Here is a 55,958-nt window from a genome sequence, read left to right on the forward strand (position 1 = left end):
GTGTTCGGCGAGCTCGCCCGCCGCGAAAGCCAGTGATCGTGGGATTCCCCTAGCGATCCACCTCTTCCGCGATCGCACGGACCCCTGCCAGGGACTCGGCGAACCCCGTGCTCAGGGGGCTCGGTCCGAGGCGCAGGCCCTGCGGTGCGCGGAAGTCGGGGATCACGCCGCGAGCCCATAGTCGGGGCAGCGCGTCGCGAAATCCGGGGTGGTCGAGGGTGACGTGCCCGCCGCGTCGGCCGGAATCGAGGGGTGCCGAAATCGCGACGCCGGGGAGGAGTTCGCGCGTCAGGTCGATCAGGTACTCGGTCAACTGCACGGACTTCGCGCGCACCGCGTCGATGCCCGCGCGCTCGATCATGTCGATCGTCGACTGCATCGCGATCATCCCGAGGATCGCCGGAGTGCCGCTGACGACCCGCCGGACACCGTCGGCGGGCACGTAACCCGGTCCCATCTCGAACGGGTCGCGGCGACCCATCCACCCCTGGATCGGCTGCCGGAAGTCGTCCTGGTGCTCGGTGCGCACATAGGCGAACGCGGGTGATCCCGGACCGCCGCACAGATACTTGTAGGTACAGCCGACCGCGAAATCGACCTGCCACGAATCGAGTTCGATCGGGACACTCCCCACCGAGTGGCACAGGTCCCACAGGACCAGCGCGCCCGCGTCGTGGGCGCAGCGGGTGATCGTGTCCACATCGGCGAGAAAGCCCGACCGGTAGGCGACGTGACTGAGCACCACCAGTGCCGTGCGATCGGTGATCGCGTTGCGAGCGGCGGCCACCTCGACTCCGGACGCGGGATCGACGGTGATCCAGCGCAGGTGCAGGCCGAGTTCGTCCGCGATGCCTTCGAGGACGTAGCGGTCGGTGGGGAAGTTGTCGCTGTCGAGGACGATCTCGGTGCGGCCAGGCCGCATCGCGAGGGCGCCGCGGGCGAGCTTGTAGAGCAGCACGGTCGTCGAATCGCCGATCGTCGTCTGTCCCGGTACGGCGCCGAGTGCCGCGGCACCGAGCCGGTCGCCGATGGTGAGCGGCAGGTCCATCCACTGCTCGTCCCAGCCCCGGATCAGTCGCCCCGACCACTGTGCGACGGCAGCGGTGATCGCTTCCGTCGCCGCGATCGTCGGGCGGCCCAGCGAGTTGCCGTCCAGGTAGGAGACCAGATCGGAGCCTTCGGTCGAGTGGAAGAGGGAGCGATAGCGGGCCAACGGATCTGCCGCATCTCGCGCTGCGGCGTCACGGTCCAGGTCGTCGACGGTCACGGCATGCCTCCTCGTTCGATGTCCGGGGCGAGGTCGAGATCGCTGACGGCCACGATCCGTGCGCCCGCCAGCCAGTCGGCGAAATCGTCGTCAGCCGTGGGCGGGGTGCCGGGGATCCACGTGAACCGCTGCAGGCCGGCGGCGAACCGCGCGGCGGCGTCGCCGTCGATCATCGCGTCCAGAATTTCCGCACGGCCGAGTCCCGCGGCGAGCAGCGACCGAACCTCCGCGGGGTTCGGCCCCTCGGGTAGGTCGCCGTTTCCGAGATCGGTTCCGTACCGGACGCGTCCGCCGGCGGCGTGGAAGCGGCGCAGATTGTCCACGGCCACATCGAGTTCGGGGCCGCGGTGGATGGCGAGGGTGCTGATCCACAGCATCGACCGTGCTGCCGTGTCGATGACGGAATCGGCGAGAGCTTCCGTCCACGGGGTGTGTGCGAGGACGTCGACGCCCGCAGCGAGTGCACGGGCCGCCTGCCCCGGCCCCTCGGCGTGCGCGATCACCCCGCGGCTCGCGGCGTGGGCGGCGGAGACCACCGCGGTCAGGGTGTCGTCATCGAACACCGGCCCCGCCGCAGCGTTCAATGTGATCTTCACGAAAGCTGATCCCGCACAAACCTGTTCGCGTACCGCCGCTGCCGCCTCCTCGGCGGAGCCGATCTCCCGGACCGAGCCCGCGGGCGCCCACGCCCGGTCGCTCGGGTAGCCGCCCGCCGCGGTCAGGAACTGTCCGGCGAAGCGCACCCGCGGCATTCCCTCGACCGGAGCGCCGTCCGGTGGCCACGTCGCGACGGCGTCGAGTCCGGCACCCAGGTCGTACACCTCCTCGAGTCCGCCCGCGAACAGTGCTCGGGCGTCGACCAGTTCCAGGTGGACGTGGGCATCGCGGAACCCGGGAAACACGGTGCCGCCGAGGTGCAGGTCGGTGTCGCCGCCGCTCGCACCTGGCCGCATCCGACCGCCGTCGAGGGTGAATCCGATCGGTCCGGTCCATCGGCCGAGCCACGCCTCGTCGGCCGCGACCGTTCGAGTCGGCACGTCACCGACCGACTTCGGTTCGGACCGAGAACAATTCGGGGAAGAACGTGAGGTCGAGGGCACGCTGGAGGAACCCGACGCCGCTCGAACCGCCGGTGCCGGGCTTCGTTCCGATGACGCGCAGCACCGTCCGCATGTGCCGGAACCGCCACAACTGGAAGTTCTCCTCCAGGTCGACCAACTCCTCGAACGACTCGTACGCCTCCCAGTTCTCGTGCGGGTTCTCGTAGACGTGCTTGACCAGCGGGATGAGGTCGCGGTTGAGGGTGTACGCGCTCGCGGGGTCGCGCTGCAACGCCGACTCCGGCACCGGAAGTCCGACACGGTGCAGGTGCCGCCAGAACTCGTCGTACAGGCTCGGTTCCGCCAGCACCCGCGACAGCAGGGCGTGCGCCTCGGGGTCCGACTCGAACACCGGCAGCACCCCGGCGTTCTTGTTGCCGAGGATGAACTCGACGGCCCGGTACTGGAACGACTGGAAGCCCGACGCGTTGCCGAGGAAACCACGGAACTGCGAGTACTCCGTCGGAGTGAGTGTCGCGAGCACCGACCACTGCTCGGTCAGCGACTTCTGGATGTGTTTGACGCGGGCGATGCACTTGAGCGCGACCGAGATGTCGTCCCGGGCGAGCGCCGCCTTCGCCGCACTCAGTTCGTGCAGCGTCAGCTTCAGCCACAGTTCGCTCGTCTGGTGCGCGATGATGAACAGCAGTTCGTCGTGATGCTCCGGCGCACTGACCGGATGCTGCGCGCCGAGCAGCGTGCCGAGGTCGAGGTAGGAGCCGTAGCTCATCCGGTCCCGGAAGTCCGTGACTATCCCCGGCTCGACCGGCCGCGTGTTCTCCCCACCGATGTCGTGCTTGCCGGAGCCCATGCATCGACCATGCCCCAATCGGTGCGCCTCGTCCAGGCCAACAGACGAGTGTCAGCCGTCGTCGGAGGCCGTCTCCGCCCGTGCACGAATGCCGCCGGGTCGTCGCCGGACGCGCGAGGGCCTCAGCCGAAGTGGCGGAGGAGGAAGCTGCTGAGGCGTTGTGTCGCAGGCGCCTCGGTCGTCGAGCCCCAGGCAAGGGTCACGTCTCGCCTGTATCGAGTGCCGGTCAGTGGCAGTTCGGCCAGGCCCGGGGTCGCTCGTTCGTCGTGGGGGAGCAGTGCGATTCCGAGGCCACGGCTGACGAGCTCGCGGATGGTGGCGAACTCGGTCACCTCGAACGCGACGTCCGGCTCGAATCCCTTGTCGTGGCACCAGCTCTCGGTGAGTTGCCGAAGGTTGTAGCTCGGTGGGTTGGCGATGAAGGTCTCGTGCTTCAGGTCCGTGAGTTCGACGTGCTTCCTCGTCGTCAGGCGGTGATCTTCGGGAACCGCCACGTGAATCTGCTGGGAACCGATGCGTACGTGCTTGAGCCGGTCGGGCGCGGGGATGACGATTGCCAGGTCGAGTTCTCCGGTCACGAGATCCGTGCCGAGGGCCGATCCGTGCGCCTGCTTGAGAATCACCTTGATGCCGGGATGGTGGCGACGGAACGCGGCGAGAAGGTCGGGAACGTGACCCGATCCCATCGTCAGAGGGAACCCGAATCGAACGGTCCCCTGGTCGGGATCGGCTTCTCCGGTCACCTCGGCGATCGCGAGATCCAGTTGGTACAGCGGCTCACGGACCTGTCGCGCCAAGCGTTCGGCGGCGGCGGTGAGGCGGACGATCCGGCCGTCATGGATCAGCAGCGGAACCCGCAGCTCCTCTTGCAGGGCGTGGATGCGCCGACTCATCGACGACTGCGGCACGCCGAGTGCCGCGGCTGCCTGGGTCATGTGACCGTCGTGCGCGGCCAGTTCGACCAGCGCCCGCAACTGTGGGGCCAGTCGATTCGTCCACTGATCCATAGCTGGATCGTAATACTGCATTCGTTCATTGGACGGATGGTGTGTCGCGGGCGAATTCTGGCTGCACCAACCCTCTACGTCGGGAGTGTGCGTCACATGGGTCGACCGTCGAATGCCGTGCCGGACTCGTCCGATGGGCGGGATGCCGATGTGATCCTGATCGGAGGCGGAATCATGTCCGCAACGCTGGGATCGATGCTCGCGATCCTGGAGCCCGACTGGCGGATCGTTCTGCTGGAGAGGGCAACCGGGTTGGCCACCGAGAGCAGTGGGCCGTGGAACAACGCCGGCACCGGGCACAGTGGGTTCTGCGAGCTGAACTACATGCCCGACCCGGAAGACGGGCGCAAGGCATCGACCATCGCGCGGCAGTTCCATGTCAGCCGCCAATGGTGGGGGTATCTCACGACCAAGGGGTTGCTGGACCCGGATTCCTTCGTCCACACGACCCCTCACATGGACGTCGTCTTCGGGCGCCGCGACATCGACTACCTCCGTCAGCGATTCGAGACGCTGACGTGTGACCCACTGTTCGACCGGATGGAGTTCAGCGACGACGCCGCCACGATCGGCCGGTGGGCACCGCTGTTGGTCGAGGGACGAACTCCGGGCGAGCCGATGGCGGCCACGCGACATGCCGGAGGGGCCGACGTCGATTTCGGCTCTCTGACAGAGGGGTTGACGCGAATCGTCGTCGACGCCGGTGGGGAGGTCTTGTTCGGACACGAGGTGCGTTCGCTGCGTCGGTCACCCGACGGAGCGTGGGTGGTGGGAGGGAGTGCCGGCTCCGGCACGTTCGAGTTGCGCGGACGGCACGTGTTCGTGGGTGCAGGCGGAATGGCGCTGCGTCTGCTGCAGCGAGCTCGCCTTCCCGAGGTTCGCGGGTACGCCGTGCTACCGGTCGGCGCGGCCTTCCTTCGCTGCTCGGAACCGGACGTCGTCACTCGTCACGAGGCGAAGGTGTACGGCCAGGCCGCGATCGGAGCGCCGCCGATGTCGGTGCCGCACCTCGACCGGCGGTTCATCGAGGGAACCGAGCACCTCCTTTTCGGTCCGTACGCGACGTTCAGTACCAAGCTGCTCAAGCACGGACGCCTGAGCGACGTCTTCACGACGCTCCGGTGGCACAACCTGCTCGTCATCGTGGCCGCGCTCGTCCAGAACCTGTCGTTGGTGCGCTATCTCGTCGGCGAACTCGCGGCGAGGCCCCGAAAGAAGTTCGCCAAGTTGCAGCGCTTCTACCCGAACGCGGACATCCGTCAGTGGGAGCTCGTGCCGGCAGGCCAGCGCGCGCAGCTGGTGACGCCCGACCGCCGCCGCATCGGGGTGCTCCAGCAGGGCACCGAACTCGTCGTCGGAGGCGACGGGACCATCGCCGGCCTCCTCGGAGCCTCACCAGGGGCGTCGACGGCAGTGCCGATCATGCTCGAACTGCTCGAGCGGTGCTTTCCCGACCGGTGGCACACCTCCTGGAACGCCACGATGAGCGAGGCGATGCCGGCGTGTGGTGCCGCGGACCGGGACGCCGCCGCCGTCGCCGAGTCCGTCGCCTCGACCTGTTCGGCGCTGGGCCTCGACGGGTCGAACGATCGGCGATGAGCACGGCCCTTCGGGATGTCGCGGACAATGCCTCCATGGCAACGTTCAAGGTCGAGGTGGAGGACTACGACGCGAGTGATCTCGTCGAGCTGGCCGGCGGTCCCGACTGGACACCGGACCCGACGAGGGTCGCGATTCTCGTGCACGACCTGCAGCCCTACTACCTGGATGTGCTCGCCGCGCAGGTCAGGTCGCGGCTCCTGTCGGAGGTGTCGGCCCTTCTGAAACGTGCAGTCGACCTTGGGGTTCCGATCCTCGGCAGCGGTCCCCGGCCGGCCACCGAGCCTGCGCAGCGCGGACTGCTCGGCTCGATGTGGGGGCTGGGGCCCGACCCGCGTCAGGCGGCGGAGACGGCGCTCGACGAGCTCGTCTCGCCCGACGTCGTGTGGGTGAAGAAGCGCAGCTACAGCGCGTTCTTCGCAACGGATCTGGCCGAGGAACTGCGTCGACGCGGACGCGATCAGTTGATCGTTGCCGGGGTGTTCGCCACCGCAGGCGTCCTGGCCACCAGCTACGACGCGTTCGCCCGCGACATCCAGTGCTTCGTCGGTGTCGAGTCGACCGCCGACTACACGAAGCGTCAGCACGCCGCCGCGCTCACGCTGATCTCGGCACTGACCGGCAGGGTGCAGCCGACCGCGAGCCTGCTGTCCTGACAGTCGTCGGACCGAGGACCACTCGACGGACTCGCGCGCCCAACGCGTCGTCCGATTCCCGCCAGCGCCGAGTCTCGTGATTCTGCAGTCTGATTCAGGCGATCACGTCGCCAACTCCAGCAGATCTTCCGAAAGGACTCATCATGTCTTCGCGCCTCGACTCCAAGGTCTTCATCGTCACCGGCGGCACGTCCGGCATCGGTCTCGCTGTTGCCCGGCGGCTCACGGCGGAGGGCGCCGCCGTCGTGCTCGGTGCTCGCCGAAAGGACGTCGGGGAGGACGCTGCCTCGAGCATCCGCGCCGCGGGCGGCACGGCGACATTCGTAGCGGCGGACGTGTCGGTCGAAGCGGATGCCGCGGCACTTGTCTCCGCCGCGGTCGCCGAGTTCGGGCGGCTGGACGGGGCTTTCAACAACGCGGGTGGCGTCAACGCGTCCGGCCCGGTGTGCGATATCGACGGTGCCGACTGGGACGCGGAGATCGCGCAGAACCTCACCAGTGTCTTCAACTGCCTCAAGCACCAGATTCCTGCAGTCCTCGACACCCGCGGGGCGATCGTCAACAACGCGTCGAACCTGGGTGTCGTCGCGCTGCCCGAGGTCGCACCCTATGTCGCCGCCAAACACGCCGTCGTGGGCCTGACCAGGTCCGTCGCGCTGGAGGTTGCCGAGCGGGGCGTCCGGGTCAATGCCATCACCACCGGAGGGGTCGACACTCCGCTCTCCCGCGGGTCCATGGCCCCCACCGACGAGGCGATGGCGCAGATTGCCGCCCTGCACCCGGTGAATCGCGTCGCACAGCCGGAGGAGATCGCACCGTTCGTCGCGTTCCTGCTGAGCGACGAGGCATCGTTCGTCACCGGTGCGGCTCTCTCGATCGACGGCGGCTTCACCGCGCGCTGAGCCGGACGCGCCGCATGCGGCCCGGTCGGAAGTTCCGGTCCGGGCCGCATGCACGATCCGTCCGGCGACGCGATCAGACCGCGGCCTTGCGCCGCCTCGCGTTGAGCACCGACAACCCGGCGATGAACAGGGTGAGGATCGCCGTCGAGATCAACTGCTTGCGGGCGTCGGTGTCGGTGAGCATCAGCAGGATCAGACCGCCGAGTGCCGCGAGCGTCAGCCAGCTCAGGTACGGGAAGCCCCACATCTTCACGGTCAACCTGCCTTCGGCCTCGAGGCGTCGGCGCAACCGCAGCTGCGCGACGACGATGAAGATCCACACCACCAGCAGTGCGGCGCCAACGGCGTTGAGCAGGATTTCGAGCAGCGAGTCGGGCAGCAGCCAGTTCAGCAGCACCGACACGAAGCCGAAGAACACCGACACCAGCACCGCGTTGGTCGGCACGCCGGTCGGGGAGAGCTTGCCCAAGGCGGACGGTCCGTCGCCGTCCCGGGAGAGGGCGAATGCCATCCGCGAGGTGCCGTACACGTTGGCGTTGAACGCCGAGAGCAGCGCCACCACGACGACCAGTTCCATGAACCCGGAGACGTACGGGATGCTCGCCTCGTTCAGGACCGCGACGAACGGGCCGCTCTGCAACTGCTCGGAGTTCCACGGCAGCACGAGCACCATGATCGCGATGGAACCGAGGTAGAAGACGCTGATCCGCCACACGACGCTGCGCACCGCGGACGCGATGGAGCGCTCCGGGTCCTTCGATTCGGCGGCGGCGATGGTGACGATCTCGATGCCACCGAATGCGAACGCCACCACCAGAAGTCCCGCGGCGATGCCCGCGACACCGTTCGGCATGAAGCCGTCCTCGCCGATCAGGTTCGTGGTGCCCACCGGGTCGGTGTCGGGGAGCAGTCCGAACACCAGCAGGACACCGATCACCAGGAACGCGATGATGACGGTGACCTTCATTGCAGCGAACCAGAACTCGAATTCGCCGAAGTTGCGGACCTTGGAGAGGTTCACCACCGCGAAGAACGTCACGAACACCAGCGCCACCACCCACTGCGGGATGCCGGGCAGCCAGCCGTGCACGATCGCGGAGGCGCCGGTGATCTCGGCGCCCAGCACCATGATCAACATGAACCAGTAAAGCCATCCGAGCGTGAAGCCGGCCCATTCGCCGATGCCGATCCGGGCGTAGTGGCTGAACGAGCCGGACGCCGGGATCGCGGCGCCCATCTCGCCGAGCATCCGCATCACGGCGATCACGATGATGCCCGCGATGACGTACGAGACGAGCACCGCCGGGCCTGCCTTGGCGATGCCGACGCCGGTGCCGAGGAACAGCCCCGCCCCGATCGCGGACCCGAGGCCCATCATCGTCAGATGGCGAACCTTGAGTCCGTGACCGAGGTGGGACGCGTCCCCCTCCTCGGCTGTGGAGCTGGCGGAGGACAGGGAGTGTTCCTGGGAGTGCTTCATGAATCCAGACGTTCGAATAGACGGCCGCCCGTGGTGACGGCCTGGGTGAATCAGTCGTTCGCGTGCAGCGCCGCGTTCAGTTCGACACCGGTGCCGGACTTCGCGACCACCTCGACACCACCGGTGACCGAGTTGCGGCGGAAGAGCAGGTTCGAGGTGCCGCTGAGCTCCTTGGCCTTGACGACGGTGCCGTCCGGGCCGGTGACCTTGGTGCCCGCGGTGACGTAGAGGCCTGCCTCGATGACGCAGTCGTCGCCGAGCGAGATGCCCAGGCCGGAGTTCGCACCGAGCAGGCAGCGCTTGCCGACGGAGATGACCTCCTTGCCGCCACCGGAGAGGGTGCCCATGATCGAGGCGCCGCCGCCGACGTCGGAGCCGTCGTCGACGACGACGCCACCGGAGATGCGGCCCTCGACCATCGAGTTGCCGAGGGTGCCCGCGTTGAAGTTGACGAAGCCCTCGTGCATGACGGTGGTGCCGGACGCGAGGTGGGCGCCGAGGCGGACCCGGTCGGCGTCACCGATGCGGACGCCCGACGGGACGACGTAGTCGACCATGCGGGGGAACTTGTCGACGCCGAAGACGGTGACGGGACCGCGGGCGCGCAGCTTGGCGCGGACCAGCTCGAAGCCGTCGACGGCGCACGGGCCGTAGTTCGTCCACACGACGTTCGCGAGCAGGCCGAACACGCCGTCGAGGTTCAGACCGTGCGGCTGCACGAGGCGGTGGGAGATCAGGTGCAGGCGAAGGTAGGCGTCGTGGGCGTCGACCGGTGCGGCGGACAGGTCCGCGATCGAGGTGCGGACGGCGACGCGGGTGACGCCGCGATCGGCGTCCTCCCCGGTCAGCGCCGCGAACTCGGCGGGCACGTCGGCGCCGGTCAGGACGACGGTGCCGGTCTCGGCGACCTCGCCGAGCGCGGGTTCCGGGTACCAGGTGTCGAGGACGACCCCGCCCGTGGTCACGTTGGCAATACCGACTGCGGTAGCTCCCTGAATGCTCACGGGCGTCCAGGTTACCGTCCGGCCAGGTGAACCGGCACAGGCGCCTACCTCGTGTAACGCTGTGAACAGACCCGCTCGACGGAAGGTGCTGCCATGCGAGGAACCAGGATCGGCCTGCTCGTCGCGGCCGTGGTCGTGGCGGTGGGGACTGCCGTCACCCCGACCGCCGCCGCTGCGTCGGCCTGCCCGGATGCCCGCTCCCCGGTGCTGGTGGGCAGCGTCCCCGGCGCCGTCCTCGAGGGCGCCGCCGTCGACGGCGCGGGCCGCATGTACGTCACCGACCTGGTGTCGGGGCGCGTGTTTCGGCTCGACCGGCCCGGCGCGCCTGCCGTCCCGATCGCGACGGTCCCGAGCGGTGGTGCGGGCGCGCTGGCGTGGGCGCGCGACGGGTCGCTGCTCGTCGGGTACGGCGCGGACGCGCGGGTCTTCACCGGCGACGCCACCCGTGCCGCGGGGATCGTGGCCGTCGACGTGAACTCGGGTGCGGTCCGGCCGTTCGCGCGGGGACTGAGCGCCGCCAACGGACTCGCCGTCGCCCGCGACGGCACCGTGTACGCCACCAACGACTTCGGGTCGCTCGTCGGGCGGGTGCTGCCGAACGGTGTCGTGCAGCCGGACTGGGCCGTGTTGCCCAGCGCCAACGGCGCCGCACTGAGCGCCGACGACCGGTACCTCTACGTGTCGCGAACCTTCACCAACCCGGGCGTGAGCCGGATCCCGACGGCGAACCCCGGCGCCCCCGAGTCGGTGGTCACCTTCACCGGAGGGGACGTGTTCGCCGCACCCGACGGACTGACCCTCGATCCCCAGGGCAGGCCGATCGTGCCGACCGACGTGTCCGGGCAGATCCTGCGAGTGGACGGCCCCGACCGGTTCTGCGTCCTCGCCTCCGGAATGCCGATGTCCAGCGTCGTGACCTACGGCAACGGCGACGCCGGGTTCTCGACCGGACGACTCTTCCGCGCCGGCTTCGACGGCCAGATCTTCGAGGTGTAGGCGGAGCCGCATAGTCTTGGATGCGTGACTGCGCTGCCGTACCTGGACCTGCACTCCGACCCGATCGACCTGACCGCCGCACTCGTGGACATTCCGAGCGTGTCGCAGGACGAGGCGCTGATCGCGGACGCCGTCGAGCTCGCGCTGCGGGAGCAGACCATCGGATTCGAGGTGACGCGCAGCGGCAACGCCGTCCTCGCCCGCACCAACCTCGGGTTGCCGAGCCGGGTCCTGCTCGCCGGGCACCTCGACACCGTCCCGATCGCCGACAACGTTCCCAGCCGACGCGAGCGGGGCTCCGCGGAGGGGGACGTGCTGCACGGGTGCGGCACCGTCGACATGAAGTCGGGTGACGCGGTGTTCCTGCACCTCGCCGCGACCGTCGAGGATCTCGCGCACGACCTGACGTTGGTCTTCTACGACTGCGAGGAGATCGCCGCGAAGTTCAACGGGCTCGGCCGCATCGAACGGGAACTGCCCGACTGGTTGCAGGCCGACGTCGCAGTCCTCGGCGAACCGTCGGGTGGCTTCATCGAGGCCGGCTGCCAGGGCACGCTTCGGGTGCGGCTGACGGCGGACGGGGTGCGAGCACACTCGGCGCGATCCTGGCTGGGGGACAACGCGATCCACAAGTTCGCACCGCTGCTGCAGAGGTTGTCGGAGTACCAGCCGCGTTCCGTGGACATCGACGGCTGCGTCTACCGCGAGGGCCTGTCCGCGGTCCGCATCTCCGGCGGGGTCGCGGGAAACGTGGTGCCCGACGCCGCCGAGGTCGACGTGAACTTCCGCTTCGCGCCCGACCGCAGCGTCGCGCAGGCCGTCGACCACGTGCGGGAAGTCGTCGACGGACTCGGGCTCGGTTTCGAGGTCACCGACAGTTCGGCGGGAGCGCTGCCGGGCCTGTCCGCCCCCGCTGCCGCGGAACTGATCGCCGCGGCGGGCGGCCAGGTGCGGGCCAAGTACGGCTGGACCGACGTGTCGCGTTTCGCGGCGCTCGGCATTCCCGCGGTGAACTACGGTCCCGGCGACCCCAACCTCGCCCACAAGCGCGACGAGCGCGTGCCGGTGCAGCAGATCACCGATGTCGCGGCGGTGCTGCGGGGCTACCTCAGCAACTGACGGTTGCCCGCGGTCGGGCCGGCGGCCGATAGCCTGGCGGCATGGCACCGGACAAGATTCCAGGCGGACCGCGCGGCACCGGAAAGCGGGGCAGCGCATCCTCGGTGAAGCACCGCGGACCGATCATGCTGCGCCGCGAGCGCAAGGCCGAGGTCGCCAATGCCGACCGCAGGTTGCTCGACCAGCGCGGACCCAGCGACTGGGTACACACAGACCCGTGGCGGGTACTGCGCATCCAGAGCGAGTTCATCGAGGGATTCGGTGCGCTCGCCGAGGTGCCCCGGGCGGTCACCGTGTTCGGGTCGGCTCGCACGCCTGACGGGTCGCCCGAGTACGACGCCGCCCGGGAACTCGGTTCGGCCCTGGCGGCCGCGGGCTTCGCCGTCATCACCGGCGGCGGTCCCGGGATCATGGAGGGCGCCAACCGAGGGGCGGTCGAGAACGATGGCTACTCCATCGGCCTCGGCATCGAGCTACCCCACGAGCAGGGCCTCAACGAGTGGGTCGACCTCGGTATCAACTTCCGCTACTTCTTCGCCCGCAAGACGATGTTCGTCAAGTACTCGCAGGCGTTCATCTGTATGCCCGGCGGGTTCGGCACCCTCGACGAACTGTTCGAGGCGCTCACCCTCGTCCAGACCGGCAAGGTGACCCGTTTCCCGATCGTGCTGTTCGGCACCGAGTTCTGGGGTGGGCTCGTCGACTGGATCCGCACCACCCTGGTCGCGACGGGGAAGATCTCCGCCACCGACGTCGACCTCCTGCACGTCACGGACAGCGTCGACGAGGCCGTCCGCATCGTGGTCGAGTCGCAGAAATCGGTCGAGCCGGACGAACTCGACGAGTTCGACGAGGTCGGCGAGGGCGTGGAGGAATGGTGACGTCGCGCCCGGTCGCGGTGTGCGTCTACTGCGCGTCCGGACCCGTCGACGCGTCGTTCCTGTCGCTCGCGACGGAGGTCGGCGCCGAGATCGGTCGCCGCGGCATGACGCTGGTGTCCGGCGGCGGAAACGTGTCGATGATGGGCGCGGTCGCCGAATCGGCCCGACGGCACGGCGCCTGGACCGTCGGAGTCATCCCGAAAGCGCTGGTGCACCGGGAAGTCGCCGACGTCGACGCGGACGAGCTGATCGTCACGGACACCATGCGTCAGCGCAAGAAGGTCATGGAGGACCGGGCGGACGCGTTCATCACCCTGCCCGGCGGCATCGGAACCCTCGAGGAACTCTTCGAGACGTGGACCGCCGGCTACCTGGGCATGCACGACAAGCCGATGGTTCTCCTCGACCCCGTCGGACACTTCACGGGACTGCTCCAATGGCTGGACGGATTGCGGGAAGGCGGCTTCGTGCAGCAGCGGGCGCTGGATGCCCTCGTCGTCACCCAGGACGTCGGTCGGGCGCTGGACGCCTGCATGCCACTATGAAGCCATGATCGAGCTCACGTCCGGCACCGAGTCCGGGCACCGACCCGCACCGGTGCCCTCGCCGACGCTGTGCGGTCGGCCCGTCGCGACGGACCGTGCGCTGGTGATGGCGATCGTCAACCGCACCCCCGATTCGTTCTACGACCAGGGGGCGACCTTCACGGACGAGGCCGCGATGGCTGCTGTGTCGCGGGCGGTCGACGAGGGCGCCGACCTCGTCGACATCGGTGGCGTCAAGGCCGGTCCGGGTGACGTCGTGGACGCCGCCGAGGAGATCCGCCGCGTCGTGCCGTTCGTCGAGGCGATCCGCAGCCGATACCCGGACCTCATCATCTCGGTCGACACCTGGCGTTCCGAGGTTGCACGGCTGGCGTGCGCGGTCGGCGGCAACCTGGTCAACGACACCTGGGCGGGCGCCGACCCGGACCTCGTCGCGGTCGCCGCGGAACTCGGTGCCGGCTACGTGTGCTCCCACACCGGGGGAGCGGTGCCGCGGACCCGGCCGCACCGCGTTCGGTACGCGGACGTGGTCGCCGACGTGGTCGCCGAGGTGGTTCCGGCGGCGGAACGGGCACTGGCACTCGGGGTGCCCCGCGACGGAATCCTCGTCGATCCGACCCACGATTTCGGGAAGAACACCTTCCACGGGCTCGAGTTGTTGCGTCGAATAGACGATCTCGTAAAAACCGGGTGGCCAGTGCTGATGGCACTGAGCAACAAGGACTTCATCGGGGAGACTTTGGGTGTGGAACTCGCCGAGAGGTTGGAGGGCACATTGGCAGCGACTGCATGGGCGGCATCGAACGGCGCCCGAGTCTTCCGCGTACACGAGGTCGCGTCCACGCGGCGCGTCGTCGACATGATCGCGGCGATCACCGGCACCAGGGCTCCGGTGCGGACCGTACGGGGGCTGGCATGAGTGCACCGAGGATCGGGGAGCGGGTCTGGTCGGAGGCGAACAGCTGGGATCACCCCCAGTGGACCGTCGCCGAACTGGAGGCCGCCAAGGCGGGCCGCACGGTGTCGGTGGTGCTGCCCGCGCTGAACGAGGAGAAGACCGTCGCAGCGGTGGTGGACAGCATCCACCCGCTGCTCGGTGGGCTCGTCGACGAGTTGATCGTGCTGGACTCCGGCTCGACCGACGAGACGGCGGACCGTGCGCGGGCGGCGGGGGCCACCGTCGTCAGTCGTGAGGAGGCGGTCCCCGAACTGACCCCGGTCGCGGGCAAGGGTGAGGTCCTGTGGCGGTCGATTGCCGCGTCCAGCGGCGACATCATCGCCTTCGTCGACTCCGATCTGATCAACCCGGACCCGGCCTTCGTGCCGAAGCTCCTGGGCCCACTGCTCACCGTGGACGGAATCCACCTGGTCAAGGGCTACTACCGCAGGCCGCTGCGGGTCAGCGGCACCGAGGACGCGAACGGCGGCGGCCGGGTCACCGAACTCGTCGCGCGACCGCTCCTGTCGGCACTGCGTCCGGAACTGACATCGGTGCTGCAGCCGCTGGGCGGCGAGTACGCAGGCACCCGCGAACTGCTGTCCGCGGTCCCGTTCGCGCCCGGCTACGGGGTCGAGATCGGACTGCTGCTCGACACCTACGACCGGCTGGGGCTGAGTGCGATCGGGCAGGTCAACCTCGGTGTCCGCAAGCATCGCAACCGGCCGCTCGTCGAACTCGGCGTGATGAGCAGGCAGATCATCGGCACGATGCTGAACCGCTGCGGCGTGCCCGACTCCGGTGCGGGACTGACGCAGTTCCGGTCGGAGGGGGACACCTTCCTGCCCGTCACCACGGACGTCTCGCTCGCCGACCGGCCGGCGATGAACACCCTTCGCCCTCGGAGCGCCGCCCGTCCGTAGAGCGACCATGTCGGTGTCGTCCGCAGGGCGACCGTGTCCGAGTGTCGTGACAGGATCGGGGCATGTTCACCGTCCTCCTGTACCTGCTCGTCATGGCCCTCGTCGGCGGCGCATTGTTCTTCGCGGCGTCCGTCGTGTTCGGACGCGGCGAGGAGATGGCGGCGCTGCCACCCGCGACCACGGTGACGGCGCTGCCGTCGCACGGGGTGACGGGCGCGGACGTGCAGGAGCTTCGGTTCCAGCAGACGCTGCGCGGCTACAAGGCCAGCGAGGTCGACTGGGCGCTCGACCGGCTGGGAACCGAGATCGACGTGCTGCGCGCCCAGCTCGCCGAGGCCACCCGGATCGCCGACGGAACAGTCGTCGAGCCCGCGGGTGTGGCGACCACACCGAAGGATCCGGCGTGAGCGACGACCGATTCCGGTGTCCGTGGGCTGTCGACGCGGTGGGTTCCACCCTCTACCGGGACTACCACGACTACGAGTGGGGTGTTCCGCTTCACGGCCGGGACGCGTTGTTCGAGCGGATCTGCCTCGAGGCATTCCAGTCCGGGCTGGCGTGGATCACGGTGCTGCGCAAGAGGGAGGCGTTCCGGGCCGCGTTCTCGGGGTTCTCGGTGGACGCGGTCGCCGCGTTCGGGAAGGCGGACGTCGAGCGATTGCTCACCGATGCGGGCATCGTTCGCAACCGGGCGAAGATCGAGGCCTCGATCTCGAATGCGCGTGCCGTGCTGGCTCTGGGGGACACCGATCTCGACTCCCTGCTGTGGTCGTTTGCGCCGCCGCCACGCCCGAGCCGGGTGACGTCCGTGCAGGAGGTGCCTGCCATCACCGACGAGTCGGTTGCGCTCGCGAAGGAACTCAAGCGTCGCGGATTTCGATTCGTAGGCCCTACCACGGCGTATGCGCTGATGCAGGCGACGGGAATGGTCGACGATCACGTGGCCGACTGCTGGGTGCCGACACGGTGATCACGGGTGCGTCCTGGCACGTCGCAGGCACCGAAATGGCGACTCCGGTTCCCGGCGATTTGGACGATAGGGAAGAATGAACAAGTGGACCCGGAAAAAGCCCGGGTCCGACGATGCAGATCTGGAGGGAGCAGGAATGGCGGCCATGAAGCCCCGGACTGGGGACGGTCCCCTCGAAGCAACCAAAGAAGGACGGGGAATCGTCATGCGGGTTCCTCTCGAGGGCGGAGGTCGACTGGTCGTCGAGCTGACCCCGGAGGAAGCCGCTGCGCTCGGCGACGAGCTCAAGGGCGTCACCAGCTGACCTCCCGCAGGGTTCGACCAACCTGGCCCCGCATCGCCACATCGGCGGGCGGGGCCCGGTGCTGAGATGACCCGGTATTGAGATGACCCGGTGCTGAGATCACCCCGGTGCCTACACCCGAGAATCCGGAAGGGAGGCGGACGGTGCTCGCCGACGCCGTGACTCTGCTCGCCTGCCCGCACTGTGGCGCTCACCTCGACGAGGCCGACGCGGCACTGCTGTGCGGCAGCGGGCACAGCTTCGACATCGCCCGCCAGGGCTACGTGAGTCTGCTGGCCGGGGCCTCGAAGATCACCGGGGACAGCGCCGAGATGATCGCCGCCCGGGCCGAGTTCCTCGACGCGGGTCACTTCGACGGGTTGCGCGCCGCTGTCGCGGACGCGACCGCTGCCGCCGGGGTGGACGCCCCCGCGGTCCTGGAGGTCGGCGCCGGAACCGGCCACTACCTCGCGACGGTTCTCGACGCCCTGCCCGGTGCGGTCGGCATCGGCGTGGACGTGTCCAAGGCGGCAGCGCGCCGACTCGCCCGCAGCCACCCCCGAACGGCGGCGGTCGTCGCCGACGTCTGGACCCAGCTTCCCGTGCAGGACGGCGCGGTCAGCCACGCGCTGTCGATCTTCGCTCCGCGCAATGCGGGCGAACTGCACCGTGTGCTCCGAGCCGACGGCGAACTCGTTGTCCTGACGCCGACGGACCGGCACCTGCACGAGCTGGTCGCCCACCTGTCGATGGTGCGGGTCGACGAGAACAAGACGGAACGTCTGGGCGCGGCCCTGGCCGGACACTTCGACCGGATCTCGCGTGCCGCCGTCGAGTACCCGATGACGTTGTCGCACGCCGAGGCCCGGCACCTGGTCGGGATGGGTCCGTCGGCGCGGCACCTGGGGCCCGTGGCGCTCGCCGACGCGATCGGCGAGCTCCCCGAACCGGTGACGGTGACGGCGTCGGTCACCGTGAGCCGCTATCGACCCCGGTAGTCGTCGACGACGCCCTCGTAGACGCTGAGCGTCTGGCGGGCGATCTCGGCCCACGAGAACTCCGCGATCGCCCGTTTCCGTCCCGCGCGGCCCATCGCGGCGGCACCGGTGAGGTCCGCGCACACCGCGTTCACCGCGGCGGCGAGCGCCTCCTCGTACGCCTCCGGCTCGTACTCGTTGTAGTGCACGAGTCGCCCCGTCGATCCGTCCTCGACGACCTCGGGGATGCCGCCGACATCGGACGCCACGACGGCCGTCTCGCAGGCCATCGCCTCGAGGTTCACGATTCCCAACGGTTCGTACACCGAAGGACACACGAATGTGGTTGCAGCGGAGAGAATCTGACGGACCGATGCGGTCGGAAGCATCTCGTGGACCCAGTGGACGCCGTCGCGGGCGCCGCGCAACTCCTCGACGGCGCGCGCTGTCTCCGCACCGATCTCGAGGGTGTCCGGTGCTCCTGCGCACAGCACGAGCTGAATGTCCGGATCGAACCGGTGCGCAGCCGCGACCAGGTGTCCGAGGCCCTTCTGCCGGGTGATGCGGCCGACGAACACCGCCAGGGGCCGTCCCGGGTCCACTCCGAGGTCGCGCAGCACCCCGGACGCCCACGGGTCCTCCTCCGGGTACCAGACGTCGGTGTCGATTCCGTTGCGCACCACGTGTACTCGGTCGGGTTCGACGAAGGGGTAGGCGTCGAGCAGGTCGGATCGCATGCCCGCGCTGACCGCGATGATCGCGTCCGCGTACTGGACCGCGTTGCGTTCGGACCAGGACGAGACCCGGTAGCCGCCGCCGAGTTGCTCGGCCTTCCACGGCCGCCGCGGTTCGAGTGAGTGCGCGGTGAGGACGTGTGGCAACCCGTGGAGCTGTCCGGCGAGGTGCCCGGCCAGGCCGGTGTACCAGGTGTGGGAGTGCACCACGTCGACGCCCGACGCGGCCGCGGCCATCCGCAGTTCCGCGGAGAGCACGCCGAGCGCCGGATTGGCCGATGCCAGTACCGGATCGGGGTCGTGTACCTGTGCACCCTCGCGGGGCGCACCCATGCAGTGCACGTCGACCGTGCACAGCCGGGCGAGTTGCGCGACGAGTTCGGTGACGTGGACCCCCGCCCCGCCGTAGATCTCCGGTGGGTACTCCCTGGTCATCATCGCCACACGCACGCGCCTAACGTAACCGTCGGGCGGGTAACCGGCCACCGCACCGGGCACGCTCCCGGGGTGATCGTGGTTGCTGTGGCGGGGGCACCCCGGTGCCGATAGGTTGGCAGGGTGAGGAGTCAGCCGCACGTGCTTGGAATAGTGCTCGCCGGCGGCGAGGGGAAGCGTCTGTATCCCCTGACAGCCGACCGGGCGAAGCCCGCCGTCCCGTTCGGTGGGGCCTATCGGCTCATCGATTTCGTGTTGAGCAATCTGGTGAACGCGGGCTACCTCCGGATCTGTGTTCTCACGCAGTACAAGTCGCACTCCCTCGACCGCCACATCTCGCAGACGTGGCGGCTGTCCGGGTTCGCGGGGGAGTACATCACCCCGGTACCCGCGCAGCAGCGTCTCGGCCCTCGTTGGTACACGGGAAGCGCCGATGCGATCCTGCAGTCGCTGAACCTCGTCTACGACGAGGATCCCGAGTACATCGTCGTGTTCGGTGCCGACCACGTGTACCGGATGGACCCCGAGCAGATGGTCCGCCACCACATCGAGTCCGGGGCGGGAGTCACCGTCGCAGGCATTCGCGTGCCGCGCAGCGAGGCATTCGCGTTCGGCTGCATCGACTCCGACGAATCGGGCAAGATCACACAGTTCCTCGAGAAGCCCGCGCACCCACCGGGAACTCCCGACGACCCCAACGTCACGTTCGCGTCGATGGGCAACTACGTCTTCACGACCAAGGTTCTCGTCGACGCGATCCGGGCGGATTCGGAGAACTCGGACTCCGACCACGACATGGGCGGCGACATCATCCCCAAGCTCGTCCGCGAGGGCGCCGCGCACGTCTACGACTTCGCCGACAACATCGTCCCGGGTGCCACCGACCGCGACCGTGGCTACTGGCGGGACGTCGGCACCATCGACGCGTTCTACGATGCGCACATGGACCTGGTGTCCGTGCACCCCGTGTTCAACCTCTACAACCGTCGCTGGCCGATCCGCGGCGCGGCCGAGAACCTCGCTCCCGCCAAGTTCGTGAAGGGCGGCCTGGCTCAGGAGTCGATCGTCGGGTCGGGGTGCATCCTGTCCGCGGCGACGGTCCGGAACTCGGTCCTCAGTTCCAACGTGATGGTCGAGGACGGCGCGACGGTCGAAGGCAGCGTCCTGATGCCGGGCGTGCGGATCGGCAAGGGCGCCGTCGTCCGCCGCGCGATCCTGGACAAGAACGTCGTCGTGGGCGAGGGCGAGATCATCGGTGTCGACACCGAACGCGACAAGCAACGCTTCGCCGTCAGCAACGGCGGTGTCGTCACCGTCGGCAAGGGCGTCTGGATCTGACCGCGCACCCCCTAACGCAGGTCGCGGCGGCGGAAGGCGAGGAATCCCACCGCGATCAGGGTGGCCGCGATCGCGGTCAGCCAGAGGAGCGGAGTCGCGCTGAACTCGCCGCCGGGCAACTTCGGCGCGTGGCTGAAGGGTTCGAGGTTCAACGCCCACTGCGGGAAGTCGGCGACGGAGCCGACCAGGAACACCGCCAGGAACGCCACCAGAACACCCCACGCGACCGGGGCGAACCGGGGCACCAGACCGAACAGGGCGACCGTGACGCCCGCCAGCAGCCAGATCGCGGGCAGCTGCACCAGCGCCGCCCCGAGGATCCGCCACAGCACCGAACCGATGTCGCCGACGGCGGCTCCGTATGCCAGCCCGGCGCCCAGCCCGGCCACGGTCATCGCCACCGCGGGGCCGAGGATCGCGAAGGTTGTATGCCCTGCGGCCCAACGGATTCGGCCGACCGGGCCGGCCAGGACCGGTTCGATGCGCGCTGCGGACTCTTCGGAGTGCAGGCGCAACGCTGCGGAGATCGCGTACGCGGAACCTGCGATGCCGAGCATGACCATCGCGTACCCGATGAACGACAGTTCGAGCGACTCCGATCCGCCCATGCGCATGACCAGGTCGCGGATCGTTTCACTGTCGCCGAGCTGGTCGCCGACGCCTTTCGCCGCGCCGCCGATCAGCAGCCCGTACAGCCCCAGCCCCGCGGTCCAGGCGGCGAGGGTGCCGCGCTGCATGCGCCACGCCAGGCCGAGCGGCCCGGTGAGGGTGGGCGTCGCGTTGGGCGGGCCCAGCCGGGGCGCGATCATTCCCGCGCCGAGGTCACGCCGGTTGGCGAGCAGATACGCGAGTGCGGTGAGCCCGACCGCCGCGGCGAGCAGGGGTACGACCACCCACCAGCGCTCGTCGGCATACGGGCGCATCCGAATCGCCCACCCGAGCGGTGAGAACCAGGACAGTGTCCCGCTGCCCGCGTCCCCCACCGTACGCAGGGCGAAGGCGGTGCCGAGCACCCCGAAGGCGATCCCCCGGGCGATCCGGGCGCTGGCACTGAGCTGGGCGGCCACCGCGGCAACCGCGGCGAACACCGCACCGGACAGCGCCAGTGACACACCGAATGCGACGGATCCCCCGACGGGCAGGCCCCTGGCCAGCAGCGCCGCGGTGCACAGCACACCGGTGACCACGCAGGCCCCGAACGTCATCACCAGTGTTGCCGTCAGGCCGGCGAACCGTCCGATTGCGGTGGAGTCGAGCAGTTCGGCGCGCCCGGTCTCCTCTTCGGCGCGGGTGTGCCGGACGACCGTCAGGATCGTGGCGATCGCGATCAGTGTGAAGTAGGCGCTCGCCTTCCAGATTCCGACCGACCCGATGCCGGTGCCGAAGACCGGCCCGTACATCGCAAGCTGCGCCGGGCTGGCGTTCGTCGCGGCGGCGAACCGGGCGAGCTCGGCCTCGGTGGTGTAGATCCCTTCGATACTGGCCACGTACAGCGACGGAGCGACGGCGAACAGCAGCACCCACAGCGGCAGGGAGATCCGGTCACGGCGCAGGTACAGGCGCAGCAGAGCGGTGGTACCGGTCAGGTCACGGGTGGTCGTGGTCGTGCGTGGCGGGGGAGCGGGCCGAGTCGCGGTGGTGGTCATGCCCTCACCTTCTCCGTTTCCGTGTCTCGCTCCGGGCCCGACTCGGTCCGATAGTGCTGCAGGAAAAGCTCTTCGAGCGTCGGCGGCGTCGATACGAGGCTGCGGACGCCGGTGTCGCCGAGTACCCGGATCAGTGCGCCCAGGTTGTCGGCGTCGACCTGGCACCGCAGGGTGGTGCCGTCGAGGTGAACGTCGGCCACCCCGGGGAGCCGGTCGAGATCGCCGGGATCGCCGAGCAATTCGGCGGTGATGGAGGTGCGTCGCAGATGCCGCATGCCTGCGAGCGATCCGGATTCGACGGTGGCGCCCGCCCGGATGATCGTCACCCGCTCACAGAGCGCCTCGACCTCGGAGAGGATGTGACTCGACAGCAGTACGGTCGCGCCGCGGCCACGAGCCTCGGCTATGCATTCGCGAAAGACCTCTTCCTTCAAGGGATCCAGGCCCGAGGTCGGCTCGTCCAGCAGCAGCAGCCCGGCATGCGACGAGAACGCGGACACCAGCGCGACCTTCTGCCGGTTGCCCTTCGAGTAGGCGCGGGCCTTCTTCGTCGGGTCGAGTTCGAATCGCTCGATCAGCTCGGCGCGTCTGGCGGTGTCGAGACCGCCGCGCATCCGGCCGAGCAGGTCGATGGTCTCGCCGCCGGTCAGCGACGGCCACAGCGTCACGTCACCGGGCACGTACGCGAGGTCGCGGTGCAGGTCGACCGCGTCGGACCACGGATCGCGTCCGAACACCGTCGCCGTTCCGGACGTCGCGCGCAGGCTGCCGAGCAGGATCCGGATGGTGGTCGACTTCCCCGAGCCGTTCGGGCCGAGGAATCCGTGCACCTCGCCCTCACCGACGCTCAGGTCCAGGCCGTCGAGTGCACGGGTGCGCCCGAAGTGCTTGTGCAGGTTACGGACTTCGATGATTCCGGTCATCGAAACTCCTCGTGGTTGGTGTCGCCGGCGCTGTTGTGACGCTGGGCGACGATCGTGTCCAGGAAGGTGGTGTCGGTGAAGAGGCCCTCGGTGTAGAGCTCGAGTGCCGGGAGCATGACCTCGTCCGTGAGTTCGCGGAGGGCGCGGCCCCAGTCGACGGGGCCGTCCTGTTCTCCGCGCATCTGCAGGAAGAGCATGGTGCTGCCCAGTGACTGCATGGTGAGGTACCGGGCACGAGCCGCCGGATCACGGCTCGGTCTGAGGGTTCCGGCGGCGACGCCCTCCTCGAGGTACTGCTCGGTGTTGGCGACGAGGTGGTCGAACATCGTTCGGGCCAGATCGCCGCCCGACTGGTAGCTGCGGACGAGGTAGGCGACCAGGGATGCGTACCCCTCGATGTCGGCGAGCTGATGGAGTAGTCCGGCGGCGCTGGGCCGGGTCAGCGTCTCCGTCTTGGCCGCCCGGATCGCCCCGAGGACGTACTCGTCGCAGGCCTCGCGGAGGCCTTTCTTGGATCCGAAATGGTGGTTGACGAGGCCCGGCGACACCCCGGCGGCGGCCGCGACCTCCCGCACACCGGTGCGGAAGCCTCGGTCGCCGAACACGACGATCGCAGCGTCCCTGATCCGGGCCCGAGTGGTCAGGTCCGGGTCCGGTGTGCCGGTGGCGGTGTATCCGTTCAGGCTTGAACGCATGTTCAAAACGTTAAACGAGTGTTCAGCCCAGGGGAAGGGTTCGCCGCGTCAAGATGTCGTCAACGTGTTCTCAGCCTCGTGATGCGCAGAGCAGGCCGTCGCCTACGGGCAGCAGCACCTTGGTGAGCCGGTCGTCCTCGGCGATGGCGCGCGCCGCGGCCCGCACGGCGAGCGTGACGGCGTCGCGTGCAGCGGGGTCCGCGACACGCCCGCCGAGGAGCGCGTTGTGGAACACGATCACCCCGCCTGGACGCAGCAGGCGCACACCCTGCTCGACGTAGAGCGGATGGTCGGCCGGCACCGTGTCGACGAACACCAGGTCGTAGGAGCTGTCGGCGAGCCGCGGCAGCACGTCGAGCCCCCAGCCGTTGATGAGACGTGTGCGGCCCGTCGCGATCGACGCGGACCGGAACGCCTCCTTCGCGGCGCGCTGATGCTCCGGTTCGGGATCGATGGTGGTGAGTACGCCGTCCGGACGCATCCCGTCGAGCAGCCACAGCCCGCTCACGCCTGCGCCGGTCCCGATCTCGACGACGGTCCGCGCGGACAGCATCTGCGCGAACAGGCTCAGCAGCGCGCCTACCGACGGGGGTACCGGGTCGGCACCGAGGTCTTCGGCCCGCTCACGTGCGGAAACGAGAACGTCGTCCTCCAGGACGGACTCCTCGGTGTGGGCCAGCATCTGGTCGCCGTTGGTGTACACGAGCACGAGGTTATCGCTGTCGAGGTTCGGGCGTGTCGAGGCGCGCATGCTCGCGCTGCAGGACGGGACGTGCGGCCGCACATTCTCAGCCGCAACTCAGGTTGCTCACACGTCCCGCATACGCCGGTCGACAACAGTAAGGGCACACGCCGATCAGCACACCCGCCGATCGGCAGACAGCAGGAATCGCAGCGCCGGGAACAAAACGGACACTCCAGGAGTTGTCAGGTCACGTAGCGCGACGCCCGCGCATTTCGCTTCCAGCTGTCCCGAGCAGGAGGTCATCCATCTCGATGGTCAACGCCCCGTCCGACGTCGACACCACACCCGCCGACATCGACTCCGAGGTCCTGAACAGCACCGCCGCTGAGTTCTTGAGCAGCACCGCCGGTGAGGTCCTCAGCGGCACCGCCGCGTTCGACGCCAGCGGAGACCAGTCGGCGATGCCGTCCTGGGACGACCTCGTTCGCGAACACGGCGACCGTGTGTACCGGCTGGCCTACCGGCTGTCCGGCAATGCCCAGGACGCCGAGGATCTGACCCAGGACACCTTCATCAGGGTGTTCCGTTCGCTTTCCAACTACCAGGCGGGCACCTTCGAGGGGTGGTTGCACCGCATCACGACCAACCTGTTCCTGGACATGGTTCGTCGCCGCAACCGCATCAGGATGGAGGCGCTGCCCGAGGACTACGAGCGGGTGCCGTCTCAGAACCCGAACCCCGAGCAGGTCTACCACGACGCCCGGCTCGACCCCGACCTCCAGGACGCACTGGACTCCCTCGCGCCCGAGTTCCGCGCCGCGGTCGTACTGTGTGACGTCGAAGGCCTGTCCTACGAGGAGATCGGTGCCACACTGGGCGTCAAGCTCGGGACCGTGCGCAGCCGGATCCACCGCGGCCGCCAGGCGTTGCGGGACCACCTGTCCGCGGCGCAGGTGGCGCGCGAACTCGAGGCAGGGACGACAGTCGCGTGAGTGTGCAGGAGGAGCGGATGACGCAGGGCCGCGGGCCGCGCCGGTTCGGTTCGACAGAACATCTGGCCAGCGAGGCCGTTGCCGCGTACGTCGACGGCGAGTTGCAGATGAACGCCTACCTCCGGGCCTCCCAGCACCTGTCCGAGTGCGCGGAGTGCGCGGCTGCGGTCGATGCCCAGCAACATGCCCGGGTCGCGCTCCGGCAGTCCGGCGAGATCACGATGCCGGTGTCCCTGCTCGGTGTTCTCAGTCGGATTCCGACCTGCCAGCCCGCCGACGAACCGGCCTCCGATGCCGCCCGGACCAGGCGACGCACGGGATTCACCGCGTCCTCCTATTCGCTGCCGACGTGGCGTCGGCGCCGCTGACGCGGCGCACCGTGAACGACGGGGACCTGGCGCTGGTCTGTGTCACCGGGCACGTCGGTGATACTGGGTGCCGTGACTGACGCCATGGAGCCGGAGGGGACGCAATCGCGGGCGCCCGAGTCGGAGCAGCCCGATGCGAGTCCGGTGAATGCGACGACCGAGGCGGAGGACGGAGCGCCCCGGCGTCTGGCACCGCGGCCGCTGTACCGGCCCACCGTCGACCCTGTTTCCGCCGCGGCGTTCGGGCGGCCCGACGGCGTCGCGGACTCGTTCGCCCCCACCCGCCCCGCAACCGAATCGTCCCTGGCGGTCCGCCCGCCGGACCCGTCGATCGTGGAGGCGTACGGCCGTCCCGAGGGCGAAACACAGACGATCCAACGCGGACCCGCTGACGACGCGGACGGCGGCGAGACCGCCGGCCCGCCGGCGGATCCGTGGCGTGACCCGACCGCCGCGGTGCGCCTCGGCGGTGCGGCGGTCGACACCCCCGCACCAGCTCCGCTGGCGCCCGCCCCGAAACTCGGTGTGCGGGAAGTGCTTCTGGGTGACCGTGTCGCACCGCGCGCACTCGCGGCACTCGCCGGGGTCGCAGTCGTGATCGGGCTGGCGGGTGGCATCGTCGGGCGGATGACGGCGGAGAACGTCGGTGCGTTGACCAGTCAGAAGGTCGAGCTGACGCAGTCGACCGGCGATGACCGCGAGATGGGGCAGGTCGCGAAGGTTGCCGAAGCGGTGCTGCCGTCGGTGGTGTCGATCCAGGTCGCGCTGGGGGACCAGTCGGGCACCGGCTCCGGTGTCGTCGTCGACGGCGCCGGCTACATCGTCACCAACAATCACGTCATCTCGATGGCGGCGACGGATACCGCCAACGCCACCCTCCAGGTGGTGTTCTCCGACGGCACCCGCACGCCCGCGACGATCGTCGGCCGCGACACCAAGACGGACCTCGCCGTCCTCAAGGTCGACGTCGGGAACCTGACAGTCGCACAGCTGGGCAAGTCCTCGGACATCCAGGTCGGTGACGACGTCGTCGCCGTCGGCTCGCCGCTCGGCCTGAGCAAGACCGTCACCAGCGGCATCGTCAGCGCACTGCACCGGCCGGTGCGGCTCGGCGGGGAGGGAACCGACACCGACGCCGTGATCGACGCGGTCCAGACGGACGCCGCGATCAACCCGGGCAACTCGGGTGGACCGCTCGTCGACGCGGAGGGCCGGGTCGTCGGCATCAATTCGGCGATCCGCTCCGAGAGTGGCGGTTCGGTCGGGCTCGGGTTCGCGATCGGGGTCGACGACGTCACCCGCGTCGCCCAGGAACTCATCCGGAACGGCGTGATGCACCATCCCGAGATCGGCGTCAACGCGCGATCGGTGACCAACGAGCAGACCACGGGCGCCCAGGTGGCGAACGTGCAGTCGGGCAGTCCCGCGCAGCAGGCGGGCATCGTCGAGGGCGACGTGATCGTCCGGGTGGGTGACCGCGACGTCGCCAATGCCGACGAGTTGGTCGTCGCGGTGCACAGCACCGAAGCCGGCCAGCCGGTCGCGGTGAAGCTGATCCGGTCGGGTCGCGAAGTCGAGGTCCAGGTCACGCCGGTCTCGGACTGACAGCCCGGGCGTCGGCTGTGACCTTCCGGTGAATTCCGGGTTCAGGGGTACGCCCGGGCCGGGTGGCACGTAGTCTGGTCACGTGTTTGGCAATATCGGCTGGGGCGAGTTCATGATCCTGCTCGTCGCCGCGCTCGTGATCCTCGGACCCGAGCGCCTTCCTGGCGCCATTTCCTGGGTCAGCAAGGCGCTGCGTCAGGTGCGCGATTACGCAGGCGGCGCCACGGCGCAGCTGAAGGACGAACTCGGTCCGGAGTTCGACGACCTGCGCAAGCCGCTCTCCGAACTGAACCAGCTGCGCGGTATGACGCCGCGCGCAGCCATCACCAAGCATCTCCTCGACGGTGACGACTCGATCTTCACCGGAAACTTCGACGACACGAAGTCATCCGGAGGATCGGGGTCCGCGCCGAAGCAGAAGCCGACGACTCCGCTCGCGGAGGGCGACACGCCGCCCATCGACGTCGACGCCACCTGACGGCGTCCCTCGACAATGCGACGAGCCCCGTCCCGGGCATCCGGGACGGGGCTCGTCGCATGTCGAGGATCAGGAGCCGAACAGTTGCTCGATCAGGCCCGGCTCGCCGGACCAGCCGCTACCGGTGTCGAGCGAGCCGAAGAGCGGACGGATCTCCGCGGGGGCGACCAGGTCGCGGTAGGTGATCGTGTAGACCACCTCGTCGTCCACGGTGCACACGTGCCGAACCTCGTAGGTGCCGTCAGGCACGCCGCCCCACGAGTAGCCCTGCCAGCCGTCGTCGCCCGGGGAGGTGGGCGCCACGTCCTCGACGACGTTTCCGGTGGTCTGATCGAACAGCGTCGCGCCGCACAGCGTGCCCAGCGGAACGTTCTCGACCGATGCGGTCACGTCGTTCTCGATCACGTCTGCGGTCGACGTGATCGACGCGGCCGACGCGGTGCCGGTGGAGAGCAGGAGCAAGGGTGCGGTCGCGGCTGCGGTGAGAGCCGTGCGCACGAGGAGAGTCGTCATACCCGATCCGTTCCTTGTCGCTGGATGTCGCGATCGCCGCGACACCGTGGAGTGAACCATCGACCGATGGTTCGCAACAGAAGGTAACAATGAGGATGATTCGCAGGGGAGCGAATCGGACATTTGTCAGTGTCGGGCGGTAACGGTTTCTCGGGATATCAGGTTCCGGGCTACAGGTGCCGGGTGGTGTCGATGCCGAGGGACATGCCCGCCAGGCCGCGGGCGCGGACGGACAACTTGTCCGCGATGCTGCGCAGTGCGGCGCCCGCGGCGGAGTCGGGTTCCGAGAGGACGATCGGGACGCCGGCGTCGCCGCCTTCACGTACGGACTGCTCCAGCGGAATCTGACCGAGCAGCGGTACCTGCGCGCCGACTGCGCGGGTGAGGCGGTCGGCGACGGTCTGACCGCCTCCGGATCCGAACACGTCCATGCGGGTGCCGTCCGGCAGCTCCATCCACGACATGTTCTCCACGACACCGACGATCCGCTGACGGGTCTGCAGCGCGATCGAACCCGCCCGCTCGGCAACCTCGGCGGCCGCCTGCTGCGGCGTGGTGACCACGAGGATCTCGGCGCCGGGGATGAGCTGCGCGACGGAGATCGCGACGTCGCCGGTACCCGGCGGCAGGTCGAGCAGGAGGACGTCGAGGTCGCCCCAGAACACGTCGGCGAGGAACTGCTGCAGCGCGCGGTGCAGCATGGGTCCGCGCCACACGACGGGGGTGTTGCCCTGCGTGAACTGCGCGATCGAGATCATCTTCACGTCGTGCGCGATCGGCGGCATGATCATCCGCTCGACCTGGGTCGGCTTCGCATCGGTGCCGAGCATGCGGGGGATCGAGTGACCGTAGATGTCCGCGTCGAGGACGCCGACGGACAGGCCCTTGGCGGCCATCGCGGCGGCGAGGTTGACGGTGACCGACGACTTGCCGACACCGCCCTTGCCGGACGCCACCGCGTAGACGCGGGTGAGCGAACCGGGCTGCGCGAACGGGATGACCGGCTCGGTCGACTCCCCGCGCAGCGACTTGCGCAGTTCGGTGCGCTGCTCGTCGTTCATCACGTCGAGTTCGACGCGGATCGCGCCGACGCCTGCGACGTCCGCGACGGCCTTCGTCACCCGTTCGGTGATCTCGGTGCGCATCGGGCAGCCTGCAGTGGTCAGGTAGATGACGATGTCGACGCTGCCGTCGTCCTCGAGCGTGACGCTCTTGACCATGCCCAGTTCGGTGATGGGCTTGCGGATCTCCGGGTCGAGCACCTTGGCGAGGGCACCACGAACGTCGGACTCGGTCACTGCAGACATGCCACCAATGGTAGGTGCCGCCCTCTCAGTGGATTCGCGGCAGGTCGGCCGAGCTCGGGTTGACCCCCGTCGAGTAGGCGAGTGACCAGGCGGTCACGTTCGCGACGTAGGCCATCGAGTTGTTGTAGCGCAGGATCGCCTTGGTGGCCGACACGATGTCGCGCATGTTGGTTCCGCCGTCGCACAGGTAGCTGGCGGTGGACGCGGCCGCGTCGTAGAGGTTCTGGGGGTCGGCGACGCCGTCACCGTTGCCGTCGGTGCCGTAGAGCGCCCACGTGGACGGAATGAACTGGGTGGGGCCGACTGCGCGGTCGTAGACGGTGTCGCCGTCGAGCGCGCCGCCGTCGGTGTCCGTGATGACGGCCTGGCCGGGGAGGCTGCCGTCGAGGGGCAGGCCGATGATGGGTTCGATCAGGTTGCCGCGCTCGTCGGCCTTGCCGCCGTTCGCGTGGCTCGACTCGACCCGGCCGACGCCCGCGACCTGCATCCAGGAGATGCCGCACGTGGGGTTGCGTTCGGCGAGTACGCGTTCCGCCGACCGGTAGGCGTCGTAGTTGATCGCGGGGATCCCCAGCGGGCCCTCCGGCAGCGGTGCGGGCGCGGCCGCCGGGGCGGGCGCGGGAGCGGCGGCGAATGCGGGGGTCGCGGTGGCCGGCTCCGGGACGATGGCCTCCGGCTCCGGTGCCGGTGCTTGTTTCGCGGGAGCGTCGGTCAGGGGCGACGCCTTCGCTGTCGTGAGAAACGGCAGGACGATGGTCGCGCCGCCGGCATTGGCCGCCGCGACCAGTCCGGTCGGGACGAGTCCGGCGAGTGCGATGACCGAGTTGCGTTTTGCCTTCGACTCCGTCGGTTTGCTGTGGCGACCCACGTCGTACCTCCTGCGGACCCGCCAGGGAGGGCCCAGTCGTTCGGTGAACGCAGGCGACGCTACCCGATTCGCAACATTGCCGTTATGTAGTCGTGATCTTTTCGAGCGGAATTTCGCCACGAACCGCCAGGTGAAGACGGTAAAAGATAGGGTCTCAAAATTATCTCGACACGCGCGTTTCCGATGACGACGAGATCACGGCCCCGACGGGCCGGGTCAGGCCGGCGGGCAGAAGGCCAGGCAGGGCAGGGGTGGCAGGGTCGGCAGAGCGGGAAGCCCCGGGATCAGTGGCGGCGCAGCGGCTCCCGGGGCGGCGGTGCCGCCGATTCCGGCAGCAGCGGCGGCGTCACGCACCACGTCCTTGTCGTTCGGCGCGGGAACGGGCGTCGGCTCGGCAGGCAGACCCGGCTCGACGGGTACGTCACGGATCTCACCGGGCTCCGGCGTACCGCCCTCGGCGTAGGCCGTCGACCACCCGATCACGTTCGAGGCGTACGCGAGGGAGTTGTTGTATCGCAGCACGGCCCGTTGCTCCTGGTCCGGCTCGCGCAGGTCGAGTCCGCCCGAACACAGGTAGCGGGCGGCGGCGAGCGAGGCGTCGAACACGTTGTTCGGGTCGGCGCGGCCGTCGTCGTTGCCGTCGGCGGCGTACCGCGCCCACGTGCCGGGGATGAACTGCATCGGCCCGACCGCGCGATCGTGTGCCGGATCGCCGTCGACGGCGCCGCGGTCGGTGTCCAGGATGACGTTGTTGCCGGCGAGAGTCCCGTCGAGGCGCGGTCCGAGGATCGGCGTCACCGTCGTCCCTGCGGCATCCGTACGGCCGCCGCCCGCGTGACCCGACTCGATGCGGCCGATGCCCGCCAGCAGATGCCAGGTGACGCCGCAGCCCGGCGTGTCCGCCGCGAGCGTCGCCTCCGCCGACCGGTAGGCGCCGAGCACCAGTTCGGGGATGCCGAGCGATCCGATGGTCACCGGAATCGGTGTCAGTGAGCCGCTCGGCGAGGCGAGCCGTTCCGCGACCGCGGGCGGTAGGCCGAACGTCACCGGTGGGGGTGGGATGTAGGCATGTGGCGCGCGCGAGAGCTGCGGCGCGGGTTCGAGCACCCCGACGACGCCCCCAGGTGGGGTGTCGTCGGATGCGACGGTGGTGACCGCCATCGGCGCGACCTCGGTCCCCGAGGCGCCCACGACCGACGTGCCCACCGCCACGCCGCAGAGCAGCGCCGCCGCGGCGATTCCCGCCAGGCTCCTCACCTGCATTCGCAATCCCCCGGGTCTCGTCGCGCCGGGCACCCCACCCGTTATGTGACCGAGGTTACATAACGGAAACGTTGCTCGCCGGACGTTCGGGCGAAGCCTCGGGGTTCACCGGCTCGGCCGCGGGTCCTCCTCGTCGTCGCGTGCGGCGAGGAGCGACTTGATCTCCTCCAACTCGCGGCGCAGGTAGTCGCGGGTCGCGACCTCGCCGACCGCGAGGCGAAGCGACGCCAGTTCGCGCGCCAGGAACTCCGTGTCGGCCTTCGTCTGCTCGGCCCGCGCCCGGTCCTCCTCCAGCGAGACGCGGTCCCGGTTCTCCTGCCGGTTCTGTGCCAGCAGGATCAGCGGCGCCGCGTACGCCGCCTGCGTGGAGAACGCCAGGTTCAGCAGGATGAACGGGTACGGGTCCCACTGCAGGCCGATCGCCGCGACGTTGAGAATGATCCAGACGATCACCACCACTGTCTGGATCAGCAGGTACTTGCCCGTGCCGAGGAATCGGGCGATGGATTCGCTGACGCGGCCCACTGCCTCGACGTCGATGTGGAACCCGCGCCAGCCCCCACCCGGTGTCTCGAGGCGGGCCCGGGCGCTCTGCGCCGCGGACGGACGCTTCTCACTCATCGACGCTCTCCTCTTCGCGCCAGTCCTCCGGCAGCAGGTGGTCCAGGACATCGTCGACGGCGACCGCGCCGAGGAGGTGGCCCTCGTCGTCGACCACGGGCCCACAGACGAGGTTGTAGCGCGCGAAGTAGCGCGTCACCTGTGCCAGGGGGTCCTCGGGGGAGAGCCGGATCAGGTCGGCGTCGAGCAGCCCGCCGACCAGCGACGCGGGCGGCTCTCGCAGTAACCGCTGTATGTGTACGCAGCCGAGATAGCGTCCGGTCGGCGTGGAGATCGGCGGGCGCACCACGAACGCCATGCTCGCCAGCGCGGGCGTCAGGTCGGGATGGCGTGCCCTGGCCAACGCCTCCGCGACCGTCGTCGCGGGGGTGAGGATCACCGGCTCCGGCGTCATCAGGCCGCCCGCGGTGTCGGGGGAGTGCTCGAGCAGCCTGCGCACCGGCTCCGAGTCCTCGGGGTCCATCAACTGCAGCAGCGATTCGGCTTCGGTCTCGGGCAGTTCGCCGAGCAGGTCGGCCGCGTCGTCCGGGTCCATCGCCTCGAGGACGTCGGCGGCGCGTTCGACTTCGAGGTGTGTCAGCAGGTCGGTCTGGTCGTCCGTGGGGAGTTCCTGCAGCACGTCCGCGAGGCGTTCGTCGTCGAGTGCGAGTGCGACCTCGTGCTTGCGCTTGTCGGGCAGGTCCCGCATCGCGTTCGCCACGTCCGCCGGCCGCATGCCCTCGAACTGGGCGAGCAGTTGTGACACTCCTTGCCCCGGGAGGTCGAGTTGCGAGTTCGTCAGGCCCTGGACGTGCTGCCACGCGACGACGTGGATCGGTGAGCGTCGGGCCAGCCCGGCCCTCGGTTTGCGGACGGCGACGCGGTTGACCACCCAGTCGCGGGTGCGTGTCAGCTCGATGCCGAGGTCGACGACGAGGACGTCGACGCCGGCGAGATCGTCGAGTTCGGGGTCGTCGACGCGGACCTTGGTGTCGACGACCTGGGCGAGAGCGAGGACCTCACCGGGCTTCTGCGTGAACTTGCGAAGGCTGACGCTGCCGGTCAGCGTGACGGATCCGGGTTCGACGGCGGTGACACGCAGCATCGGGACGAAGATGCGACGCCTCGTCACCAGTTCGACGACCAGCCCGAGTACTCGGGGCTGCTGGCGTCCGATGCGGATGGTGATGACGACATCGCGGACGCGGCCGATGGATTCGCCGTCGGGTCCGAGCACGACCAGGCCCGCGAGCCTGGCTGCGAAGACCTTGTTGACTGCTGCCATGATGACAAGGCTAATTGGCGCGGTGTCCGATCGTGGGATCGCGGACGCTGCCACGGTTCACGGTCGGAGGTCCACGATGGTGCAGGCACGTCCGCGGCGATCGGTACTCGCCGTTCCCGGCAGCAGCCGCAAGATGATCGAGAAGGCGAAGGGCCTGCCCGCGGACGAGGTGTTCCTCGACCTCGAGGACGCGGTGTCGCCGCTCGCAAAGGCGCAGGCGCGCACCGAGATCGCGGACGCGCTCGCGTCGGACGGGTGGGGCTCGCAGATCAAGGTGGTGCGCGTCAACGACTGGACGACGCAGTGGACCCACCGCGACGTGGTCGACGTGGTGTCGGCTGCCGGTGCACACGTCGACGCGATCCTGCTGCCGAAGGTGGTCGACGCCAGCCACGTACAGGCACTCGACCTGCTGCTTACCCAGGTGGAGAAGGAGAACGGTCTCGAGGTCGGACGGATCGGGATCGAGGCGCAGATCGAGAACGCGATCGGCCTGACCAACATCAACCAGATCGCGACCGCGAGCCCGCGGGTGCAGACGCTGGTGTTCGGACCCGCCGACTTCATGGCGAGCATCAACATGCGCACCCTCGTCGTCGGCGAGCAGCCCGAGGGCTACGACACCGGGGACGCGTACCACCACATCCTCATGACGATCCTCATGGCGGCCCGGGCGCACGGCCTCGAGGCGATCGACGGTCCCTACCTGCAGATTCGTGATGTCGACGCGTTCCGGCGGGCCGCTGCGCGGTCGGCTGCTCTCGGCTTCGACGGCAAGTGGGTGCTGCATCCCACGCAGATCGACGCCGCCAACGAGGTCTTCAGTCCGCGTCAGGAGGACTACGACAAGGCCGAGATGATCCTGGACGCGTACGAGTTCCACACCTCCGCCGCCGGTGGTGCGCGCGGCGCCGCCATGCTCGGCGACGAGATGATCGACGAGGCGAGCGCGAAGATGGCTCAGGTGATTGCTGCGAAGGGCCGCGCCGCCCGGATGACACGCACGACGCGATTCGATCCGGAATCTCCGTAAACTGGACATGGGCACGCCCGCCGGGGTGTGTCCGCCCGGACGAAAGCAGGAGTCGATGCCCAATCCACTCGGAACGCCGAATCAGCCCGGACGGGGCGGACTTCCGACGCCGCCCACGGGCTGGCCGATCGGCTCCTATCCCACGTACGCAGAGGCGCAGCGCGCCGTCGACTACTTGTCGGATCAGCAGTTCTCGGTCGAGGACGTGACCATCGTCGGTGTCGACCTGATGCAGGTCGAGCGGGTGCTCGGGCGCCTCAGCTGGGCGAAAGTCATTGGCGGCGGCATCGTTTCGGGTGCCTGGCTCGGCGTGTTCCTCGGTCTGCTTCTCGGCCTGTTCACAGACAACCTGCTCGGTCCGCTGATCGCGGGCATCCTCGGCGGCATCGTGTTCGGTGTCATCTCGACGACCATCCCGTACGCGGCGACGCGGGGCACCCGCGACTTCGCCTCGACCATGCAACTGGTGGCGGGACGCTACGACGTGCTCTGCGAACCGAAGACGGCGGAACGGGCCCGCGACATGCTGGCCAAGCTGGCGCTCTGACGGCGCGTGGGGAGCGGCGTGCGGACCACACTCGACGTCCGTGAGTTGGGTCGAGCGACCCTCGCGCGGCAGTACCTGCTCGAACCGACGGACACGCCGGTCGAGAAGGTGGTGCGGCACCTGTACGGCCTGCAGGCACAGTCGCCGACCGCGCCGTACTTCGCGTTGTGGGCCCGGGTGGCGGGTTTCCGCCCCGAGCAGCTGTCGGGGTTGATCGAGGACCGCGCGGTCGTGCGAATGGTGTCGATGCGAGGGACGGTGCACGCGCTGACGGCGGCGGATGCGCTGGAACTGCGGCCCTGGACGCAGCCGATCATGGACCGCGACCTCAGGACGAACTCGCAGCACTCCAAGGCCCTGGCCGGTTTCGACCGCGAGGCACTGGAGTCCTGGTCGCGGGCACTGCTGGAGGAGACCCCGTCGACGCTGGCGGCCCTGCGGCCGCAACTCGCGCAGCGGTGGCCGGATCGCGACCCGGCGGCGCTCGCCCACGCCGTGCGGGATGTGCTCCCGTTGGTGCAGGTTCCGCCGCGGGGACTGTGGGGCCGGTCGGGGCAGCCGGTCTGCACGACGTTGGAGCATTGGACGGGATCTGTTCTCGCCGAACCGGATCCGGAGAGGATCGTGCTGCGCTACCTCGCGTCGTACGGTCCGGCGTCGGTGGCCGATGCGCAGGCGTGGTCGGGTCTGACGCGGCTCGGTGAGGTCTTCGACAGGTTGCGGGCCCGGCTGCGGGTGTTCGGCGGCCCGGACGGTGTCGAACTGTTCGACCTGCCCGACGCGCCGCGTCCGGGCGGGGACGTTCCCGCGCCGGTCCGGATTCTCGCACCGTTCGACAGCCTGCTGCTCTCGCATGCGAACCGTTCCCGGGTGTTCGACGACGCGTATCGCCGGGTGCTGTTCACCGTCAACGGCATCGTGAAACCGACGCTGCTCGTGGACGGCAGCGTCGCAGGCCACGTCACGCTGAGCGCCGACCGGAGCGGTGCGGCCGTCGACGTCACGCCCCTGCGGTCGTTGTCGGCGCGGGTGGTGTCGTCGGTCGAGGCGGAGGCGTTGCGGTTGCTCGCGTTCACCCACCCGGGGCTCGATCACGAGGTGCGCGTGGGTTCGCTATGACCTCACGTACCGGGCCGCCCGCCGTGAGATGCGGGTCACACCGCCCGTGAGCGGGCAAAACGGTCACCGGGTGTTAGATGGGATGGTGATCGACAACGTTCTGACCTCAGTGCGCGCTCACCTGGTCGAGCGCTTCGGTGGACCCGAGCCGTCCGCTGCCTCGGTGACGTTTCTCGGCCTCGAGCCGCTCGAGGTGCTCCGGTTCCCGGCCGACTCCGAGGATGTCGTCCGCTATGCCACCCTCGGCTGCTCCCGGCACCCGATGGCCGATCCCAGCGACCTGGTCGCCGATCCGGTCCGCGGCCCGAGAGCCGAGCTGGTCCTGACCCTGCGCGGCGGACTCGACGTGGCGTCGGGCGTGCACCGGTCCCTCGCCATACTCGCCGCGGCGCCTGCGGTGGAGGGTGTCGTCCTCGCCGTGGACGGACTCCTCGACCTCGGCGAGCCTCTGTGGAAGGGTGCCCCGTTCACCGCAATCTTGTTGGGGGACAGTGCCGTCGAGTCACTCTCCCTGCCGGAGCCTGCGGACCCGGTGCAGTTCCTGGACGCGGTGCCGATCACGGGAACCGAGGCGGCGTGGGTTCGGTTGCGCGGTGCGGCGGCGCTCCGCGACGCATGGGCCGAAGCGGGAATCGACGTCCGAGATCCGCGACGTGGCCAGGCGTCCCTATAGCCAGTTGTTGCGCCGGAAGGTGACGAACAGTCCGATGCACGATGCCGCGATGATCGTCAGGATCGCGGGATAGCCCAGCGTCCACCCCAGTTCCGGCATGTGCTCGAAGTTCATGCCGTAGATACCCGCGAGCATCGTCGGGACCGCCGCGATCGCAACCCATGCCGAGATCTTGCGCATGTCGGTGTTCTGCTGCACCGCGACCTTCGCGAGCGCCGCCTCCACCAGGGTGCTCAGAATCTCGTCGAACTCCGACACCCGCTCGGCGACGATCGTGTGGTGGTCCTGCACGTCGCGCAGGTATCGCCGAACCTCCTTCGGCACACCGAGGCTCGGTTCCTGACTCAGTCGCTGCAGTGGTGTGCCGAGCGGTGTGACCGACTTGCGCAACTCGACGATCTCCCGCTTGAGGAGGTAGATCGAATCGACGTCGATCTGGCGGACGCTGAACACGTCCTCTTCCAATAGGTCGACGTCGTGTTCGACGAGATCGGTGACGGCCAGGTAGCTGTCGACGACGTGGTCGGCGATCGCGTGCAGGACCGCGCTCGGGCCACGGGAGAGCCGGGACGGATCCGCGTCCATCGCGGCGCGCACCCCCGCGAGCCCGGAATGGTCGCCGTGCCGAACGGTGACGACGAAGTCGCGACCGAGGAAGATCATGATCTCCCCGGTTTCGACGATTTCCCGCGCCGTGGAGATGGAGTCGTGCTCGACGTAGTTCACGGTGCGCAACACCAGGAACAGCACATCGTCGTACACCTCGAGCTTGGGTCGCTGGTGGGCGTGCACCGCATCCTCGACCATCAGCTCGTGCAGGCCGAAAACCTCTGCTACGGAATTCATCTGGTGCACATCGGGAGCATGCAGGCCCACCCAGACGAAGCCGGCTCTGCGCTCACGCACCTCCGCGAGCGCGGCCGAGTGGGTGAACCGTCCCGGCAGGCGGTGTCCGTCGACGTAGACCCCGCAGTCCACGATGGCGCGGGCGGCGGGAACGCGGATGGCGGGCAGGGGAGGACGCGCTGCGCCGCGCGACGACCGGAGCGACGGGATCGGCGGCATGGACGGCACGGGCGGCACCTCCCGGTCGCGGGGATTGTTGCTGCTCATCCTATGTCGCGACTGTCGCGGTGCGGCACCCGGCGGCCGGGCGAACCGGCTTGGAGCGTCCGGTGACGGCGCCGTCCGGCCTGGAACCGCCCGGCGGCGGCGCCGTCCGGCCTGGAACCGCCCGGCGGCGGCGCCGTCCGGCCTGGAACCGCCCGGCGGCGGCGCCGTCCGGCCTGGAACAATGGCGGGGTGCGTATCGACCTCCACACCCATTCGACCGCTTCGGACGGCACGGACAGCCCCGCCGAGGTGGTTCGCGGTGCCGCGGAGGCAGGGTTGGCCGTGGTCGCGCTGACGGATCACGACACCACCGCCGGATGGGCCGAGGCGGCCGCTGCCCTCCCGTCGGGAGTCGCCCTGGTCCGGGGGATGGAGATGTCCTGCACGGGACGCGGCGAGGACGGCAGGCCGGTCGCCGTGCACCTGCTGGCATACCTGTTCGACCCCACGAACGACGCGTTCGCCCGGGAACGTGAGCGGCTCCGCGCCGAGCGGACCTCGCGGCTGCGCGCGATGGCCGAGAAGATGGCGGCGGACGGACTGCCGATCGACCCGGCTGCGGTGATGGCCGCCGCGGGCCCGGCGGTGGGGCGCCCGCACCTGGCCCGCGCGCTGGTCGACGCGGGTGTCGTCGGGTCGGTCGACGAGGCGTTCGCCGACCTGCTGCGGACCGGTGGCCGGTACTACGTGCACAAGAACGACACCCCACTCCCGGACGCGGTGCGGATGGTCGCGCAGGCCGGCGGCGTCAGCGTCCTTGCGCACCCGCGGGCCTCGTCACGCGGCAGGCTGATGGACATGGACCAGATCGGCGAACTCGTCGCGGACGGGCTCGGCGGGGTGGAGATCGCGCATCACGACCACGGTGCCGCGGACCAGCGGATCCTGCGCGGCATCGCGGCCGACCTGGACCTGATCGTGACCGGTTCCTCGGACTACCACGGTCGTAACAAGTCGGTGGTCCTCGGTGAGTTCGTCACCGACCCCGGCCAGTACGACCGGATCGTGGCGTCGGCGTCCGGGGCCGGCGTGGTGACCGGATGAACGGGTACCGGGTCGACGAGTACGACCCCGACCGCGAGCCGCCGACAGATGTCATTCGCACCCCCGGCCGGCCCGTGCCGGGCCGTGCCGGGGCGAGTCGACGTAGTGGCCCGGCCCGCGCACTGCAGGGGCTCAGCGGCTCGGTCGCGGCGGGCGTCGTGGTGCTCGCACTGGTGGTCGTGGTGACGGCCTGGCTGGGCCCGCGTCGCGGGTTTCCGGGGCCGGGCACGGAGTCGGTGGTCGCGCACGTCGTTGCGGCGGTCACGGTCGTCGTGGCCCAGCGGTACGCCGACCATCGCCGGGGTGGTGTGGCCGTCATCGGGTCACTGCTGGTGTTCTTGGTCACAGGGGCTCTGCTGTGGACACAGTGGTGGGGTTAGCTCACCGAATTCCGTGTTCACCAGTGAGATTTGCCAGCGGTGAGCAGTCGATGGCAGACTTGTTGCACCCCAGAGCCGGTGCCACCGCCCGGCGGGGGCGCGAAGTCGATTTCAACAAGCAGCAGATTTCAGTACCCGAGCCCACCCCGCTCGGCGTCATCGAACCTCACAGGCGCGTGCCCATCCAGTAGACCGATCGGGCTCCGATCGTGCACCCTCTGAGCGTTCACCAGAAAGTACGAAAACCTGCGGCTGCGTCGAAAAACAACCTTCGCCGCTGCTACTTCCCAGTAACCCGCCCCCGAGTGGTGGCGCCGTAAGTAGGAGTGTCATCGTGTCTCTCGTGACTGAAGCAACCACCCCGGCCAAGGTTGAGCTGACCGACGAAGAGATCTTCTCCGGCCATGTCGGCGGCAAGCTCTCGGTCGAGACGACTGCCCCCCTCGACACTCAGCGCGCGCTGTCGATCGCGTACACCCCGGGCGTCGCCCAGGTGAGCCGCGCCATCGCCGCGGACGAGACCCTCGCCGACCGCTACACGTGGACCAACCGCCTCGTGGTGGTCGTGAGCGACGGCTCCGCCGTTCTCGGCCTCGGCGACATCGGTCCTCGCGCGTCGCTGCCGGTCATGGAGGGCAAGTCGGCGCTGTTCAAGAACTTCGCGGGCCTGAACTCCATCCCTCTCGTCCTCGACACCAAGGATCCCGACGAGATCGTCGAGACCCTGATCCGGTTGCGCCCGAGCTTCGGCGCCGTCAACCTCGAGGACATCTCCGCTCCGCGTTGCTTCGAGATCGAGAAGCGCGTCATCGAGGCACTCGACTGCCCCGTCATGCACGACGACCAGCACGGCACCGCGATCGTCGCGCTCGCCGCCCTCAAGGGTGCGGCCCGGGTCCAGGACCGTGACATCACGAAGCTGCGCGTCGTCATCTCCGGCGCAGGCGCAGCCGGTGTCGCCTGCGCGAACATCCTGCTCCTCGCCGGGATCGCCGACATCACGGTGCTGGACTCGAAGGGCATCGTCTCGAGCGGTCGCGACGACCTGAACGAGATCAAGGCCGACCTCGCGGCTCGCACCAACCCGGCTGGCCGCACCGGTGGCATCGTCGAGGCCCTCGACGGCGCCGACGTGTTCCTCGGCGTCTCGGCCGGCACCGTTCCCGAGGAGATCATCGCGACGATGGCCGACGACGCCATCATCTTCGCGATGTCCAACCCGGACCCGGAGATCCACCCCGACATCGCGCGCAAGCACGCCGCGATCGTCGCGACCGGCCGCAGCGACTTCCCGAACCAGATCAACAACGTGCTCGCCTTCCCCGGCGTGTTCAAGGGTGCCCTGGATGCCGGCGCCCGCCGGATCACCGAGGGCATGAAGCTCGCCGCCGCCGAGGCGATCCTGTCCGTTGTCGCGGACGAGCTCGCCGTCGACAAGATCGTCCCGAGCCCGCTCGACCCGCGCGTCGCTCCGGCGGTCGCCGAGGCTGTCGCGAAGGCGGCCCGCGACGAGGGTGTCGCCGCGCAGTAGCACTTCCAGGGTGCGCCCGGTTCCGGCGCAACCACACGATGAGGGGAATCCTCGCCCGGCGTGATCCGGGTCGAGGATTCCCCTCACTCGTCGGTGCATGCGGCATCAGGATGGTTGTCATGCGTGAGATCACCCTCGATCTGGTCGCCGTCCGTCTCCGCGCCCTCACCTGGGGCCCCGAGACGGGGCGGCTCGTCGTCCTGCTCCACGGCTTCCCGGACACCGCGCACACCTGGCGGCACCTGGGCCCTGCGCTGGCCGACGCGGGCTGGCGGGTGGTGGCCCCCTTCACCCGCGGCTACGCACCTTCGGCGGTGCCTGCCGATCGCAGCGGACACATCGCCGCGCTGATGGACGACGCCGCGGCGATCCATGCGCATCTCGGTGGCGGAACGGATGCGGTGATCGTCGGCCACGACTGGGGTGCGATCACCGCGAACGCGCTTGCCGCGCACCCCGATTCGCCGTTCACGGCGTCGGTGGCACTCGCGGTCCCACCGTTCCGATCGCTGCGGAAGAGGGCCGCGCTGCCGATGCTTCCGCGGCAGGTGCGCAACAGTTGGTACACGCTGTTCAACCAGATCCCGGTACTGCCCGAACGCTACGCGCAACCGTTGATTCGCCGGCTGTGGTCGGACTGGTCGCCGGGCTACGACGCAAGCGCCGACCTGCCCGCGGTCATGGCGGCGATCGGCGACGCCGCCCACCGCAGCGCGGTCATCGGCTACTACCGGTGCGTGGCGCGGCCGCTGCCTCGGGTTCCCGCGCGCTACCGGCGCTGGGCCGGTGCGGAGATGCGGCTCCCGGTGGTCCCGACCCTCTACCTGCACGGAGCCGACGACGGTTGCATCGATCCCCGATTCGCGGCGCTCGTCGGCGAATCGCTCCCGGCAGGCAGCCAGGTTCACCTCGTTCGCGGAGCGGGTCACTTCCTGCACCTGGAGCAGCCGGGAGCGGTCAACGAACGCATCCTGGCGTTTCTCGCAGGGCAGGCGCGGTGCGACGATGGTGGGCGAGCAGAGCGACGGGACCCGGGGTAGGACCGCGCACGGTGACGAGAGGGGCGTGACGGACGGTGGAGATGCGGGCGTTGAGTGTGGTGGCGGGGGCGCTGGTCGTGGCGGCGGCCGTCGCCGGGTGCTCTGGCAGTGCGCTCACCGACGACCCAGCGCCGGGTTCGATCACCGTCGGCTCCGGCGAGTCCGCCGAGAGCAGGGTCCTCGCCGAGATCTACGCCGGCGTGCTGCGGGGGACCGGTTCGCCGGTGGACACCCGACTCGGCCTCGGCGACGAGGAGACCCTGGCACTGCTGGACTCCGGGGAGGTGACGCTGGTGCCCGAGTACACCGGATCGCTGCTCCTGCAGTTCAATCCGGCCGCCACCGTGACCGACCCCGACGACGTGTTCGACGAGCTGAACAGGTCTCTTCCCCAGGGGGTCTCGGTGTCGGACTACGGACTGGCGGAGGACCCCTCCGTGACCGGCGAGGTGGGGGACCGGGCGGCGGAGAACGTCGTACCCCTGATGCGGACCGGTGCGCTGACGACCACGCAGATCAAGGCGCTCAATGTCGTTGCGGGAGAGCTGACGTCGACAGACCTGGCCGACATGGGTGACGAGGTCCGCGGCGGCGAGCGCAGCCCCGGCCAGGTGGCCGGTGACTGGCTCGCCGCACGGTGATACGTCAGACGGGCTGGGGCGCGAGCCGGGTCCGGAGGAAGTCGCCCATCTCGTGCACCGCATCCGCGGCCTCCCGGACCAGGGACGCCTGCAGATGCGCGACGTGCCACAGTGTCGGGTACTCGGTGAACTCGACGGGTGTTCCCGCCGCTCGCATCTTGTCGACGAGCTCGACGACCTGCGAATGCAGTACCTCGGTTGTGCCGACGTGGACGAGCGTCGGCGGCAGTCCGGACAGGTCCCCGAGCAGTGGCGCGTACCCGGGGTCGGTGGCGTCACCGCCGCCGAGGTAGGCCTCCGCTGCCTTGTACGACCATCCCGTGTTGATGACGGTGTCGCGGTCGAACGGGGCATCGCGCGCACCGGGATCGACCCACGGCGCGATCAGACCGAGGGCCGCGGGCTTCACCGAATACCGGTCCACGAGTCGCCTCGTGGTGGCGAGCGTGAGTCCGCCGCCTGCCGAATCCCCGGCGATCGCAAGGGTGTCCGGTGTGAAACCGTGCTCGCCGAGGAGCTCGAGGTAGGCGGCGACCGCGTCCTCGAGACCGGCGGGGAACGGATTCTCGGGTGCCAGCCGGTACTCGAGGACGAAGACCGCCGCGCCCGATTCCTTCGCGAGGTGTGCGGCCCCCGACCGGTGCGTCGCGAGCGATCCGAGGGTGTACCCGCCGCCGTGCAGGTAGAGGATCGCGGAGCGACGTTCCGTCGCGCCCACCGTGATCCGCTCCGCGGGCCTGCCCGCAAGGGTCAGCTTCCGGACCACCGTGTCCCGGGGCAGGGCCTGCAGCGCCGAACCGGCATCGATGACGCGTCGCGCCGCCGTTGCGGGGAGCGACGGGTGCAGTGCGAGCCGGTAGAACGGCGTGAGCGAGGCGGCCACCAGCGGCAACGGCAGGTACACCATCGCCTATCGTCCCTTCGGCATGACGCGTCCCGCGATGTCGGCGACGATCCGCTGGTAGCCGGAGCCGACCAGACGCACCCACGCGTCGAGCAGTTTGGCGTCGGCACCGATCAGCACCCGCGCCTTGCCCTTGCACACGCCGTTGACGATGACGTTCGCCGCTTCCTCCGGGGAGGTGCGCGCGAGCTTGCGATCGAAGAACTCGGAGAACGTCGCGAGATCCTCGCCCGGGCCCGCGATCGCGTTGCGGGCGATGGCCGTCTTGATGCCACCGGGGTGCACGCAGGTCACCTTGACCGGGTTCTTCGCGATCAGCATCTCCTGCCGCAACGACTCGGTGAATCCGCGGACCGCGAATTTCGCTGCGTTGTACGCACTCTGGCCCGGCATGCCGAGGAGGCCGAACAGGCTGGAGACGTTGACGACGTGACCGTCGCCGGACGCGATCAGGTGCGGCAGGAAGGCCTTGGTGCCGTTGACGACTCCCCAGAAGTCGACATCCATGACGCGCTCGATGTCCTTGAACTCGGACTTGACGAACTCGCCGTGGTACGCGATGCCCGCGTTGTTGTAGATCTGGTTGACCTTGCCGAAGTGCGCCACGACCGCGTCGGCGTACTCGAGGACGGCTTCGCGCTGGGTGACGTCGAGGTGATCGGCCTTGACGTCGGCGCCCAGCGCCTTGACCTGCGTGACGGTCTCGGCGAGACCGACGCTGTTCTGGTCGGACAGGGCCAGCTTCGCGCCCTGCTTCGCCAGGTTCAGCGCGAGCGCCCGGCCGATGCCGGATCCGGCGCCGGTGATGACGACGACCTTGCCTGCGAACTCACTCATTGGACACTCACCTTGTCGTCGTCGTTGTCGGGTGCGGTCGGCACCGCGACCGGGGTGGGGGCGGGAAGGTCGGCCACGTTGACACTGTCGTACGCCTCGAGGTCGAACTTCCGTGTGATGTTGCGGAATTCGAAGGTGAACCCGGGCCAGAGCGTGGTGTTGTTGCCGTGCTTGTCCAGGTACCAGCTGGCGCAGCCTCCGTTGTTCCACACGCTGGATTCGAGCTTGTCCTGGACCTCGCGGTTGTAGCGGTCCTGCGCGTCCTGGCGCACCTCGATCGTGGCGATGTCGTTGCGCTCGACGACGTTGATCGCGCCGACGACGTAGTTCAGCTGCGACTCGATCATGAACACCATCGAGGAGTGGCCCAGGCCGGTGTTCGGGCCGACCAGGAAGAACATGTTGGGGAAGTTCGCGATGCTCGACCCCTTGTAGCCCTGCTGGCCGGTGGCGTCGAAGACGTCGGCGAGCGAGCGGCCGTCCCGGCCGAAGATCCCTGCGAACGTGGGCGAGTCCGTCACGTGGAAGCCGGTCGCGACCACGATCGCGTCCACCTCGCGGGTGCGGCCGGTGCCGTCGACGACGCCGGTGGCGGTCACCTCGGTGATGCCGTCGGTGACGAGGTCGACGTTCGGCTGCGCGAGTGCGGGGTAGTAGTTGTTCGAGATCAGCATGCGCTTGCAGCCGATCTGGAAGTTCGGGGTCACCTTGCGCCGCAGCGCCTTGTCCTTGATCTGCTTGCGCAGGTGCTGCTCCGCCGCGAACTGCAGCGGCTTCATGAACACCGGGGCCTTCGCCAGTCCGACGACCTGCGTCTCGCGCATCAGGTAGATGCCGAGGCGTGACAGGCGCTGGAAGCCGGGCACGTACTTGAACGCGAACTTCTCGACGGCGGTGTACTCGCGGTCGGCGCGCGGCAGGATCCACGGCGCGGTGCGCTGATAGACGTCGAGCTGGTCGACCTTGGCCGCCAGCTGCGGGACGATCTGGATGGCGGATGCGCCGGTGCCGATGACGGCTACGCGCTTGCCGGTGAGGTCGTAGTCGTGGTTCCACTGAGCGGAGTGGAAGATCTCGCCGGTGAAGCCCTCGATGCCCTTGATGTCGGGCAGGGACGGCTCGCACAGCGCACCGACGGCACTGACCACGATCTTCGCCGCGAAGGTGCCCTTCGACGTCTCGACAACCCACCGTGCCGTGTCCGCGTTCCAGGTGGCGGACCGGACGTCGCAGTTGAATACGTGCTTGTCGAGCACGTTGTACTTGCGGGAGACCGACTCGATGTAGCGCTGGATCTCGGGCTGCGGCGAGAACGAGCGCGTCCAGTCCGGATTGAGCGCGAACGAGTAGGAGTACAGGTGCGACGGGACGTCGCAGGCCGCGCCGGGATACGTGTTGTCGCGCCAGGTGCCGCCGACGTCCGAGCCCCGTTCGAGGACGACGAAGTTCGTCTTGCCCTCCTGGCTGAGCTTGACGGCGGCGCCGAGGCCGGCGAATCCGCTGCCGATGATCAGAGTGTCGACCTCGCGCGGTGTGGTCTCCGGCGTCGTGGCAGTACCTGTAACTGGAAGACTCATGTATCGAAGGATATGGGGCTACTGAGCGTTGGTCAACAGTCTGTTGAGCATTGTTCAGTAGGATTCTGCGTCATGGAGGCGACCAAGCGCACGCGGATGAGCCCGGACGAGCGGCGTGCCCAGCTTCTCGAACTCGGCGCCCGGATGCTCGCGGAGCGCCCGCTCGAACAGATTTCGGTCGAGGAGATCGCCGACCAGGCAGGTGTGTCACGCGGACTGCTGTTCCACTACTTCTCCTCCAAGCACGACTTCCACCTGGCGATCGTCCGGTACACCAGCGCGGACATGCTCGCTCACACCGAACCCGACCCCACGCTCGAACCGATGGACATGCTTCGCGGCGCCGTCACGGCCTACGTCGACTACGTCACCGAGAACCGCGGCACCTACGTCTCGATGCTGCGGGGCAGCGCGAGCGGCGACGAGGCGATGCGCGAGGAGTTCGAGAACACCCGCGCCGTGATGGCCGAGCGCATCGTCACCCACCTGCCGCGACTCGGTATCGAACTCGACGCCCGCATCGCCCTCGCCGTGCGCGGCTGGATCGCCTTCGTGGAGGAGGCCACCATCAGTTGGCTCCGCGACCCGAGGATTCCGCGCGACGAACTGATCGATCTGCACGTCGCCGCGTTACCCGCCGTCGCGCTCGGTGCCTCGGCGGCGATCGGACTCCTCGGCTGAGTTGTCGGACGACTCCGCTACGTTGCGGGAGTTCGCCGAACCGAAGCCGAGGAGTGGTGCGTTGACCGACTGGGAGTCCTCCAGCATGGTGCGGGTGCTGCCGCCCGCCCGTCCCCGGACGTTGGCGAAGGTGCCCTTCGTAGAACTCGCCGACGGACGTCTGCAGGGGGTCGTGTCGAGTGGTTCGGACATCGGGCGGGTCTACGTCTCGTCGGTGTCCGCGGGCAGCTACGAATTCGCGTGCAGTACCAACAACAATCGGCCCTGTGGCGGGGCCCGGGGCACCTTCTGCAAGCACATCGCGACCCTGATCGACGAGGCCGCGCTCCAGTACGGCGTCGACCGGGTGGCGCGCTACCTGCGCGTCGACGTCACCGGCGACGTCACCGGCGAGCAGCCGACCGGCCGGGACATCGCCGAGCGGATGCGTGACGCGGGCCCGTCCCGCGCCGACGGCACCGCCGCGGCCGCCGTGTTCAGTCAGTTCCTGCGCCACCTCACCTACCTGGAACACCCGCCGACCACCACGCCGGTGCCGGAACTGCACTGGTTCCCGACGACCGGGGCGGTGCGCTGATGCGCGCCGACCTCCTCGCCGGCGCCATCGCGGGTCTGGACGACGCGCTGGCTGCCGTCGACGCCGTCGATCGGGTGCTCGTCGCCGGTCTGCTCCGGCCCCAGCCCGCGCAGGCCGCCGACCTCACCCGGCTCGCCGCGAGTGTCACCGGAACACCGCTGGCCGCACGCGTCGCGGAGGCGGCGGACAAGGCCGCGGCGGGCACCGCGGGCCCGGAACACCTTCTCGCGCTTGCGGCCGCCCGGACCGCGCTGCTCGGCTCGGTCCACGACGCGCTGACGGACAGGGTCGCCGCCGCAACCGGCAGGGCAGTGGACGAGTGGGAGTCCGCACCCCCCGCCGCGGCCATCCCGTCGAACCTGCAGGACGCCGCCTGCGCGTGGCTGTCCGACCTGGCGCGCTCCGGTTGGCAGGGCATCGACGCCGACCTCATCGCAGGCGCGACGCCGGTCGTCACCGCGATGCTGCCGGACCCGGCGCTGCGACGCCTCGCCACCGTCCTCGACGGTTTCGCCGCCGAACTCGCCGCCTCGTGTCCGGGGGCGTCGCTGCACCGGATTCCGGCCCGCCGGTGGGGCGACCTGTGGTCCCGGGCGATGCTCTTGACCCGGTCCGGTGTCGCCGACTCGCCCGCCGCAGGAACTGTCACGGGTCGTCTCCTGCCGCTCGGCGTCGATCTGCACGAGCACGGGACGGCGGCGCAGGCCCAGGTTCACGCGGTGTTCGAACCTGCAGACGGAGGCGCACCGCGACTGGTGCGGGCGAGCGTGTCGGTGCCGAAACCGGAAACGGTCGTCGGTGCCGGTGTGTGGCAACTGCTCCGGCCGCACCTGTCCCTGCTCGCCGCTGCCGGCGACGCCCACGCGGTCGAGGTCGCGGACATGCCGATCACCGCGGAGGGTGACCTGCTCTGGCAGGACGAGTTGGCCACGCGCGCCGCCGACGCCGATCCCTTCGCCACGGCCCGGCTGGTCCTGCCCACCGCCACCGCGGCGGCGGTCGCACCGCTCGACCGGCACCCCGCGCGGATCGCCGAGCCGGTCTTCCTGGACGGATACACCGTCGAAGGTGAACCCGAGGCACTGACATTCACCATTGCCGGACAACGGATTCCGGTCGACACGGATCGCATCCCCGCGGCGGGCCCGCTGACGCCCGCGACGGTCGCGGCGTCGACCGCGTGCATCGGGCTTCTCCGGTGGGACGACGGTGCGTTCGTGGTGCAACCGCTGGCCGTCCTCGCCGTCGTGAAGCGCAAGACGGTCGCCGTCCACGCAGGCGCCTGGGCCGCGGGCACCACCGACAAGGTGGGTGCGAAGGCGGAGAAGGCCGCCACTGCAGCGGTCGACGCGCTTCGCGAGCGGGCCGGAAAGCTGCTGCGCGCATGACCGCCGACGACAACCGCCGCCAGGTTCTCTACTGGCGCCTGCTCTCCCGGCTCTTCGACCCCGAGGAGCAGGCGTCGCTCGAATCGGCGAGCCTCGCCGTCGTCGACGACATCGGTCTGCCGGCTGCCGTGCTCGACCCGCAGGCGTCCGTGGACTCCGTGGTGCAGCGTCACCCGGACCTGGCCACCGAGTTCGACGGACTGATGGTCGCGGACACCGACACCGAGCGGGACCGGGAGGCCGAGGTGCGTCGCGCCGCGCTGGCGTCGAAGGTGCTCCTGAACGTCTTCGCGACCGGCTCCGGCAACGTCACCGCACAGCAACTGGGCCGGTGGCAGTCCGATGCCGGGTGGCTCCGGCGTGCGCTCGGAGCTGCGCCCGGCGACCGCAGCGGTCCGCTCGGACCCGAATTGGGTTCCCTCGAGGCCGATCTGGTGAACCGGATGCAGCTGCGTGAGGTGCTCGCCGACCCAGCCCTCGCCGCGAGGCTGACGCCGAGCATGTCGCTGATCGAGCAGTTGCTGCGGGACAAGAGCAACCTGTCCGGTGTCGCGCTGGCCAACGCGAAGTCCCTCATCCGCCGGTACGTCGACGAGGTCGCCGAGGTGCTTCGCAACGAGGTCGAGAGTGCGACGGTCGGCACGATCGACCGCTCGATCCCACCCAAACGCGTCTACCGCAACCTCGATCTCGACCGCACCGTGTGGAAGAACCTCCCGAACTGGAGCCCGGAGGACGAGCGGCTGTACGTCGATCGCCTCTACTACCGTCACACGTCCCGGCGGACGACGCCGCAACGGTTGATCGTGGTCGTCGACCAATCCGGGTCGATGGTCGACTCGATGGTCAACTGCGCGATCCTGGCGTCGATCTTCGCGGGTCTGCCGAAGGTGGACGTGCACCTCATCGCGTACGACACGCAGGCACTCGACCTCACCCCGTGGGTGCACGACCCGTTCGAGATGTTGTTGCGCACCAAACTCGGTGGCGGCAACGACGGCATGGTCGCCATGTCGCTGACCCAGTCGAAGATTGCCGAACCGCGCAACACGGTCGTGGTGTGGATCTCCGACTTCTACGAGACCAGGGTCGAGCAGCTCTTCGAGTCCATGACCGCGATCCACCGCTCCGGCGCCAAGTTCATCCCGGTCGGCTCGGTCACCAGCGGGGGGCGCGGCAGCGTCAACCCGTGGTTCCGGGACCGGTTCAAGGACCTCGGTGCCCCGATCGTCTCCGGCCACATCGGCAAGCTCGTCCACGAGCTCAAGACTTTCCTGACCTAGAAAGGCAACGACATGTCCGACCTGCTGCGCGCCCCCGCCGAGCACAAGTACGCCGAGGAGCTGGACTGGCTCGAGTCGATCGACACCGGCCCGAAACCGTTCGCGTGGCGACTGTCCCCGAAGATGGTGCGGCTGTTCGTCCTCGGCTCCGACCGTTCCGACGGACTGGATCGCGAGATCGCCCAGAAGTGGTTCGGTGACCGCGGTTTCGTCGAGCGCGCCATCGTCACCCTCGCGTCCGACCGTGGGCTGTTGCTGATCGGCGACCCGGGCACCGGAAAGAGCTGGCTCGCCGAGTTGTTGTCCGCCGCGATCAGCCGCAACTCGACGCTCGTGGTGCAGGGCACCGCGGGTACCACCGAGGATCAGATCAAGTACTCGTGGAACGTGTCGATGGTCATCGCGAAGGGACAGTCACGGGAGTCGATGATCCCGTCGCCGATCATGACCGCGATGGAGACCGGTGCGATCGGCCGATTCGAGGAGCTCACCCGTTCGACCAGCGACGTGCAGGACGCCCTCATCTCGATCCTGTCGGAGAAGTACATCTCGGTGCCGGAACTCGACAGCGACAACATCGTCTTCGCCAAGCCCGGCTTCTCGATCATCGCGACCGCCAACAGTCGCGACCGCGGCGTCAACGACCTGTCGTCGGCCCTCAAACGGCGCTTCAACTTCGTCCGAATCCCGGTGGTGACCAACAAGAAGAGCGAAACCGAGATCGTCCGTTTCCGCACCGAGGAACTCCTGCGCCGTCACGAGATCGAACTCGACGTCCCGCCGACGCTGCTCGACGTGCTGCTCCGCAGCTTCGCCGACCTGCGTGCCGCCGCGACCGCCGCGGGCAGCGACGACGAGAAGTTGGAGTCCGCGCTGTCCACTGCCGAGCAGATCGGCGTCCTCGAGGACGCGATCCTGCACAGCAACTTCTTCGGCGACAGCGAGTTGTCCGCCCGCGCACTGGCGTCATCGCTCGTCGGGTCGCTGGCCCGGCGCCAGCCGGAGGATCTCGCGATCCTCAACAAGTACCTGCACGGGGTGGTCGAGCCGCGCAGCAAGGACGAGGGCGGTCAGTGGCCGGAGTTCCTCGAAGGCGGCCGCGACACCATCGCCACCCTGTCGTGACCGCGTCGATCGACGTTCCGGACGTCCGGGGGGAGTTCGATGCGCTCCGCACCCAGTTGCGGAGCGCTGCAGATGCTTTCGCGGGAGGTCCCGATGCGCTGTCCGGCATCCTCCTCGGCATCGTCGACGACGTCGACCGGGCGGTCGCGGAGCCTCTGGAGATCTTTCCGGTCTGTCACCACTCACCGGCTTCGGCCGTCGCGATGGCGCGGCGTCTGCGGGAGAAGCAGCCGACGGTGGTGTACCTGGAACTGTGCGAGGACATGGCGCCGCTGCTGACGGAACTGCGCAACTGCCGGCTGCCAGTCGCGGTGCAGGCCTTCGCGACCGAGGTCGTTGGGTTCCCGCAGGAATGGGCGCCGCTGTCGGTGGTTGCCCCCATCACCGAAGCGTCGGCCGAGTACCAGGCGATCGCCTACGCACTCGACACCCCTGGCGTCGAACTGGTGTTGGTGGACCGATCGTCCGACCACGTCTTCCAGTGGAGGCCCCGCGACACTCCGCCGGACGAGACCGTCGAATCGGACCCCGACGCACCGCCGCCCGAGGAGGAGGCGGTCCTGCACGGCGATGCGATCGGTATCGAGATCGGCGACCTGCGACCGCGTTTCGCGGAACTCGAGGAACACCTGCTGCGGCACGGGAAGGTGCGGCACTGGTCGGAGTGGTGGCACCAGTACGTCGAGGTGCCGCTCGGGGACAGTGACCACGACACGTACCGGCAGGTCATGACGTTGATCGGCAGCCTGTTCCGGCGCCTCGCCCCCGGTGACGCGCGCAGCGTCCGGGTCGACGAGGACCGGGAACGGTACATGTGGACGCGGATGCGCGAGCACCTCGTCGCGACGGGCACCGACCCCGCGGACTGCCTGTACGTGTGCGGCGCCTTCCACGCCGCCAGCAGGGTGGCCGAGTTCGGCGTCGCGGGCACCGACACCTTCGAGATCTCCCCGCCGAGCGGAAGCGTGTGGCAGCACGGACTCATCCCGTCGAGTCATGCCGCGATCGAGGCGCAGTTCGGTCTCGCGGGCGGCTCGGTGTCGATCGCCGCGACCGAGTGGGCGAAGAACGTGAAGCGAACGCGTGTTCGTCCGTTCCGCCTCGACGGGCAGGCGGGAACGAAACGTGTTCCGCAGAAGGAGCTTCCGGCACCGATCTCGGATGCCGTCCCCACGGATGCGCTCACCGGGTTCCTGCAGCGTCCGCCGACGCTCGACCGTCTCGACGAGACCGAACTGCTCGGCTGGTCGGTCGAGATCGTCCGCGCCGCACGTCGCAACGGCTACCTGGCGTCCACGGCGGACGCCATCGCCGTGTTCGAGACGTCGATCCTGTTGGCCGGGATGCGCGACCGCGCGAAGCCGACGCCGTACGACTTCCAGGACGCGGCGATCACCTGCATCGAGAAGGATGTGGTTCCCGGGCGCCGCGACGTGCGGCGACTCGTCGAGATCATGATGGGCGGCGACCGGGTCGGCCAGGTCGGCTACGACGCGCTGCCGCCGCTCGCCCGGGACGTCCACGACCGATTGTCCCCGCTCAACCTGCCGCTGCAGCAGCGCGGAGTGCGCCGGGCCCTGCTCGACATCGCCGCGAACCCGCACCTGGAACGGTGCTCGGACCTGCTCTGGATGCTCCGGTACCTGATGCCGCACGGCGCGGCCCGACCGATCATGGGCGAGCGGAGGCTGGGGGAGCGGCCGATTCAGGAGTCCTGGGATCTGGCGCTCGGCACCCATCAGCGGGCACTGATCGAACTCGGCTACGAGGGCGTCAGCGTCGAACAGGTGCTGGAGCAGCGGCTGCGGCGCACGGCCCACGACCCCCGCGCGACCGCTGCGGTGGTTCTGGGGACGGTCGAGGACGCGACGCTGTACCTGCGGAGTCCCCGTCTCGCCGGTGAGTTGGGCGCCCGCGCGCTCGAGGTGCTGTCCACGGAACGCGGGGTGGAGGGCGCGCCGGAGGTACTGGTCAGGATCCGGCGTCTGCTCGCGTACCACCGCACCGCCGACCCTGTGCTTCCGGCGTGGATCGAGGCGTTCGTCAAGGCCGGCTACGCGCACTACTGCACCCTGTTGCCGACAGCGTTCACCGACGAGGACGCCACCACACCGCAGGTGGCCGCGATGCTCGGCTTCCTGTTCGGTATGGAGTCGCTCGCCCTCTCCCTCGGCTGCGACCGCAGCCAGCTGGAACTGGCCGTCCGGCAGTCGCATCCGGAGGAGCCGAGTCGGATCGCCCTGCTGTGGGCGGCGCAGATTCAGCTGGGTGAACTGACCCGCGCGGAGCTGCGTGACCGATGTGACGACCTGCTGTCCAATCTGCTGACGCTGCCCGCGTATCCGCGTTACCTCAGTGGATTCGTCCACGCACTCGACCCCGTCCCCGGCCTCGTCGACTTCGTGGTCGAAGCCGTCTCCACCGCCTTCGCGCGGCTGCCCGACGGTGTGCTGATCCCGTGGCTGCCCACCCTGATAACCACTCTCCGGAAGAGCGGGACGCACCTGGCGCCCCGGCTCACCCGCGAGGCGGCACGCACGTTCCCTGCCGCACTACCCGCGCTCGACGCGTGGACTCCGCCGTGGTCGCAGAGCGAGGCAGTCCCGGTGCACGTCGCGGCCGGGGAGCGGGTGGACCTGCTCGCGGCACACCCTGCGACGTGCGACGCCGTCGCGGACCTGCTCGGCTACGACGGCGTGTGGGCGCACGACGCCGAAGAGCCCCGCGGCGTCGGCCTCCTCACCGAACACCCCGCGACGGCCGCGGCACTGGAGGTGCTCCTGGCCGCGCGGTGATCCGGCCGGTCTACGGTCGGGATGGGAGAGTTTTCGACAGGGCCGGTCGATTCGGCCGTATCTCGTTCGTCGTCATGGTGTACGGCAACCGCCGCACGCTCACGGACACGACAGGAGTCGAACCATGAAGTACCTGATGCTCATCAACGCAGCCGCCGATCAGATCGACGAGCAGGCAGGCGGCTCGGCCGACTGCACACCCGCGGACTGGATGGCCTACGACAAGCAGGTCCACGATGCGGGGATCTTCGTCTCCGGTGAATCCCTCGCCGACCTCGTCACGGCCACCGCCGTTCGGGTCGACGCGTCGGGGGAGCGCACGATCACGACGGACGGGCCGTTCGCCGAGTCCCGCGAGGTGCTCGGTGGGTTCTACGTCATCGACGTCCCCGATCTCGACGTCGCGTTGGACTGGGCGGCGCGCTGCCCGGGTGCCCGCGGCGGCGGCACCGTCGTGGTCCGGCCGATCGCCGACTTCGGCTGATCCGATGGCCGAGCAGACGCGGGCGCAGGCGTCCGTGGAAGCCGTCTTCCGTGAGGAGTACGGCAGGCTGCTCGCCACCCTCGTCCGCAGATTCGGTGACCTCGACCTGGCGGAGGAGGTCGCATCCGACGCGCTCGAAGTCGCGTTGGTGAGGTGGCCGGTCGACGGCGTCCCCACCAAACCCGGCGCCTGGCTTGTGACCACGGCGAGGCGTCGGGCCGTCGACCGGTTGCGCCGCGACCAGACCTACGCGGCGCGGCTGGCGGTGCTCCAGGTCGAGGCGGACCGCGCCGACCCGGCGCCGCCGGCCGATGCCGACGGGGGCCTGCCCGACGAGCGGCTTCAACTGTTCTTCACCTGCGCTCATCCCGCACTCCCCGAGGAGGACCGCGGCGCCCTGACGCTGCGGTGCCTCGCGGGGCTGACGACTCCCGAGGTCGCTCGGGCGTATCTGGTTCCCACAGCGACGATGGCGCAGCGAATCGTGCGGGCCAAGAAGAAGATTCGGCTCGCGCGAATACCCTTCCGGGTGCCGGGACCGGACGAGCTGCCCGGTCGGCTTCCCGGGGTGTTGCAGGTCCTCTACTCCATCTTCACCGAGGGGTACATCGCCAGTGCGGGACCGGACCTGCAGCGCCCCGACGTCGCGGAGGAGGCGATCCGGCTGACGCGGATCCTGCACCGCCTGCTCCCCGCCGAAGGCGAGGTGACGGGACTGCTCGCGTTGATGCTGCTCATCCACGCCAGGAGAGAGGCCCGCACCGGGAGCGGCGGCGAACTCGTGCTGCTCGCGGACCAGGACCGGGACCGCTGGGATCGCGCGATGATCGACGAGGGTGCCGGGCTGGTGGTCACCGCACTGACCGGTCGTCCGGCCGGGCCGTATGGAGTACAGGCCGCGATCGCCGCCCTGCACGACGAGGCGCCCGACGTCCCCGGCACGGACTGGCCGCAGATCGTCGCGCTGTACGACGTGCTGCGCACGCTGGCGCCGTCGCCGATCGTCGAGCTGAACCGCGCGGTCGCGGTGGCGATGCGGGACGGGCCCGAGGCCGGGCTGGAGCTGCTCGACGCGCTGGCAGGGGAGGCGCGGCTGCGCGGCCACCACCCGTACCCGGCGGCCCGAGCGGAGCTGCTGGCCCGGCTCGGCCGGAACACCGAAGCTGCCGCGGCTTACCGAGACGCCCTCGAACTGGCCGGCACCGACCCCGAGCGGGACCATCTGCGTGCGCGCCTGCGTGAGGTCGAATGCGGCGGCTGACCGATCACAGGTGGCGCAGGTAGCGCTCGGGCGCGTCGAGGAAAGCGCGCCAGGAGCGCACCAGGTCGAGGTCCGCCCAGTCCGTTCGCTCGATGCCGGCCTCGGTGAGTTCCCAGACGTCGGCACCGGGGCACGCCGCGAGTACGGGGGAGTGCGTCGCCATGATCACCTGGGACCCCTCGGCGACGAGGTCGCCGATCACGCCGAGCAGTGCGAGGCAGGACTGGAACGACAATGCGGCCTCCGGCTCGTCCAGGATCCAGAGTCCGACACCGATGGGTCGCTCCGCGACGTAATGCAGGAACGACTGCCCGTGTGACAACTCGTTGAAGCCCTGATCGGTGACACGCACGCGGTTGGCGTCAGCCGCGGAGAACAGTGCATGCATCGACTCGGCCCGCAGGAAACAGCCGCCGTGCGGTCGTGGCCGCGCGCCGACGCATCGCAAGTGCCACGGCAGGTCGCTGTCCTCGGTGCTCGTACCGGACGACCACATCCGGTCCTGTGCGCCGGTGAATCCCGACTGCCACGCACCGGCGATCGCTTCCACGAGCGTCGACTTCCCGGCCCCGTTCTCGCCGACCATCACGGTCACGGGACTGCTGAATTCGATTCCACGGCTGCACACTTCGGCGATCGCGGGTATCTCCAGATACCACGAAGCCGGGTCGAAACGCTCCTGGGGAGCGAATTCGACCCGGCTCAGTGGCAACATCACGGCAGAGGCGACGTC

The 55,958-nt window shown here is 69.2% G+C and carries 58 protein-coding genes (1 of these 58 only partly in view); 36 read left to right on the forward strand and 22 right to left on the reverse strand.

Translation table 11 applies throughout. The features are described 5' to 3' along the window. A protein-coding gene (locus FFS72_RS15675; RefSeq protein ID WP_249353343.1) for a YrdB family protein crosses the window boundary here: on the forward strand, nt 1-36 show its 3' end. It extends 324 nt beyond the left edge of the window; the window shows 36 of its 360 coding nt (coding positions 325-360); the start codon falls outside the window, past its left edge; the stop codon is at nt 34-36. Nucleotides 37-49: 13 nt separating this feature from the next. On the opposite strand, the gene kynU is transcribed toward FFS72_RS15675, so the two are convergent. The 4 genes from kynU to FFS72_RS15695 all read right to left on the reverse strand — a co-directional run bounded on the left by kynU (nt 50) and on the right by FFS72_RS15695 (nt 4,185). Continuing rightward, nucleotides 50-1,267, reverse strand: coding sequence for a kynureninase (gene kynU, locus FFS72_RS15680; protein WP_137874813.1), 1,218 nt, complete (start codon nt 1,265-1,267; stop codon nt 50-52). Next, a complete protein-coding gene (locus FFS72_RS15685) occupies nt 1,264-2,304 on the reverse strand; it encodes an amidohydrolase family protein (RefSeq protein WP_137874814.1) in 1,041 nt (346 codons plus the stop codon). Before FFS72_RS15685 ends, kynU begins: the two co-directional genes overlap by 4 nt. A 1-nt stretch (nt 2,305) precedes the next feature. After that, nucleotides 2,306-3,178 (reverse strand): tryptophan 2,3-dioxygenase, encoded by an 873-nt coding sequence (locus FFS72_RS15690; RefSeq protein ID WP_249353345.1) that lies wholly within the window; start codon nt 3,176-3,178, stop codon nt 2,306-2,308. Nucleotides 3,179-3,300: 122 nt separating this feature from the next. Continuing rightward, a complete protein-coding gene (locus FFS72_RS15695) occupies nt 3,301-4,185 on the reverse strand; it encodes a LysR family transcriptional regulator (RefSeq protein ID WP_137874815.1) in 885 nt (294 codons plus the stop codon). 96 nt (nt 4,186-4,281) lie between these two features. Here FFS72_RS15695 and mqo point away from each other — a divergent pair, with 96 nt between their 5' ends. The 3 genes from mqo (at nt 4,282) to FFS72_RS15710 (ending at nt 7,342) form a co-directional block, all read left to right on the forward strand. Further along, nucleotides 4,282-5,784, forward strand: a complete 1,503-nt coding sequence (gene mqo, locus FFS72_RS15700) for a malate dehydrogenase (quinone) (protein WP_137874816.1) — start codon at nt 4,282-4,284, stop codon at nt 5,782-5,784. 35 nt (nt 5,785-5,819) lie between these two features. Then, nucleotides 5,820-6,440: an isochorismatase family protein gene (locus tag FFS72_RS15705; RefSeq protein WP_171018706.1), complete on the forward strand. Its 621-nt coding sequence runs from the start codon at nt 5,820-5,822 to the stop codon at nt 6,438-6,440. Nucleotides 6,441-6,583: 143 nt separating this feature from the next. After that, nucleotides 6,584-7,342 (forward strand): SDR family NAD(P)-dependent oxidoreductase, encoded by a 759-nt coding sequence (locus FFS72_RS15710; RefSeq protein ID WP_137874818.1) that lies wholly within the window; start codon nt 6,584-6,586, stop codon nt 7,340-7,342. A gap of 73 nt (nt 7,343-7,415) precedes the next feature. Here FFS72_RS15710 and FFS72_RS15715 read toward each other — a convergent pair whose 3' ends face one another. Together FFS72_RS15715 and dapD are read right to left on the reverse strand one after the other, a co-directional pair. Next, nucleotides 7,416-8,720 (reverse strand): amino acid permease, encoded by a 1,305-nt coding sequence (locus tag FFS72_RS15715; protein ID WP_249353355.1) that lies wholly within the window; start codon nt 8,718-8,720, stop codon nt 7,416-7,418. A gap of 152 nt (nt 8,721-8,872) precedes the next feature. Beyond that, complete coding sequence (gene dapD, locus FFS72_RS15720; protein ID WP_050063145.1) at nt 8,873-9,826, reverse strand: 2,3,4,5-tetrahydropyridine-2,6-dicarboxylate N-succinyltransferase; 954 nt, start codon at nt 9,824-9,826, stop codon at nt 8,873-8,875. A 93-nt stretch (nt 9,827-9,919) separates the two neighbouring features. On the opposite strand from dapD, the gene FFS72_RS15725 reads away from it, so the two are divergent. The 10 genes from FFS72_RS15725 (at nt 9,920) to FFS72_RS15770 (ending at nt 17,478) form a co-directional block, all read left to right on the forward strand. Then, entirely contained in the window at nt 9,920-10,822 is a 903-nt protein-coding gene (locus FFS72_RS15725; RefSeq protein ID WP_137874819.1) for an SMP-30/gluconolactonase/LRE family protein, read from the forward strand. A gap of 33 nt (nt 10,823-10,855) precedes the next feature. Further along, on the forward strand, nt 10,856-11,941 hold the full coding sequence (gene dapE / locus FFS72_RS15730; protein ID WP_137874861.1) for a succinyl-diaminopimelate desuccinylase: 1,086 nt from the start codon (nt 10,856-10,858) through the stop codon (nt 11,939-11,941). Between the two features lie 41 nt (nt 11,942-11,982). Beyond that, nucleotides 11,983-12,822, forward strand: coding sequence for an LOG family protein (locus FFS72_RS15735; protein ID WP_137874820.1), 840 nt, complete (start codon nt 11,983-11,985; stop codon nt 12,820-12,822). Next, on the forward strand, nt 12,819-13,367 hold the full coding sequence (log, locus tag FFS72_RS15740) for a cytokinin riboside 5'-monophosphate phosphoribohydrolase (RefSeq protein ID WP_249353346.1): 549 nt from the start codon (nt 12,819-12,821) through the stop codon (nt 13,365-13,367). The genes FFS72_RS15735 and log overlap by 4 nt, the downstream gene beginning before the upstream one ends. A gap of 4 nt (nt 13,368-13,371) precedes the next feature. After that, complete coding sequence (folP, locus tag FFS72_RS15745) at nt 13,372-14,286, forward strand: dihydropteroate synthase (protein ID WP_050063150.1); 915 nt, start codon at nt 13,372-13,374, stop codon at nt 14,284-14,286. Beyond that, a complete protein-coding gene (locus tag FFS72_RS15750; protein ID WP_137874822.1) occupies nt 14,283-15,227 on the forward strand; it encodes a glucosyl-3-phosphoglycerate synthase in 945 nt (314 codons plus the stop codon). Before folP ends, FFS72_RS15750 begins: the two co-directional genes overlap by 4 nt. A gap of 62 nt (nt 15,228-15,289) precedes the next feature. Further along, nucleotides 15,290-15,634 (forward strand): DivIVA domain-containing protein, encoded by a 345-nt coding sequence (locus FFS72_RS15755; protein ID WP_137874823.1) that lies wholly within the window; start codon nt 15,290-15,292, stop codon nt 15,632-15,634. After that, entirely contained in the window at nt 15,631-16,197 is a 567-nt protein-coding gene (locus FFS72_RS15760) for a DNA-3-methyladenine glycosylase I (RefSeq protein ID WP_137874824.1), read from the forward strand. Before FFS72_RS15755 ends, FFS72_RS15760 begins: the two co-directional genes overlap by 4 nt. 136 nt (nt 16,198-16,333) lie before the next feature. Next, a complete protein-coding gene (locus tag FFS72_RS15765; RefSeq protein WP_003931055.1) occupies nt 16,334-16,501 on the forward strand; it encodes a DUF3117 domain-containing protein in 168 nt (55 codons plus the stop codon). Between the two features lie 143 nt (nt 16,502-16,644). After that, nucleotides 16,645-17,478, forward strand: a complete 834-nt coding sequence (locus tag FFS72_RS15770) for a putative RNA methyltransferase (protein WP_137874825.1) — start codon at nt 16,645-16,647, stop codon at nt 17,476-17,478. Here FFS72_RS15770 and glgA read toward each other — a convergent pair. Further along, a complete protein-coding gene (glgA, locus tag FFS72_RS15775; protein ID WP_137874826.1) occupies nt 17,463-18,641 on the reverse strand; it encodes a glycogen synthase in 1,179 nt (392 codons plus the stop codon). The genes FFS72_RS15770 and glgA overlap by 16 nt on opposite strands. 108 nt (nt 18,642-18,749) lie before the next feature. On the opposite strand from glgA, the gene glgC reads away from it, so the two are divergent. Continuing rightward, nucleotides 18,750-19,964 (forward strand): glucose-1-phosphate adenylyltransferase, encoded by a 1,215-nt coding sequence (glgC, locus tag FFS72_RS15780; RefSeq protein WP_137874827.1) that lies wholly within the window; start codon nt 18,750-18,752, stop codon nt 19,962-19,964. Between the two features lie 11 nt (nt 19,965-19,975). On the opposite strand, the gene FFS72_RS15785 is transcribed toward glgC, so the two are convergent. The 4 genes from FFS72_RS15785 to FFS72_RS15800 form a co-directional block, all read right to left on the reverse strand. Then, on the reverse strand, nt 19,976-21,610 hold the full coding sequence (locus FFS72_RS15785) for an ABC transporter permease (protein ID WP_249353347.1): 1,635 nt from the start codon (nt 21,608-21,610) through the stop codon (nt 19,976-19,978). Beyond that, nucleotides 21,607-22,533, reverse strand: a complete 927-nt coding sequence (locus tag FFS72_RS15790; RefSeq protein WP_137874828.1) for an ABC transporter ATP-binding protein — start codon at nt 22,531-22,533, stop codon at nt 21,607-21,609. The genes FFS72_RS15785 and FFS72_RS15790 overlap by 4 nt, the downstream gene beginning before the upstream one ends. After that, nucleotides 22,530-23,228: a TetR/AcrR family transcriptional regulator gene (locus FFS72_RS15795; protein WP_137874829.1), complete on the reverse strand. Its 699-nt coding sequence runs from the start codon at nt 23,226-23,228 to the stop codon at nt 22,530-22,532. Before FFS72_RS15795 ends, FFS72_RS15790 begins: the two co-directional genes overlap by 4 nt. Before the next feature lie 70 nt (nt 23,229-23,298). Then, complete coding sequence (locus FFS72_RS15800) at nt 23,299-23,910, reverse strand: O-methyltransferase (RefSeq protein WP_050063447.1); 612 nt, start codon at nt 23,908-23,910, stop codon at nt 23,299-23,301. A gap of 314 nt (nt 23,911-24,224) precedes the next feature. Between FFS72_RS15800 and sigE the strand changes: the two genes are divergently transcribed. From sigE to tatB, 4 genes are all read left to right on the forward strand, one after another. Continuing rightward, entirely contained in the window at nt 24,225-24,905 is a 681-nt protein-coding gene (gene sigE / locus FFS72_RS15805; RefSeq protein ID WP_137874830.1) for an RNA polymerase sigma factor SigE, read from the forward strand. A gap of 17 nt (nt 24,906-24,922) precedes the next feature. Further along, nucleotides 24,923-25,273, forward strand: coding sequence for an anti-sigma factor (locus FFS72_RS15810; protein ID WP_137874863.1), 351 nt, complete (start codon nt 24,923-24,925; stop codon nt 25,271-25,273). A gap of 72 nt (nt 25,274-25,345) precedes the next feature. Further along, a complete protein-coding gene (locus FFS72_RS15815; protein WP_502704123.1) occupies nt 25,346-26,878 on the forward strand; it encodes a S1C family serine protease in 1,533 nt (510 codons plus the stop codon). Between the two features lie 82 nt (nt 26,879-26,960). Next, entirely contained in the window at nt 26,961-27,356 is a 396-nt protein-coding gene (tatB, locus tag FFS72_RS15820) for a Sec-independent protein translocase protein TatB (protein ID WP_137874831.1), read from the forward strand. Nucleotides 27,357-27,425: 69 nt separating this feature from the next. Here tatB and FFS72_RS15825 read toward each other — a convergent pair whose 3' ends face one another. The 6 genes from FFS72_RS15825 to FFS72_RS15850 form a co-directional block, all read right to left on the reverse strand. Continuing rightward, entirely contained in the window at nt 27,426-27,869 is a 444-nt protein-coding gene (locus FFS72_RS15825; protein ID WP_137874832.1) for a hypothetical protein, read from the reverse strand. A 170-nt stretch (nt 27,870-28,039) separates the two neighbouring features. Further along, entirely contained in the window at nt 28,040-29,176 is a 1,137-nt protein-coding gene (locus tag FFS72_RS15830; RefSeq protein WP_050063163.1) for an Mrp/NBP35 family ATP-binding protein, read from the reverse strand. Between the two features lie 25 nt (nt 29,177-29,201). Next, nucleotides 29,202-30,044: a lytic transglycosylase domain-containing protein gene (locus FFS72_RS15835; protein WP_137874833.1), complete on the reverse strand. Its 843-nt coding sequence runs from the start codon at nt 30,042-30,044 to the stop codon at nt 29,202-29,204. A 216-nt stretch (nt 30,045-30,260) separates the two neighbouring features. After that, on the reverse strand, nt 30,261-31,307 hold the full coding sequence (locus FFS72_RS15840; RefSeq protein ID WP_137874834.1) for a lytic transglycosylase domain-containing protein: 1,047 nt from the start codon (nt 31,305-31,307) through the stop codon (nt 30,261-30,263). A 105-nt stretch (nt 31,308-31,412) separates the two neighbouring features. Next, nucleotides 31,413-31,928, reverse strand: coding sequence for a DUF1003 domain-containing protein (locus FFS72_RS15845; protein ID WP_137874835.1), 516 nt, complete (start codon nt 31,926-31,928; stop codon nt 31,413-31,415). Next, nucleotides 31,921-33,192, reverse strand: coding sequence for a magnesium transporter MgtE N-terminal domain-containing protein (locus tag FFS72_RS15850; protein WP_137874836.1), 1,272 nt, complete (start codon nt 33,190-33,192; stop codon nt 31,921-31,923). Before FFS72_RS15850 ends, FFS72_RS15845 begins: the two co-directional genes overlap by 8 nt. A 76-nt stretch (nt 33,193-33,268) precedes the next feature. Between FFS72_RS15850 and FFS72_RS15855 the strand changes: the two genes are divergently transcribed. The 4 genes from FFS72_RS15855 (at nt 33,269) to FFS72_RS15870 (ending at nt 36,564) form a co-directional block, all read left to right on the forward strand. Then, complete coding sequence (locus FFS72_RS15855) at nt 33,269-34,225, forward strand: HpcH/HpaI aldolase/citrate lyase family protein (protein WP_137874837.1); 957 nt, start codon at nt 33,269-33,271, stop codon at nt 34,223-34,225. A gap of 55 nt (nt 34,226-34,280) precedes the next feature. Next, nucleotides 34,281-34,772 carry a YflT domain-containing protein gene (locus tag FFS72_RS15860; protein WP_050063451.1) on the forward strand — a complete coding sequence of 164 codons (492 nt, stop codon included), beginning with the start codon at nt 34,281-34,283 and terminating at the stop codon, nt 34,770-34,772. 18 nt (nt 34,773-34,790) lie between these two features. After that, nucleotides 34,791-35,891, forward strand: a complete 1,101-nt coding sequence (locus FFS72_RS15865; protein WP_137874838.1) for a winged helix DNA-binding domain-containing protein — start codon at nt 34,791-34,793, stop codon at nt 35,889-35,891. Between the two features lie 82 nt (nt 35,892-35,973). Continuing rightward, a complete protein-coding gene (locus tag FFS72_RS15870; RefSeq protein WP_171018708.1) occupies nt 35,974-36,564 on the forward strand; it encodes a suppressor of fused domain protein in 591 nt (196 codons plus the stop codon). Here the strand turns inward: FFS72_RS15870 and FFS72_RS15875 are convergent. Next, nucleotides 36,559-37,629, reverse strand: a complete 1,071-nt coding sequence (locus FFS72_RS15875; protein ID WP_137874866.1) for a magnesium and cobalt transport protein CorA — start codon at nt 37,627-37,629, stop codon at nt 36,559-36,561. The genes FFS72_RS15870 and FFS72_RS15875 overlap by 6 nt on opposite strands. A gap of 237 nt (nt 37,630-37,866) precedes the next feature. Between FFS72_RS15875 and FFS72_RS15880 the strand changes: the two genes are divergently transcribed. From FFS72_RS15880 to FFS72_RS15900, 5 genes are all read left to right on the forward strand, one after another. Beyond that, entirely contained in the window at nt 37,867-38,721 is an 855-nt protein-coding gene (locus FFS72_RS15880; RefSeq protein WP_137874839.1) for a PHP domain-containing protein, read from the forward strand. Beyond that, a complete protein-coding gene (locus tag FFS72_RS15885) occupies nt 38,718-39,101 on the forward strand; it encodes a hypothetical protein (protein WP_171018709.1) in 384 nt (127 codons plus the stop codon). The genes FFS72_RS15880 and FFS72_RS15885 overlap by 4 nt, the downstream gene beginning before the upstream one ends. Before the next feature lie 334 nt (nt 39,102-39,435). Further along, the gene (locus FFS72_RS15890; RefSeq protein ID WP_137874840.1) at nt 39,436-40,632 is read left to right on the forward strand and encodes an NAD(P)-dependent malic enzyme; all 1,197 of its coding nucleotides are present in this window, start codon (nt 39,436-39,438) and stop codon (nt 40,630-40,632) included. Between the two features lie 119 nt (nt 40,633-40,751). Next, nucleotides 40,752-41,672: an alpha/beta fold hydrolase gene (locus FFS72_RS15895; RefSeq protein ID WP_137874841.1), complete on the forward strand. Its 921-nt coding sequence runs from the start codon at nt 40,752-40,754 to the stop codon at nt 41,670-41,672. A gap of 41 nt (nt 41,673-41,713) precedes the next feature. After that, nucleotides 41,714-42,313, forward strand: a complete 600-nt coding sequence (locus tag FFS72_RS15900; RefSeq protein WP_137874842.1) for a glycine betaine ABC transporter substrate-binding protein — start codon at nt 41,714-41,716, stop codon at nt 42,311-42,313. A 4-nt stretch (nt 42,314-42,317) separates the two neighbouring features. Here the strand turns inward: FFS72_RS15900 and FFS72_RS15905 are convergent, their stop codons facing one another. The 3 genes from FFS72_RS15905 to FFS72_RS15915 are packed head-to-tail and all read right to left on the reverse strand — an operon-like array spanning nt 42,318 to nt 45,631. Beyond that, complete coding sequence (locus tag FFS72_RS15905; RefSeq protein ID WP_137874843.1) at nt 42,318-43,220, reverse strand: alpha/beta hydrolase; 903 nt, start codon at nt 43,218-43,220, stop codon at nt 42,318-42,320. Between the two features lie 3 nt (nt 43,221-43,223). Continuing rightward, nucleotides 43,224-44,054, reverse strand: a complete 831-nt coding sequence (locus FFS72_RS15910) for an SDR family NAD(P)-dependent oxidoreductase (protein WP_137874844.1) — start codon at nt 44,052-44,054, stop codon at nt 43,224-43,226. Continuing rightward, entirely contained in the window at nt 44,051-45,631 is a 1,581-nt protein-coding gene (locus FFS72_RS15915; protein ID WP_137874845.1) for a flavin-containing monooxygenase, read from the reverse strand. Before FFS72_RS15915 ends, FFS72_RS15910 begins: the two co-directional genes overlap by 4 nt. A 72-nt stretch (nt 45,632-45,703) precedes the next feature. Between FFS72_RS15915 and FFS72_RS15920 the strand changes: the two genes are divergently transcribed. The 8 genes from FFS72_RS15920 (at nt 45,704) to FFS72_RS15955 (ending at nt 55,225) form a co-directional block, all read left to right on the forward strand. Continuing rightward, on the forward strand, nt 45,704-46,312 hold the full coding sequence (locus FFS72_RS15920; protein ID WP_137874846.1) for a TetR/AcrR family transcriptional regulator: 609 nt from the start codon (nt 45,704-45,706) through the stop codon (nt 46,310-46,312). Nucleotides 46,313-46,373: 61 nt separating this feature from the next. After that, nucleotides 46,374-46,889, forward strand: coding sequence for a hypothetical protein (locus tag FFS72_RS15925; RefSeq protein ID WP_171018710.1), 516 nt, complete (start codon nt 46,374-46,376; stop codon nt 46,887-46,889). Then, on the forward strand, nt 46,889-48,277 hold the full coding sequence (locus FFS72_RS15930; protein ID WP_137874847.1) for a hypothetical protein: 1,389 nt from the start codon (nt 46,889-46,891) through the stop codon (nt 48,275-48,277). The genes FFS72_RS15925 and FFS72_RS15930 overlap by 1 nt, the downstream gene beginning before the upstream one ends. Further along, a complete protein-coding gene (locus FFS72_RS15935; RefSeq protein WP_137874848.1) occupies nt 48,274-49,560 on the forward strand; it encodes a vWA domain-containing protein in 1,287 nt (428 codons plus the stop codon). Before FFS72_RS15930 ends, FFS72_RS15935 begins: the two co-directional genes overlap by 4 nt. 12 nt (nt 49,561-49,572) lie before the next feature. Next, on the forward strand, nt 49,573-50,685 hold the full coding sequence (locus FFS72_RS15940; protein WP_137874849.1) for an ATP-binding protein: 1,113 nt from the start codon (nt 49,573-49,575) through the stop codon (nt 50,683-50,685). Then, a complete protein-coding gene (locus tag FFS72_RS15945) occupies nt 50,682-53,480 on the forward strand; it encodes a DUF5682 family protein (RefSeq protein WP_212744362.1) in 2,799 nt (932 codons plus the stop codon). Before FFS72_RS15940 ends, FFS72_RS15945 begins: the two co-directional genes overlap by 4 nt. Nucleotides 53,481-53,604: 124 nt before the next feature. Continuing rightward, nucleotides 53,605-53,964 (forward strand): YciI family protein, encoded by a 360-nt coding sequence (locus FFS72_RS15950; protein WP_137874850.1) that lies wholly within the window; start codon nt 53,605-53,607, stop codon nt 53,962-53,964. Between the two features lie 4 nt (nt 53,965-53,968). After that, entirely contained in the window at nt 53,969-55,225 is a 1,257-nt protein-coding gene (locus FFS72_RS15955) for an RNA polymerase sigma factor (protein ID WP_137874851.1), read from the forward strand. Between the two features lie 4 nt (nt 55,226-55,229). Here the strand turns inward: FFS72_RS15955 and FFS72_RS15960 are convergent, their stop codons facing one another. Next, entirely contained in the window at nt 55,230-55,940 is a 711-nt protein-coding gene (locus FFS72_RS15960; RefSeq protein ID WP_137874852.1) for an AAA family ATPase, read from the reverse strand. Nucleotides 55,941-55,958 lie beyond the last annotated feature (18 nt).

Origin of the sequence: Rhodococcus sp. Q (genome assembly GCF_005503035.1) — a bacterium.
GTDB lineage: Bacteria > Actinomycetota > Actinomycetes > Mycobacteriales > Mycobacteriaceae > Rhodococcus_G.

What these genes read in the sequence shown, in the direction of transcription:
- FFS72_RS15950 (WP_137874850.1), top strand. Translation starts at nt 53,605, where the DNA reads ATGAAGTACCTGATGCTCATCAACGCAGCCGCCGATCAGATCGACGAG.
- FFS72_RS15705 (WP_171018706.1), top strand. Translation starts at nt 5,820, where the DNA reads ATGGCAACGTTCAAGGTCGAGGTGGAGGACTACGACGCGAGTGATCTC.
- FFS72_RS15885 (WP_171018709.1), top strand. Translation starts at nt 38,718, where the DNA reads ATGAACGGGTACCGGGTCGACGAGTACGACCCCGACCGCGAGCCGCCG.
- FFS72_RS15955 (WP_137874851.1), top strand. Translation starts at nt 53,969, where the DNA reads ATGGCCGAGCAGACGCGGGCGCAGGCGTCCGTGGAAGCCGTCTTCCGT.
- FFS72_RS15690 (WP_249353345.1), bottom strand. Translation starts at nt 3,178, where the DNA reads ATGGGCTCCGGCAAGCACGACATCGGTGGGGAGAACACGCGGCCGGTC.
- FFS72_RS15710 (WP_137874818.1), top strand. Translation starts at nt 6,584, where the DNA reads ATGTCTTCGCGCCTCGACTCCAAGGTCTTCATCGTCACCGGCGGCACG.
- FFS72_RS15910 (WP_137874844.1), bottom strand. Translation starts at nt 44,054, where the DNA reads ATGAGTGAGTTCGCAGGCAAGGTCGTCGTCATCACCGGCGCCGGATCC.
- FFS72_RS15795 (WP_137874829.1), bottom strand. Translation starts at nt 23,228, where the DNA reads ATGCGTTCAAGCCTGAACGGATACACCGCCACCGGCACACCGGACCCG.
- FFS72_RS15695 (WP_137874815.1), bottom strand. Translation starts at nt 4,185, where the DNA reads ATGGATCAGTGGACGAATCGACTGGCCCCACAGTTGCGGGCGCTGGTC.
- FFS72_RS15840 (WP_137874834.1), bottom strand. Translation starts at nt 31,307, where the DNA reads ATGCAGGTGAGGAGCCTGGCGGGAATCGCCGCGGCGGCGCTGCTCTGC.
- FFS72_RS15725 (WP_137874819.1), top strand. Translation starts at nt 9,920, where the DNA reads ATGCGAGGAACCAGGATCGGCCTGCTCGTCGCGGCCGTGGTCGTGGCG.
- FFS72_RS15765 (WP_003931055.1), top strand. Translation starts at nt 16,334, where the DNA reads ATGGCGGCCATGAAGCCCCGGACTGGGGACGGTCCCCTCGAAGCAACC.
- FFS72_RS15930 (WP_137874847.1), top strand. Translation starts at nt 46,889, where the DNA reads ATGCGCGCCGACCTCCTCGCCGGCGCCATCGCGGGTCTGGACGACGCG.
- FFS72_RS15960 (WP_137874852.1), bottom strand. Translation starts at nt 55,940, where the DNA reads ATGTTGCCACTGAGCCGGGTCGAATTCGCTCCCCAGGAGCGTTTCGAC.
- FFS72_RS15915 (WP_137874845.1), bottom strand. Translation starts at nt 45,631, where the DNA reads ATGAGTCTTCCAGTTACAGGTACTGCCACGACGCCGGAGACCACACCG.
- mqo (WP_137874816.1), top strand. Translation starts at nt 4,282, where the DNA reads ATGGGTCGACCGTCGAATGCCGTGCCGGACTCGTCCGATGGGCGGGAT.
- FFS72_RS15850 (WP_137874836.1), bottom strand. Translation starts at nt 33,192, where the DNA reads ATGGCAGCAGTCAACAAGGTCTTCGCAGCCAGGCTCGCGGGCCTGGTC.
- FFS72_RS15870 (WP_171018708.1), top strand. Translation starts at nt 35,974, where the DNA reads ATGGTGATCGACAACGTTCTGACCTCAGTGCGCGCTCACCTGGTCGAG.
- FFS72_RS15940 (WP_137874849.1), top strand. Translation starts at nt 49,573, where the DNA reads ATGTCCGACCTGCTGCGCGCCCCCGCCGAGCACAAGTACGCCGAGGAG.
- FFS72_RS15800 (WP_050063447.1), bottom strand. Translation starts at nt 23,910, where the DNA reads ATGCTGGCCCACACCGAGGAGTCCGTCCTGGAGGACGACGTTCTCGTT.
- sigE (WP_137874830.1), top strand. Translation starts at nt 24,225, where the DNA reads ATGGTCAACGCCCCGTCCGACGTCGACACCACACCCGCCGACATCGAC.
- FFS72_RS15920 (WP_137874846.1), top strand. Translation starts at nt 45,704, where the DNA reads ATGGAGGCGACCAAGCGCACGCGGATGAGCCCGGACGAGCGGCGTGCC.
- FFS72_RS15855 (WP_137874837.1), top strand. Translation starts at nt 33,269, where the DNA reads ATGGTGCAGGCACGTCCGCGGCGATCGGTACTCGCCGTTCCCGGCAGC.
- FFS72_RS15810 (WP_137874863.1), top strand. Translation starts at nt 24,923, where the DNA reads ATGACGCAGGGCCGCGGGCCGCGCCGGTTCGGTTCGACAGAACATCTG.
- folP (WP_050063150.1), top strand. Translation starts at nt 13,372, where the DNA reads ATGATCGAGCTCACGTCCGGCACCGAGTCCGGGCACCGACCCGCACCG.
- FFS72_RS15900 (WP_137874842.1), top strand. Translation starts at nt 41,714, where the DNA reads ATGCGGGCGTTGAGTGTGGTGGCGGGGGCGCTGGTCGTGGCGGCGGCC.
- FFS72_RS15935 (WP_137874848.1), top strand. Translation starts at nt 48,274, where the DNA reads ATGACCGCCGACGACAACCGCCGCCAGGTTCTCTACTGGCGCCTGCTC.
- FFS72_RS15790 (WP_137874828.1), bottom strand. Translation starts at nt 22,533, where the DNA reads ATGACCGGAATCATCGAAGTCCGTAACCTGCACAAGCACTTCGGGCGC.
- FFS72_RS15715 (WP_249353355.1), bottom strand. Translation starts at nt 8,720, where the DNA reads ATGATGGGCCTCGGGTCCGCGATCGGGGCGGGGCTGTTCCTCGGCACC.
- FFS72_RS15845 (WP_137874835.1), bottom strand. Translation starts at nt 31,928, where the DNA reads ATGAGTGAGAAGCGTCCGTCCGCGGCGCAGAGCGCCCGGGCCCGCCTC.
- FFS72_RS15905 (WP_137874843.1), bottom strand. Translation starts at nt 43,220, where the DNA reads ATGGTGTACCTGCCGTTGCCGCTGGTGGCCGCCTCGCTCACGCCGTTC.
- FFS72_RS15860 (WP_050063451.1), top strand. Translation starts at nt 34,281, where the DNA reads ATGCCCAATCCACTCGGAACGCCGAATCAGCCCGGACGGGGCGGACTT.
- FFS72_RS15750 (WP_137874822.1), top strand. Translation starts at nt 14,283, where the DNA reads ATGAGTGCACCGAGGATCGGGGAGCGGGTCTGGTCGGAGGCGAACAGC.
- FFS72_RS15825 (WP_137874832.1), bottom strand. Translation starts at nt 27,869, where the DNA reads ATGACGACTCTCCTCGTGCGCACGGCTCTCACCGCAGCCGCGACCGCA.
- FFS72_RS15755 (WP_137874823.1), top strand. Translation starts at nt 15,290, where the DNA reads ATGTTCACCGTCCTCCTGTACCTGCTCGTCATGGCCCTCGTCGGCGGC.
- FFS72_RS15785 (WP_249353347.1), bottom strand. Translation starts at nt 21,610, where the DNA reads ATGACCACCACCGCGACTCGGCCCGCTCCCCCGCCACGCACGACCACG.
- FFS72_RS15735 (WP_137874820.1), top strand. Translation starts at nt 11,983, where the DNA reads ATGGCACCGGACAAGATTCCAGGCGGACCGCGCGGCACCGGAAAGCGG.
- FFS72_RS15895 (WP_137874841.1), top strand. Translation starts at nt 40,752, where the DNA reads ATGCGTGAGATCACCCTCGATCTGGTCGCCGTCCGTCTCCGCGCCCTC.
- FFS72_RS15875 (WP_137874866.1), bottom strand. Translation starts at nt 37,629, where the DNA reads ATGCCGCCGATCCCGTCGCTCCGGTCGTCGCGCGGCGCAGCGCGTCCT.
- FFS72_RS15830 (WP_050063163.1), bottom strand. Translation starts at nt 29,176, where the DNA reads ATGTCTGCAGTGACCGAGTCCGACGTTCGTGGTGCCCTCGCCAAGGTG.